This is a genomic window from Butyricicoccus pullicaecorum DSM 23266 (assembly GCF_900167005.1).
Lineage (GTDB): Bacteria > Bacillota > Clostridia > Oscillospirales > Butyricicoccaceae > Butyricicoccus > Butyricicoccus pullicaecorum.
Genome location: NZ_FUXW01000007.1, coordinates 1 through 57030, shown reverse-complemented (window position 1 = coordinate 57030; position 57030 = coordinate 1). Strand labels below are relative to the sequence as shown.

The window sequence follows — 57030 nt, the reverse complement described above, 5'->3', positions numbered from 1 at the left end:
TGTTCAGCTCGATGGGCAGAATGTCATACCCCACCCGTCCGGGTTCCAGATCGTCGTGAAACACGGTTGTGCGTCCCTTATGGCCGCACTCCAGAATGCGGCAGTCGGGCAGCATTTGCTGCAATCGTCCGGTCCAGCGCACGTCATACGGGTATCGTCCCCCGTTCGTCGGGTCGTAACCCCAAGTATTGGAATCTCCAAAACACAAAATCTGTTTCATGTCGTTTTCCTCCCGCAAAATACAAAAAAGCGGCGCAGATGCGCCGCTTTCTGTGATTTACTTTTCCATTCTGCGTGCGAACACAATGCCGCCTTCCTTGAAGTGCTTGGCCTCACGACCGGTCACAACGAGTGCACAGCGGCCGCCCATCGCGCTGTCCTTGGACACGCGCTCGACAGGCTCCATGGTCTGCTTCTCCTCGTTGGGTGCCTGTACGCTGCTGATATAGCAAGCGAAGGACTCAACCGGCACATGCTTGGGGCCGATCTCGCCGTAAGAGACGATTGCGCCCGGCACGATCTCGCCGCGGAATACCTGACCTGCGAGAATGGTGTGCTCACCGTACGGGTGTACCGAGTCTACGCCAAATACGAACTCCATGTCCGCCGGAATGCGCAGCTCAAACACCGGGAGCTTGCCCAGGTCGAGTTCCTTGTCGTTTCGATTATCCGCCATCGTAGAAAACTCCTTTCGTTCGCTTAGAGCTTCGCCAGCTCCTGTGCGAGCAGCTTGTTGATGATCTGCGGGTTGCCCTGGCCGCGCGATGCCTTCATGCACTGACCAACCAGGAAGCCGGTGACGTTCTTACCAGCCTTGTAGTCGGCGATTGCCTTCTCGTTCTTCGCCAGTACGTCCTGAACGATCGCGAGGATTGCACCCTCGTCGGATACCTGCTTGAGGCCCATGCGGTCAACAATCTGCTCTGCGGTCTCGTCGGTCTCGAACAGTGCCTTGAGCACCTTCTTGCCCGCTGCACCCGAAATAGTGCCGCCCTCGATGAGCACGATCAGGTCAACCAGCTTGTCTGCGGTCAGCTTGGTATCGCCCAGCTCAACACCCTTGTCGTTGAGGTACTTGGAAATATCGGACAGAATCCAGTTTGCAGCAGCCTTGGGCTTGATCTTACCCGATGCAGCCGCCTGGTCGAGCATGCTCGCCTTAGCAAAGGAATCCATCAGCTGACGAGCTTCCATTGCGGTCATGCCGTACTCGTTCAGGTAACGCTCGTAACGGGTGATGGGCAGCTCGGGGATCTCGCTCTCGATCTGGTGCATCCACTCGTCGTCGATCTCGACAGCGATCAGGTCCGGATCGGGGAAATAACGGTAGTCCTGCGCATCTTCCTTGGTACGCATGACGGTATTCTTGAGCTTGACGTCATCCCAGCGGCGGGTCTCCTGCTGGATGGTGCCGCCGTGCTCAACAACGTCGATCTGACGTGCGATCTCGTAGTCGATTGCGCGAACCGCGCCCGAGAAGGTGTTAACATTCTTCATCTCGACACGGGTACCCAGCTCGGTCGAACCCTCGGGACGGATGGAAACGTTGATATCACAGCGGATGGAGCCTTCCTCCATCTTACAGTCACAGATATCGAGGTAAGACAGCGTGGTCTTGATCATCTCGAGGAATTCCTTGGCCTCGGCAGAGGAATGCAGATCGGGCTTGGTAACCATCTCGATCAGCGGTACGCCGCAGCGGTTGAAGTCAACGACCGTGCCGTCGATCTCGTCGTGCAGCAGCTTGCCTGCGTCCTCCTCGAAGTGGATACGCTCCAGACGGCAGGACTTCTTCTCGCCGTCCACATAGAAGAATACCTCACCGTTCTCGCAGATCGGAACGTCGAACTGGGAAATCTGGTATGCCTTGGGCAGGTCGGGGTAGAAATAGTTCTTACGGTCGGACTTGCACAGGCGGTTGACCGTACAGCCGGTCGCCAGACCCATTTTTGCCGCGTAATGTACAACCTGCTTGTTGAGCACGGGCAGTGCGCCCGGCATACCGGTGCAGACCGGGCAGGTGTGGCTATTGATGGGTGCGCCAAACTCGGTTGAGCATGCGCAGAAAATCTTGCTCTTGGTGGACAGTTCCGCGTGCACCTCGAGACCGATGACAGCTTCGTATTTCATGTTGATGTCTCTCCTCCTTACAGTGCCGCGATGATGTTCTTGAGGCCGGATGCCTGCTCAAATGCCAGACCAGCGTTCAGCAGTTCCTGCTCACCGAACGGACGGCCGATCAGCTGCATACCGATGGGCATCTTGCTGCTGTCAAAACCGCAGGGCTGAACCAGACCGGGCAGGCCTGCGATGTTGACGCTGACCGTACAGATATCGCCCGCGTACATCTCCAGCGGATCCTGGGTCTTGGAACCGATCTCGTAAGCGGTGGTCGGTGCAACCGGGGTCAGAATCATGTCGCACTGCTCAAATGCAGACGCGAACTCTTCCTTGATCTTGCGCTGTGCTGCGCGTGCCTTCTTGTAGTATGCGTCGTAGTAACCGGAAGACAGCACGTAGGTACCCAGCATAATGCGGCGCTGTACCTCCTCGCCGAAGCCCTCAGAACGGGACTTGACGTACAGGTCGATGAGGTCATCGCCTGCGTTCGGAGTGCGATAGCCATACTTGACACCGTCGAAACGTGCCAGGTTGGAAGATGCCTCAGCCGAAGACAGGATGTAGTAGATGGGCAGTGCGTAATCGACCAGCGGCAGCGAGATCTCGAAGACCTCTGCGCCCATTGCCTTGTACGAATCAGCAGCAGCCAGAACAGCCTTGCGTACCTCCTCCGAGATACCTTCGCCAAAGTACTCCTTGGGCAGACCGATCTTCTTGCCCTTCATGTCAGGGTTCAGGTTTGCACGTACCGAGCCCTCGAACGGGGTCTTAACCGAGGTCGAGTCGTGGGTCGGGTCATAGCCGGTGATGGCATCGAGCAGCATTGCTGCGTCCTCGATGGAACGGCCGAAGGGGCCAATCTGGTCGAGCGAGGATGCGAACGCGATCAGACCGTAACGGGAAACTGCACCGTAGGTGGGCTTGAGGCCGACAACGCCGCAGAAGGATGCGGGCTGACGGATGGAGCCACCAGTATCCGAACCCAGTGCCAGCGGTACTTCGCCTGCTGCGACAACTGCCGCAGAACCGCCGGACGAGCCGCCCGGTACACGGCTGAGGTCATGCGGGTTGTGGGTCAGCTTGACAGCCGAGTTTTCGCAGGAAGAACCCATTGCGAACTCATCCATGTTGACCTTACCGGTGACAACCATGTCGTGTGCCGCCAGCTTGTCCACTGCGGTTGCATTGTACGGGGGCTTAAAGTTGTACAGCATCTTGGACGCGCAGGTGGTCAGTGTGCCCTTGGTGCAGATGTTATCCTTGACGGCAACCGGGATACCTGCCAGCGCAGACAGTTCCTCACCAGAAGCACGCTTTGCGTCAACTGCCGCAGCCTGTGCCAGTGCCGACTCCTCAGCAACCGTGATGTAAGCGCCGACCTTATCGTCGACCGCCTTGGTTCTTTCCAGAACGTCCTTTGCCAGCTCTACCGCACTGATCTCCTTCTTTGCGAGCAGTTCGGACAGCTCGGACGCTGTTTTCTTAAATAATTCCATGCTCTTCACCTCTTATTCCACAACTCTCGGTACGGCTACGCCGCCTGCCTGGAAGTCGGGCGCATTGGGCTCGATGAGTTCCTCAGGCGTGTAATCCTGCTCGACGACGTCCTCGCGCAGCGCGTTCTTGCGCTCGGTGTTGATGACGTCGGTGATGTCTCCGAGATCGAGCTGCTGGAGCTTATCGACCATGCCGACGATATTCTGCATATCGCCTGCCAGATGGTCAAAGCGCTCGCCGCTCATCTCCAGACGCGCCAGCACGGCGATGTGTTCAATTTCCTGTCTGGTGATTGCCATGACTTGATGTCCTCCTGTATGTGAAATCTGTTTAGATTGCGATGATTTATTCGGTGTCCAAACCGATCATGCGTGCAAATTCGTCCTCGCCCACAACCGGAATACCGAGCTCTGCCGCCTTTTGCAGCTTAGAACCCGCATTTTCACCTGCGACAACCAGGCTGGTCTTTTTGGAGACCGAGCCGGACGCCTTGCCGCCCATGGACTCGATGATGTCGTTGATCTGCTTGCGCGTAAAGCGCGTGAGCGAACCGGTCGCCACGATGGTCTGTCCTGCCAGTTTATCGCTCTTGACCGTCTTTTCACCCGTGAAGTTCACGCCGCAAGCGCGCAGCGCTTCGATCAGATGGTGAGACTGTTCCTGCGACCGCCATGCCGCAATGCTCTCGGCAGTGGTCTGGCCGATATCTCGAATGTCGGTCATTTCCTCAACCGGTGCGGCAAGCAGTGCGTCGAGCGATCCGAAGTGATCGGACAGCACCTTGCCGGCCTTCTGGCCGACATGCCGGATGCCGAAGGCAAACAGCAAACGCGAAAGATCGCGGGTCTTGCTCGCCTCAATACCGGCAACCAGATTTTCTGCCGACTTGCGGCCCATGCGGTCAAGCGGCTCAATCTGCTCCACGGTCAGGCCGTACAGGTCGGCTGCCGACTTGACAAGTCCTGCACCAATCAGCGTATTGAGTACGCCCTCGCCCAGTCCGTCAATATCCATCGCGTCGCGCGATGCAAAGTGCATCAGATTGCGCAAGAGCTGTGCCGGGCACTCAGCACCCGTGCAGCGGATAGCGGCTTCATCCGGGTCCTCATAGACCGGCGCACCGCACACCGGACAGAATTGCGGCATCTCAAAGGGTACCGTATCTGCCGGACGCTTGTCCATCACGACACCGATAATCTCGGGGATGATCTCACCCGCTTTACGCACCTGTACGGTATCGCCCACGCGCACGTCCAGACCGCGGATAAAATCGCGGTTGTGCAGCGTTGCGCGGGATACCGTCGTACCTGCCAGACGCACCGGTTTGAGCACCGCATTGGGCGTCAGCACACCGGTACGGCCAACCGTGATGGTGATGTCCTCGAGCAGAGTTTCCTTGACCTCAGGCGGGTACTTATACGCCGCCGCCCAGCGCGGGAACTTGGCAGTCGAGCCCAACGCTTCGCGCTGCGCGAAGCTGTCGACCTTGACGACCGCACCATCGATGTCAAAATCCAGCGTGCCGCGGCTTTCTCCCATGTTCTCGATCTCGGCCTGTACGTCAACCGGGTCGGTGTAGACCGGATAACGCGGGCTGACCGGGAACCCGAGCTGTTTAAGATAATCGAGCGCCTGCGTGTGGCTGGTGAGCGGCAGTTCGTCGCTGTTCTGGATGTTGAAACAGAAGATGGACAGCTGACGGGATGCCGTGATCTTGCTGTCGAGCTGACGCAGCGAACCGGCTGCCGCGTTGCGCGGATTGGCAAGCAGCGGCTGTTCGTTGAGCTCGCGCTCGGCATTGAGCGCATCGAAAACCGAGCGCTTCATATAGACTTCACCGCGCACGATCAAGCGATGGGGTGCGTCCTTGAGGGTCTTGGGAATGTCTTTGATGGTGCGCAGGTTTTCGGTAACGTCCTCACCCACCTGGCCATCGCCGCGGGTCGCGCCGCGCACAAATACGCCGTCGATATACTCGAGCGCAACCGAAAGGCCGTCGATCTTATACTCCACGACGTACGCCGCCTGCTGTCCGGCACCGGCAACCCGGTCATAAAACTCGGAAAGCTCGTCGAACGAGAACACATCCTGCAAGCTCTCGAGCGGATAGGCGTGCGTGACCTTAGAAAACTTCTCGTCGGCCTCACCGCCTACGCGGTGGGTCGGGGAATCAGGATCGTCAAACTCGGGATATTCGGTCTCGAGCGCGCGCAGTTTGCGCTGCATCATATCATAATCGTAGTCCGAAATCTCGGGCGCGTCCTGGTCGTAGTATTTTTGATTGTGATACCTGAGCTGCTCGCGCAGTGACAGGATTTCCTGCTGAACGTCCATAGCGGCTCCTTTCTACTGGCCAGGAGCGCGATGCGCATAGACCGACCAGCATACCTTAGTATTATATCAAACTTTCCCCGATTTAGAAAGACTGAATTTCTCATTTCTCGCGTTTACGGGGTATAATCGTTGATTTTTCCCAGCAGACCCTGTTCAGTGTCGTCGATATAGGTGTACTGTTCGGGGACATGGCCGACGATGACCGTATCGGATACGACAAGCTGATTGGTCACTTCCGTGTCCACACCGCCCAGACCAGTCAGGATGCGCATTTCGGCTGTGACCTCCAAAATAATCTGATGTCGTGTCTGATTGATGCCCGCATCGGTGAACGCGCTGATGAAATCGGCCTGCACATAGCCCAGACTGGAGATACCGACCTGAAAATCCGGGCCGAAACCACCGAACAGGTCGGGTCCGAGCAGCGAACCGAGTGAAATCTGTACCTTGCTGTGTTCGAGTTCGTCGAGCGCTTCATAGACCGCCTGCGATACCTGCACTTTGAGATGATTGGCCAGAATCCCGTCGGTTTTGAGTGCGGTCACGTTCTGTTCGCTGTCTCGTTCAAACTGCACCAGATTGGCATATTCTGCCCGATTTTCATAGACTGTATCCGTCAGCACGTCATAGAGTGCAAAAGATGCCTCGTGCACGACATAATTTTCCGCATGATCGAACAAAACCGGCCGGATGGCATGCAGAAAAAGCGTATATACCACCGCGCAGACAAGCGGAATGAGTGCGAGCAGGTAAGCTCTCCCCATCCTGCGATAATTTCGTCTCGCTCTCATCCGCGCATCCCTCCCCGTGGGTACTCTATGCCGCGTTTTGCGGCGGTAGTCCTCACAGGGCAAAAAAAGAGCACCCGAAATGGGGTGCTCTCTTATGAAGCGATATTACAGGATTACTCCTCGTCAGTGCCGTCCAGCAGTGCACGGATGGACAGGGAAACCTTCTTCTTCTCATCGTTGATGTCGATGATCTTAGCCTCAACCTCCTGGCCGATGGTCAGAGCTTCCTCAGCCTTTGCGATGCGATGATCAGCAATCTGAGAAATGTGGATCAGGCCGTCAACGCCCGGAACGATCTCTGCGAATGCGCCGAAGGGCATGAACTTCAGGATCTTAACGGTAGCGGTGTCGCCAACCTGGAAGTTGGTGGTAAAGATGTTCCACGGATTGTCCTCCGGACGCTTGTAGCCCAGGGAAATCTTCTTGTTCTCGCGGTCGAGTGCGATTACGTATACATTGACATGGTCGCCGATGCTGACAACCTCAGACGGATGCTTGATACGGCCCCAGGACAGCTCGGAGATGTGGATCATGCCGTCTACGCCGCCGATGTCAACGAATGCGCCGTAAGAAGTCAGGCTCTTAACGGTGCCCTCGTACTCTGCGCCAACCTCGATGGTCTCCCAAACCTTCTCAGCAGCTGCCTTGCGAGCCTCCTGCTGGATCTGGCGGATAGAACCAACAACGCGCTTGCGCTGACGGTTGATCTCGGTGATGTAGAAAGTCTGCTTGGTCTTAACCAGCTGTGCCATGGACTCGTCCTTCGGAACACCGGTCTGGGAAGCGGGGATGAAGACACGAACGCCGTGAGCAGTTGCAACGATACCGCCGCGGTTCTCCTCGATGATGGTGCCCTCAACCGGGGTGTGCTCTTCCTTAGCAGCCTCGATGGTCTCCCAGCCCTTCAGCTGATCAACACGCTTCTTGGACAGAGCAACGGTGCCCTCGAGATCGTTGACGCGAACGACAACAGCCTCGATCTCGTCGCCCGGCTTTACATGCTCCTCAACCTTGTAGGACGGATCGTCGGACAGCTCGGATACCGGGATGTAAGCGGTGTGCTTTACGCCCAGATCAACCTGTACCTCAGTCGGGGAAACGGCGATGACGGTGCCGGTGACTTTATCTCCATTATTTAAAGTTTTGAAGGACTCCTCCAGCATTGCTGCGAAATCCTCATTGGTTTCGATTCTAGTTTCTGCGCTCATCATGTTACTGACCTCCTTAATTATCCATGCCGGAGTAGACGCGCCTGCGGTGATGCCCACTGTTAGGCCACGAAGTGCCTCGATATCCGACGTCCCGAGTTCTGTCGCGTCCTCGATGTGGAGGACGTGTGGGCAAAGAGACGCACTGATCTCATACAGGCGCTTGGTGTTCGAGCTTTTTTTGTCCCCGATCACAACCATGCAGTCCGATCTTCCGGCAAGCGAACGAGCTTCTGTCTGGCGCTCATCCGTAGCATTACATATTGTATCAAATATTTTGCAGTTTGTATACCTTTTTTTTAGAATCTTCACAGAAATATTCCAACTTGCCCGATTGAGTGTGGTTTGACCCACAACGCTGACCGGGGTTTCGGGCGGAAGGCCGAGTTCGTCCAAAGCCTGCAAAAGTTGCTCTGAACTCTCATAAATCGCCGCATTTTGACACCAACCGGCAATTCCGAGTACTTCCGGGTGGTTTTTGCTGCCCAAAATGATGATTCTCCGGCCAGCCTTGGACTCTGCCTCGACAATCCGGTGAATCTTGGCAACAAACGGGCAGGTCGCGTCGTAGACCGTGCATCCCTTGGCTTCGAGCGTCTCATAGACCGCCCGCGTCACGCCGTGGGCGCGGATGAGAACGGCTGCGCCGTCCGGGATGTCGGCTGTGCATTCGGCAGTGCGCACACCCAGCTTTTCCAGTCTCCGCGTCTCATGGGTGTTGTGAATAATCTCGCCGTACGAGTACAGCGTCTGATGTTTGGCCGCTTCCCGCTCGGCTAAATCCACCGCGCGCCGCACGCCAAAGCAAAAGCCCGCCGACTGGGCAACCGTGACCCGACTCATCGCTCTTCCTCCGGCTTCAGCTCATAAATGCGGCGCATGATCTCCTGAGACAGCGCTGCATAATCTTTGCTCTTCGGGTCAGGCAGGAAGGGTTTGCCGATGATGACGTTGACCCGTCCATGCTTTTCCTTCTTCTCGGTAATGTACATGGGAACGATGGGAGCCTTGGTCTTGAGCGCGAGCATTGCCGCGCCGTCCTTGGCCTCGTTTTCACTGGCACCGCGTGTGCCCTGCGGGAAAATGAGCAGCTTGTTGCCGTCCTTGACCGCTTGCAGTGCGGTCTTGATCGCGGTCAGATCGGCTCTCGAGCGGTCGACCGGGAACGCACCCAGCCAAGTAATCAGCCAGCTCAGGCCGCGAATCTCAAACAGCTCTTTCTTGGCCATAATGCGGATGCTGTGACGGTTGGAAATACCGCACGCAGCCAGCGGAGGGTCGGAATTGTGCTTGTGGTTCGGGCAAACCACGCAGCCGCCTTCCGGAATGTTTTCGCGGCCGACGATGTGCAGCTTAAAATGGATATGAAATGCCAGCTGCACAAAGGGCAGCGCCAAACGCTGAAACCAGCGATGATATTTAGCCACCCCGGTCACGCTCCTTTCATCTTGTCACGAATGACCGTCAGGACGGCCTCAATGCTCTGTTCCAAAGTCAGGTCGCTGGTATCCACTAGAACGGCATCTTCCGCCTGCTTGAGCGGTGCCACAGCACGCGAAGCGTCCAGCGCGTCCCGGCGTTCCATGTCGGCCAGAATGCCCTCGACCGTCACGTCCTGCCCCTTTTCTCGCAGCTCAGCGCAGCGGCGTGCCGCACGCTTTTCGGGCGATGCGGTCAGGAAAATCTTGACCTTTGCATCGGGCAGAATGACCGTACCGATGTCGCGTCCGTCCATGATAACCGACTGACGGCGTGCCAGATCGCGCTGCAAATCCAGCAGATAGGCACGCACTTCAGGCACCGACGAGACCTGCGAAGCATAGGTCGAAATCTGCGGGGTGCGGATGGCATCGGACACGTCCTCACCGTCCAGCAGCACATGCTGCGCACCGTCCTGATACGTGAGTCCCACCTGAATTTCGGGCAGCGTCGCAAGGATGCCCGGTACATCGGTGCCATCAATGCCGCGGCGGCAGACAGCCAGACCGATGGTACGGTACAGTGCGCCGGTATCTACATAGACAAAGCCCAGCTGTGCGGCAGCTGCTCGTGCGATGGTCGACTTGCCCGCACCGGCAGGCCCGTCAATCGCGACTGCAATCACGTCTTGATTCATTTCTGTTCCTCCTCTGCCGCGCTCTTGCCGGCCAGCCGACCGGTCGCCCAGGCAATCTGTAAGTTAAAGCCGCCCGTGTATGCGTCTACATCCAGCACCTCGCCCGCAAAGTACAGACCCGGGGTGCGCTTGGACGCCATGGTCTTGGGGTTGACGTCACGCACCGACACGCCGCCGGTCGTAACGATAGCCTCGGCGATCGGACGGGCACCGGTGATCTCCACCGGAAACGCCTTGAGCAGGCGCACGAGCGCTTGGCGCTGTGCCTTGGTGACCGAATGCACCTTGACACGCGGATCGATGCCCGAGCGCTCCACGACAACGGGGATCAGCTTGCGCGGCAGCAGTTCGCCGAGCGCGTTGATAAAGTCACTGTTCTTGTGCTTTTCAAAATCGGACAGCAGACGCTTGTCCAGCGTCTTTTCGTCCAATGCCGGTTTGAGATCGATATCGATGCGGTACTCCTTGCTGCCGAAATGGCGCATGTGCGCCGATGCCGACAGGATGAGCGGGCCAGACACGCCGAAATGGGTGAACAGCATCTCACCAAAGTCCTCATAGACCGCCTTCTGTCCCTCGTAGACCGTGACCTGCACGTTTTTGAGCGACAGTCCCATCAGCTTCTGGCACACGTCACCGCGTGCAACCAGCGGAACCAGAGACGGACGCGGAGACACGACCGTGTGACCGAGTGCCTTAGCAAAGGTATAGCCGTCGCCGGTCGAACCGGTCGCCGGATAGGATGCGCCGCCGGTGGCGACGATGACCCGGTCGGCCTCGTAGGTCTTACCGTCCGCCTGCACACCGCACACCGCACCGTCTTCCCCGGTCAGAATCTTTTCTACGGTATGTTCAAATTCAAATTTCACGCCCAGTCGCTTGACGTAGAAAAACAGCGCGTCCACGATATCAAGCGCCTTGTCGGACACCGGGAATACACGGTTGCCGCGCTCGGTCTTGAGCGGTACGCCCTCATTTTCAAAAAAGTCCATCACGTCAGCCGGACTGCATCCGCCCAGCGCCGAGTACAGAAAGCGGGGATTGACCGGCACATTGGCCAGAACGGTCTGTACGTCGCAGTTGTTGGTGACGTTGCACCGTCCCTTGCCCGTAATCATAATCTTGCGTCCGACTTTGGCATTCTTGTCGAACAGCAGCACGTGTGCGCCCGCCTCTGCCGCAGCACCTGCGGCCATGAGTCCGGCAGCGCCCGCGCCGATGACTGCAATCGTCATTTATTCGCCCTCCAGCTTCTCATAGACCTGGTACTTGTCCCAGATGGACTCCAGCTTGTTGAATGTACCCTCGATCTCCTGCTGACGGTTCATACCAACCGCAACGATCAGCGCATTGAGCACGGACAGCGGTGCGACCAGAGAGTCCACGAAAGAAGCCATGTCGCTCTTGGCGACCAGTACATGGTCGGCATAGCGTGCGAGCGGCGACAGACGGGAGTCGGTCAGGGCAATGACCTGTGCACCCTGATCCTTGGAATACTTCATAGCCGACAGCGTGCGCTTGGAGTAGCGCGGGAAGCTGATGCCGATAAAGACATCCCCCTTGCCGACGCGCAGTACCTGCTCGAAAATCTCACTGACCGTATTGGTGTTGACCAGCTTGACATTGTCGAAAATCAGCGAGAAGTAAAAGCCCAGGAAGTTGGCCAGCGCGGACGACGAGCGCACACCCAGGATGTAAATACGGTTGGCGTTGGAGATCGCTTCCACCGCACTCTGGAACGCCTCGCGGTCGATCTCATCGAGCGTCATGCGGATTTTTTCCACATCTGCCGACAGCACGGTCTGCAAGACATCGCGGTTGCCCATGCGGTCGTTGGTGACCTCCATGCGCTGCACAGCGGTCAGGCGGTTGCGGATCATCTCCTGCAAGGTCTTTTGCAGATGCGGGTATCCGTCATAGCCGAGTTCGGTTGCAAAGCGCACGACGGTCGATTCACTGACGCCCACCGTCGCGCCCAGTCTGCTCGCGGTCATAAAGGCCGCTTTGTCATAGTGTTCTGTGATATACCGTGCAATCAGCCTCTGGCCCTTGGAAAATTCGGGCAGATTGCACTGAATCCGGTTCATCAAATCATTCATGGCGTTGCCTGTTTGTCTCCTCTATTCACGCCGTTTTTCACATATCCGGCGCGTTTTCATTGCAAAAGCAACCGCTGCACCGGCAGATGGTGCAGCGGTCTAAATTCATTGTATGAAATATGTGGAGAAAATGCAAGAGCGTTTGCAAGTTTTTTGCAAGATGAATTTAAAATTCCTTCAAATATGCAATTTCTTCCGGGGTCAGCGCACGCCACTTTCCGGGTGCCAGCTTGGGGTCAAGCATGAGTTCACCGACCGCGATGCGCTTGAGGCGGCGAACCTCCAGACCGCACTTCTCGCACATCTTACGAATCTGGCGGTTTCTGCCCTCGTGAATGGTCATTTCAATATGCGCTTCGGTATCCGAAGCCTGGTCACGGATATATACCTTGGCAGGCTGGACGGTGTAGCCGTCGATATCCATAGGCTGCTCCAGACCGGACAGGCGGCGCAGGTCACCGCGCACGCTGACCAGATAGGTCTTGCCCGCCTCGTGTGACGGATGGGTCAGGTGCAGCGTCAATTCGCCGTCGTTGGTCATGAGCAGCAGACCCTCGGAATCGGCGTCCAGTCGACCAACCGGATAAACGCGGGCATGGCAGCCCGCAACCAGCTGACGGACGGTCTTTCTGCCGCGCTCGTCCTTGAGCGTGGACACATAGCCGCGCGGCTTGTTGAGCATGAGGTAAACCTTCTCCTCTGCACGGCGCAGCGGCTTGCCGTTAACCAAAATCTTATCGCGTACCGGGTCAGCCGAGTCGCCCAGACCTGCCGGACGGCCGTTGACGGTCACGCCGCCATCGCGGATGATCTGCTCTGCCGCGCGGCGCGAGCACAGACCGGACTGTGCCATAATTTTCTGAATGCGTTCTTTCATATCTTTATCCTCTTATTTCCTTCAAAACTGATCTTTTAATCGAACAGTCCCCGGACAAAGTCCAGACACCGTTCCAAAATACCCTTGCGCGACGGAAGCTGCTCCACATCGTACGCATAAGACAGGGTATCGGTCTTCAAAATATGTTCGCCAATCTGATAAACGATCTCACCGTAATAGTCTCCGCCTGCCACGGTCGCATACACAAACGGTCGGCCACGCAAGCTGTCCGTGACCTGTTCTCCCGGTGCAAGGTAGGCGGTCACTTCATGCCCGGCAATGAGTGGCACCGACTGCGCCGTCCCGCCCTCGACTGTGACCTCCCCTACCGTGTCCCCTGCCTCATGCAGGGTCACCGGGGTATATTGTGCAAATGCCTCGTCCAGCATGGTGCAGTGATCGTTCCAGTCATCCGGATCGTTGAGGGTCACGGCAATCAGCGTGCGACCATTGCGCTCGGCAGCCGACACCAGACACCGCCCGCACTTTTTGGTGTACCCGGTCTTGACCCCGATTGCACCCTTGTACAGACTGAGCATCTTATTATGATTGACCATCGTGCGCCCGGCGCAAGTGATGTTTTTGGTGCTGACGATCTCCCGGAAATCCGGATTTTGCAGCGCGTAGGCTGTCAGCTCAGCCAGCTCCCGCGCCGTTGTATGGTGGGTCTCCCTGTCCAAACCGTTCGGGTTTTCAAAATGCGTGTTTGTAAGCCCCAGCGTCTCGGCTTTGTCGTTCATCGCCTGCACAAAGGCTTCCTGTCCGCCGCACTCGCCCGCAATGGCAAGTGCCGCGTCGTTTCCGCTCATCAGCATGAGTCCATACAAGGTATCCCGAATACTGACCGTCTCTCCCGGTTTGAGGTACATGGACGAGCCCTCGGTCTGGGTGTACTCCGGTTTGACCGTGTATGTTCGGTCAATGTCTCCCTGTTCGATGGCGACAATAGCGGTCATAATCTTGGTGGTTGACGCCATAGGCATCACGGCGTCCGCATTGTGCTCATAGCGCACTTCGCCGGTATCGGCATCGATCACCACCGCACTCTGTGCGCTCATCGCTCCGGCGCGTCCGCATAACAGCACCAGAAACAAACACATCAAAACCCTTGTCCGCCATCTTCGCATTTCCGTCCCTCCCGATCTTTCCTGAAAAAGAGAACCTACCCATGTATCATACGAGTAGGTTCGGCGGAATATACGGGAGAAACCGGAAAAATTTTACGGCTCGGTCGTTTCGGACTTGTTGGTCTTGAGCTCCTCGGCGGTCTCTTCAGGGTCTTCGCCCATGCGCTTGGCCAGGAAGCTCGACACCTTGCCGACTGCACCCGGAATCATCTCGACCAGACGGTCTGCGGTATTGACAGCCTGTGCATTGATGCCCAGTACATGCGTGCCCTCGGTCGGCGAGATGACCAGAAAACAAACCGGCGTCACGGTCACGCCAGCCGCACCGCCGCCGCCAAAGCTCAGCGGGGTGGTCTCCTTGGAATGACGGCTCTGGAAATCGGTGCCGCCCGAACCAAAGCCAAAGGTCACACGCGAAACCGGGATGACAGTCGTGCCGTCCGGTGTGGTGATGGGCGTGCCGACAACGGTATTGGCATCGATCATGCTCTTGATCTTTTCCATAGTCCCGTTCATCAGGTCTTGGATGGGATGATGTTCACTCATTTTGCTTTCGCCTCCACTTTTTGCGTCTGTCGAATCATCCGATACAGCCGGAAGCCGTGCTTCACGCCCGCCGCCAACATGCGGATAGGACGGAACGAGCAGGCAAAGCGCAGGTCATATCGGGTCTTACTGCCCTCGAAATCGCCGTCTAACACGATTTCCAGGGTTTTGATGGTAAAATTACGGGCGAGAAACGGGTAAATGATACCCGTAATCGCCGAGAGATAACCGAGATACAGTCCGGTCTTGGCCGCGTCTCCGGTCGCCAGCACCGCATGGACATACAGTACATCGATGCGCAGGCGATCCTTCACGTCGTCCAGAAAATCCAGCACCTCACACATCACATCTCCCAAATCCAGTTTGAACAGGATATCCTTTCCCATTCCCGATTTGCTCGATGTTTCTTCGGCCGGTTTGGACGGTTTCTCGGATTTTTGTTTTGGCTGTTTCTTTTTGCCTTTCGGCAAGCTGATGGTCTTGTAAATCCATCCATATCGGATCTTCGCGGTGAACGTGCCGTCCTGCGCGTGCAAATCCATGCCGACGCGCGGCAGGAGCAGCAAAAATGCCAGCACAAACACGATCAGCAGCACTGCGGCCAGTCCGCCTGCGATGTAGCCGACAATCTTCAGCACAATCATCCGCCCTCACTCCGTTTCCTTGAGCACAAGCTGTTCCCCTTCGGTCAGTTCGGGCAGGTTGGGCAATTCAGACAGACCGCTGATGCCGAAGGTACGCAGAAAAACGTCGGTCGTGCGGAACAGAGTCGGCCTTCCCGGCACGTCCAGATGACCGCATGCCTCGATGAGTCCCTTATCCAGCAGACTGGCCACCGTACCGCTCGAGTCCACGCCGCGCAGCTGTTCGATATAGGCGCGGGTGACCGGCTGGCGATAGGCTACAACGGTCAGCACTTCGAGTGCTGCCGCGGACAGCGCCGGCGGTCTGCGGCTCTCGGTCGCACGGCGCACGGCTGCGGCGTAGGCCGGACGGGTACACAGCTGCACCTTATCCTCCATGCGCACAAGCTGAATGCCGCTGCCCGACTGGTCGTAGTGTGCCGCCAGCGTGTGCAGCGCATGCGCAACCTGTGCCGGTTCGGCATCGGCTGCCGCTGCCAGGCGCGCAACGGGTACGGCATCGCCAACCGCGAACAGAATGGCCTCCAGCGTTGCTTCCAGTTTTGTCATGCCCTATCGTCCTCCACCAGTGTAAGTTCGGTCTGTTCCCCATCGCCTTCCAGCACAATGCGTCGTTCCTTGGACAGCTCAAGCACAGCCAAAAAGGTGGCAACCACCTCCGACCGGCTTTTCGCACCCTCAAACAGGCTGGTAAAGCGCAGTCGGGTCTGTCCGAGGAATCGCTTGAGGATGGCTGCAATCTTGACCCCGACCGGCACACTCTCACGACCGACAATGCCGCGAAAGGCGGCGGCTGACGGCGGCGTGCGGCGCTGGGCACGCTCCAAAAGCGCACGGGCAGCACGCACCAGATCGGACGGCTGATGATGGTACTCGACCGGTCCGCGTTCGCCACGCGGTTCGGGCGGCTTGGCAATCACATCGCGCCCAACGTCTAGATGATCGCGGAAATACGGCGTCATCTCCTTCATGCGCTGATATTCAAGCAGCTGCTCGACCAGCTCGGCACGCGGGTCTTCCTCTTCCTCGGCTTCGGGCTTTGGCAGCAGCATCTTGGACTTAATATATACCAGCTGCGCCGCCATCGCGATAAAATCACCGGCTACGTCCAAGTCCATCGCCTCTGCCGTGTGCAGCACCTCCAAATACTGCTCCAAAATGGACGCAATCGGGATATCATAAATAGATACCTTATTGCGTGCAATCAGATGCAGCAGCAAATCGAGCGGACCATCGAACGCCGACAGATGGAAGGTCATTTCATTCATAACAGGGGACGCACCACCCGAATGGCCAGATCAAGCACCCAGTTGTCGACACCTTCGATGACCAAATCGAACAGGCCGAAGTAGAGAATGACGATCAGCGCAAGCAGAATGACCGACTGATAGCGCTCCATCTTGACCTGAAGCCGGTACGGCAGAAAGGCATTGAGCACACGCGAGCCGTCCAGCGGATGCACCGGAATCAGGTTGAATACACCCAGGCCGACCGACAGTATGCCGATGTAGGTGAAAAACATACGCAGGGTTTCCAGGAACATGATGTCGCTGTTTACCTTATAAGTCAGAAGCAGCGCCACAATGTAGCTGACCAGCGCGAGCAGCAGGTTGGACACCGGGCCTGCCAGTGCAACCAGCGCCATGCCCAGTTTGCGGTTCTTGATGCGGAAACCGGACACATTGACCGGCACCGGACGCGCCCAGCCGAAGCCCAACAGCATCATACACAGGAAGCCGAAGGGATCGATGTGCGCCATGGGGTCAAGCGTCAGTCGTCCGGCACGCTCGGCCGTCCGGTCACCCAGTGCGCGCGCTGTCAAACCGTGTGCACATTCATGAATGGTCAGACAGATGACAACCGCGGGCAGTACCAGACAGAGCGTAATGACGAACTCCCGCAGGTCTCCGCTCAGCAAAGATCGAAGTAACACAGTAAATTTCCTCCAGATAAACTGATCATTCCCATTATAGTGGATTTCATACCTTTTTGCAACGAAAACCGCAAATTTAACAAACCGTTTGCAAACAGAAACCGGTCGAAAAATCAAAAAACGGGAGCCGTAACGACTCCCGTTTGGATGCTCTGAACGATTGGATTTTAGATGCCCAGTTCCTGCTTGAGTGCTGCGATCATCTCATCGTACTCTGCCTGCGTCAGGTGTACCGGCTCGGGATTGGTGATGGCAAACGAACCGCCGAACTCAAAACCACCCTCGTACTTGGGTACGATGTGGAAATGCAGGTGCGGATTGCTGTCGCCATAAGAACCCAGATTGAGCTTGGTGCAGCCCCACAGCTTCTTAACTGCGCCCGAAGCACGTGCCAGATCCTCCATAAAATCGGTGCGCTCCTGATCGTCGCACTCGCACAGCTCCTTCTTGTGCGAACCCAGTGCCAGAACGCAGCGGCCCTTATGTGCCTGATCCTTAAACAGGTACAGGGTGCCGGCCTTCATGTCGCCGACCTTGAACATGATCGCTTCGCGACCCTCGTGATGCTCGTCACAGTAAAAACAACCAGTTGCCATAATGCTCTGTCTCCTTTTTCCGCGCGCGGCGGTATTCTGTTTTCAGCATACCACTTTTACACCAGAATTTCCAGTCTTTTGTGCATCATTTCCTCAAAAGTTCACAATCCTGTCCAAGCACCTCACACGGCATACAGGTTCACATCCCATGCGGGAACGTAAGGATGATGGCGCAGATAGAGCTTGTAGGACGGGTCAAATTCCTTTAATAATGCAGGAAGATCAAACAAATCTTCATTGCGGTGATAGCAAGCGACATTCAGACGAGGATGATGGGTCTTGATGGTCTGCTGCGCACCCAGAAGTGCTTGGTGCTCAGCACCCTCCACGTCCAATTTGAGCATGGTGCACGGCGCACCGCCCAGCACGCTGTCAAGCGACCGCATCTGAGTCGGGATACCCTGCTTTGCAAGCGCAGAATTGCGTCCGGCCTTGGCCGCGAAGGTGAGCACAGTATCCTCCGACCAACCGCCTGCCTGCACCAGCTCGACCTTTCCGGTCAGACTCTCCTCTGCGTAGCGGCTGAGCTTCTTAAAGTTTCTCTTATCCGGCTCGAGCGCTGTGATGCTGTCGTAAGCGCCGTCGGTATAAGACAGCAGCTCGCGGATGGTGTCGCCATTGTACGCGCCCAGATCGGCAAAGCACTCGTGACCGTGCGGCTTGAGAATGTTTCGAAACACCTCGTCCTTATCGGTCTCGCAATGTCTCAAATAGTCAATTTTTCCGCTGATTTTAAAGTTGACAATATCAGAGAACACCTGTCTTGCCGTCTCGTCTGCCATCCAATCGTAGGCGCGCTGGAATTCGTCAGCATGTGCGTGCACAAAGTCCAGATCAAACAGGCCACCGCCTGCAACCGGTACGTCGGGTGCAACCAGGTCAAACCGTGCGTCCAGTTCATAAAAACGTTCCAGTAATTCGGGGCGCTGGCTGGCAAAGCTCAGCACGATCACAATGTCCTCGCCGTACTGCTCGACAACCTCGGACAGTTTTTGCACGCGAAAGCCTGCAAAGCTATGTCCGCGCACAAATTCATCGCTCGCAAAGACCGTCGAGGCCTTGATTCCCTTGTCGGCAAACACGCGCAAGATCTTGTCCGCGCCGTCTCCCATACCGTAGAGCGCAATGGGGCGGTCTTCTTGCTGCAAACGCTCCCATACACTCGTTTTTTCCTGTATAAATTCCATTTTTCGATTCCTTTTCGTCTTTTTTCTCCATTATACGCGAAAACGGTTCGCCTGTAAAGTATGATAAATTTGCACAAAACAGTTGCGCAAATGCACGGGGTCTTTTATAATAAAAGCAGAATGGCAAGGAGGGCGCTCGTATGGCGAACAAAAAAAGAAACCGTATTCTCGAACTGGACCCCGAACACTTCCGGGAAGTGGACGGCGTTGTGTTCGATCTTGATAGCTTCGCCCGGCACTGTGCGCCGCATCCCGCGCCCCACAAGCCGACGCAGACCACACAGACAGCTGAACCACAGGCACAGACCGCGCAGCAGTCTGAGACACCGTCCGAAACCGGCGCGATGCCCGCTCCGGTTTTCCTCTGTGATCCGGTGCACATCGGCTGGTATCCCATCCAGATTGAAGGCCCGTCCTATCCGGTGATGGCCGGTGCGGTGCAGCCTCAGCAAGGTCAGCAGATGAACACCGTGACCTATTATGCCGGCGGTGGTTCGGGCTCGTTCGCATCCTCTTATATGACCTCATTTATGACATCCTTTACGACCTCGTGGATGACCAGCTGGTATTGGGGTTCGGGCTCGTATTGGTACACGACTTCGGGTTCTTTCGGATCGTTTATCGGCTCGGGTTCGGCTATGCTGGCCGGTGGTTACGGATTGGAGCTGATCTAAGCCGTGCGTGCCTTTCACTCCAACTGGACGCGTCCATTTTTCGCCCGAAACGGTGCGGATGCAGTCTATACCGTTCCCCCGTTTGAGTTGTTGACCACAGCGTTGTCCGCGCTGACTTGGCGGCGGGAAAATGGCTCGATTGCGATGTTATGCGACAACACGGCCAAGGACTATTACACCTCTCTTGGCCTTACTTTTTTGTGGGATGACGGCATTCATGCCGTATTGGAAGATATTCCCCAGGAAATCGACGCGACTTGCTTCTGGGCGGCTGGCAAGCTCTATGCCTTGCAGCACTTCGGCGCGCCCTGTGTCATGATCGATACCGATTTTATCGTCTGGCGCAATCTGTCCGACCGTCTGGATGGACATAAACTGATGACCATTCATTCCGAGGATATCATGCCCGATATTTACCCGGGTCCCGAGGCGTTTACCCTGCACAAACCGTTCGATCTGGCATCCCTTGACTGGACGGTTCGTCCGGCCAACACCGCTCTTTCCTATTTTGGTGACCGTGCATTTACCGAACAGTATGTACAGACGGCACTCGATTTCATGCAGGCAGCCTCCCCGGCTGACAACGGTTTGACCTATATGGTATTTGCCGAACAGCGGCTGCTCGCCATGCTGGCAGCCCGTGCGCATGTCCCACTGGACTTCTTCATGGATTTGCCCGAGCTGTTTTTATCCGGACAAACCTGGTTTACCCATGTTTGGGGATTCAAACAGCAGATGATGGCCGATCGTGCCCAGTATGACGGGTTCTGCACCAGATGTGCCAAGCGGCTCATGCGAGATTTCCCCGATGCCGCGTTGGCCTTACAGCAAGTCCCTGTCCTTGCACCTTATTTTGATGTTCCCTTACTTTAAATAAGGATGACAAAAGCCGTCAGCATCATGCTGACGGCTTTTGTTGTTCCGGTCCGCGTTTCCGTGCCACAGACCAGCTGCTTTTTCCGTGTGTGTTACAAGTGGAGGATTGGAAGACCGACCGGTGTGTGGACAGCCGGTCTTCCGGAATCGAGATGAGAAGTTTTATGTGGAATCCGTAAACGGGAGTTCCCAAAAGGAATGGGTTGGCTTACGCCTTGACCAGCGACTCGCCCAGTGCACGGCATGCTGCCAGTGCATCATCATCCGGGGTTTCGTGCGCCATCAGGCCATCGCCAATCAGCAGTGCACCTGCGTCATCGGCACGCTTGACCCAGTCGCGCATCCACTGGCCATCGCCCCAACCATAGGAGCCGAACAGTGCGACGCGCTTGCCGCCGAGATTGCCTTCGAGTTCGGTGAAGAACGGGTCAAACTCAGCTTCTTCCAGAACCTCGGCACCCATCGCCGGGCAGCCCAATGCCATGCGGCCATACTTCGCAGCTTCCTGCGCGCTGGTGTCTGCTACGTGCAGCAGCACCGCTTCGCCGCCTGCGCTCTTGATGCCCTCGCAGATTGCATTCGCCATCTGTTCGGTGTTGCCGGTCTGGCTCCAGTAAATCACAGCGATCTGACTCATGATAATCGTTCTCCTTTGCAGTGTAAATGGTGTAATTTGAATTGGATTATGCCGCGAAAAGTTCTAAGATCGTCATTCCGCGTTCTATGTAGCCGCGTGCCGTATCCCGGCAGCGGTCGAACTGGTGAAAGAGGCGTCTTGCCGCCTGCTCGTCACCGTATACCTTCCAATATCCACTCAGCTTGCAGTCTTTTCCGCGCTGCTCGATGAATCCGCGCACATCCTCAACCGGATAGCCCAAAAACAGGCCGATCTCATGCGGAAACTCGCGATTTGTCATAATACGCTCGCTCAGATGCTCCAGCAGCGCATCCAGCCCCTCTTCCATCGGATAACCGTTCTGCATGAGCAGTGTACGCGCTTCCTGGGAAGCCAGATCGTTCAGCAGTCGTTCCGGACGGTAGATCAGGAGCAGAAAACGGTAATCGCAGGCGCACAGAATGCGAAAGCGCACGCCGCGATCGTGAAAGACCGCCTGATAGGTTTTCAAAAGTTCGGGTAAATCGGGATACCATGCTCTGCGGCAGGTGATCAGGTTTGCAGTTTTAATTCCTGCCAGCACGGGCGCACCGTGCTCGGCAAGCAGAAGATCAAAAGAGTACATCGTGCGTCCTCCCAATTTGTTGGTTTAGACTAACCCACCTATCTAAATTCTTCCGCCACACGGACGGTGCTGCGGGCACCGTCCGGCGGGGAACGATTCGAGAATTTGAGAAAGGGGGTGAATCCTTTAGATGTTAGTCTTGGCTAACCTCTGGACATATGTTAGCATAGACTAACCGTTGTGTCAACCCTTTTTTGAAAAAATTTTTTCAAGCTGATATTTCTATGCGCAGCTTTGCTCTTCCCTATACTGTTTTGCCCGTCAAAGCAAAAAAATAAATCCGAATCGATACAGATTCGGATTTATTTTCTATGGTGGACACTAAGGGGCTCGAACCCATGACCTTCCGCACGTCAAGCGGATGCTCTACCAGCTGAGCTAAATGTCCACGCTATGCACTTGGTGGTGGAGACGGTGGGGATCGAACCCATGACCTCTTGAATGCCATTCAAACGCTCTCCCAGCTGAGCTACGCCCCCATGACAGTGATTTTATTATACAGGCTGCCCTGCCCGTTGTCAACAAAAACTTTTATTTTCCATTTCGAGAAGTCTGCCTCTACGCGAGTGCGTTCCGATTGCATTTTATAAGGTACCACGATATACTATTAGATAAGAATACGGCTTTTACCGGAAATGAGGAACACAATGAAATTTGTATTAGAGGCCTGCGTGGATTCGGTCGAATCCGCTCGCGCGGCGCAGGCAGGCGGCGCCACCCGCTTTGAACTGTGCGGTAACCTGATTATCGGCGGTACAACTCCTGATCCCTTCCTGTTCTCCCGCGTACAGGAGAGCTGTACCCTTCCCATCCATGTCCTGATCCGCCCGCGTTTCGGTGATTTTCTGTATACTGACGAAGAATTTATGCTCATGGAGCAGCAAGCCTCCTGGTTTGCAGCCCATGGTGCACGTGCGGTCGTCATCGGCATGCTGACTCCGGACGGTGCGCTGGATCGCGATGGTATGGCACGTTTGATCGAGGCTGCACGGACGCAAAATCCCGACTGCAAAATCACCCTGCATCGCGCATTTGATGTCTGCCGCGACCCGTTTACCGCTCTGAAAACAGCCAAAAAGCTCGGTGTTAATACCATCTTAACCTCGGGACAGGCTGCTAGCTGTGTGCAGGGCGCTCCGCTGCTGACCGAACTGGTACACCGTGCAGGAGACGATGTAGAAATTCTGATCGGTGCGGGTGTCAATGCAGCGGTGATTGGTGATCTGTTGCCTGTGACCGGCGCACACGCCTTCCACATGTCAGGTAAGCGCACGCTGGACAGCCAAATGACCTACCGCCGCGAAGGTGTCCCCATGGGACTGCCCGGAATCAGTGAATTTGAAATCTGGCGCACCGATGCTCAGGCCATTGCACAGGCACGCCAGGTACTCGATACCTATTTCGTAGGTTAAAAAATTTTTTCCAAAAGGGCTTGTCAAATACACAATTCCGTGATAGAATAAATAAGCTGTTAACGACAGCCCAATGGAATATGGAGAAGTATCGAAGTGGTCATAACGAGCTCGACTCGAAATCGAGTTGGCGGTAAAACGTCACGTGGGTTCGAATCCCACCTTCTCCGCCACCCAAAGAACCATCCAAACGGATGGTTCTTTTTTTGTTTTCTCCCTCACTTTTCTAGTTATCTACCACTAAAATACTGTATTTCGAAAATATTTTCCACCCTGTACTTTGTATGGCAAATGTTTCCAGAAACTCAAATTGTGTCATATTTTGTCGAATTCTTTTGTTTCTATGTTTTCAAATCAGGTTTGGTACAAATGTTCGCGGTCAGAATGCGAATTGACGAAGTTTTCCTTTCTTCTGATAATGAATTTATATACTTATATTTTCAAATTCATCCCTTTATCCACCTCTGCGGATATTCTGAAAGGAAGTTCTTCCGATGAAACATCCTCTGCATCGACTCATCTCCGCTGTTCTGCTCCTGACTTTGGCTTCGTCCCTGTTCCCTGCATCTGCTGCGCAGGCCTCAGTCAAAATTGGAGATCAGCTTTTTTCCACGCTTTCCGATGCAGTGGCACAGGCACAAGAGGGTGATGTCATCGAACTGCTTTCCGACTGTACCGTCAGTGAAACGATCATCTTTCCGTCTGGCGTCACGCTTGACGGTTATCATTATCAGCTGACGCTTAGCAGTACAGCGTGTTTGCAAGCGTCGGGTGATCTGACGCTATGCAACCTGAGCATACTGATGAACCGAAATGCACGTTCCGATACTCCCTTTACACTGGCCGGTGAGCATGCTCAATATGAACTCAGTAACGTTGTTATTGACTGCCCCGATATTTCACGCCCCCCTCCCAGCACCGAACTTCTCACGTTTTCGGCACAAAATAGTTCTCTAACTCTGGAGCGCTGCAAATTTACAAGCTCTATCGATCACTCAACCGGTATTCTGCTAACCGGAGACTGCTCAGACAGCACTCTTTCTCTATCCGAGTCAGACATTCGCATCACGCCGCAATCCAATTCCGTATCTAGTGGTGCTGCCATCCATGCAGATGCAAGCGGCTCAGTCGAAATCGCGGCAGACAGTTGTACGCTTGAAGCTTCTTTTACCGCGCTTGCAAGTGGTGAATCGCAGACCGGTCTTCAAACTACGCTTAGCAACTGTCAACTATATGCAGCTACGCCTCTTTATATCTGCGCTTCCGACGGCTCATACGAAATCTCTGACTGTACTTTGAATGACGAACAGACCAACGCAAACAAATTTTCCGGCTTACTGTTTTTAGAGCAAACCGCACAAGATAACACGTGTTCGATTGTAGATACAAGCCTTGAAAGCGGTTCAGAATCACCGTTTTCCTGTGTATTTTCCATTCAAAACGCACAAAATGACATATCCATTGGCGACCATTCCACCGTGTCCATCGCATCGGACATGGTGGACTTGATTCATGCAAAGGACAAGCTTTCCACACAAATCCACGTATCCGCAGATGATAGTGTAGACTTATCCGCCTTTCCAATCGTCTGGTACGACGCTGATGATCGTCTGCGCAACGCATCCACCTCACTGTCCACCGCCGCACCTGTATGGCAAGCTGGAGATACCGTGACGCTGCGCGGAGCCGTCAGCGGTGCAATTGACTTGCAGGTACCAGTAACCATCCTCGGTGAGCATGCTTCCTTTTCCGGCTCTCTTGCCCTCCGTGCTCCCGGTACCGTTATTCACGAACTGGATCTGTCAAACAGTGCGGTCGACTGCGTGGCAGACTGTGACCTCTCGCGCAATTATTGGGGCACGCAATCGCCGCCGGCAAGTGCCATGACCTCTCCTTTATATGCCGATGCAGACCTTACCGAGCTGGTATATACACAGGTTCCCGACGATCAAGCAGCGCAGGAAATCGATTACTTTATCACCGAAATACAGAACATTCTGTCCCAAGCCATTCCGGGCTGTACGCTGGAAACATTTGATCCACTGACGAACGGCAATGCACTCACCTCCTACGCAGAAGAACTGCGTGCACTCTGCACCCGCTTATCACAGAGCACCACAGACGCACAGCGCGATGCTATTTTATCGGCTTCTCCAGTTCAGCAATCCCGCATGGAGCTTGCCTGGCACGTCTACTGGGCAGGGATTGAATGCAACACCACAAACAGCACCGTTACATTGTCCCAAACGCTCGATCCTCCGGGCAGCGATGCCTTGCGCACGCTGATGACACAGAATACAGCTGCCAATCAACCCATTTGCGGCATATCGGTCGACGGCACAGAAATCGATCCCGAGCAGACAATTTCTGTTCACAGCACGCTGACGGAGTGGGAATTTGACAGTCAAGAACAGGTGCAATCGCTCACATTTGAAACCGAATTGCGCACCGATCAGGGAACGGTCGTAGCTGGTGACGGTACCTATCGTCTGCCGCTTCCCACGCAGGATTGCGAATCTGTACAGGCCACTATCAACCAGGCAACCACAACTTTGTTTCCTGAGTACTCAGTGGAAAAATATGCATACGTAACGCTCTCGGAATTGGGCACGATCAAGCTAACACTGTCACAGTCTGATGGGTCAACAGACCCGGAAGAACCCGACCCACCGACCGAACCTGAAGAACCAACCGAGCCGGAGGAGACATATTACACAATCACGTTGCGTGCAAACACGCACGGAACATTGCGTCTCCGCACACCATCCGAAGCCATACAAGGTGAAACCGTCAAAATCACGGTACTTCCTGATGATGACTACCAATTAGACACGTTGGACGTGCTGGATGCGCGCGGCCGCTCGATTGATTTTGATTTATCCGGCGACACCTTGCGCTTCACCATGCCCGCATCCAACGTCCGTGTCACCGCACGTTTCGTGCGCACGGAGACAGACTCGGAAATTGTCCCGGATGATGAGCCCACGTTGCCTTCCGATGTGGCGGACGATGCATGGTATCAAGAGGCTGTCCTGCAAGCGGTTGAACAAGGCTTCATGACGCCGCTGCTCATTGGGCAATTCTGTCCCGATCTTCCGGCCGCACGCGGCGATCTCATCACGGCGCTCTATCGCATGGCTGGTGAGCCGACCGCTTGGGCTCCGGCATTTACCGACATTCCGTCTGACAGTGCATACTATTCGGCTTCCATCTGGGCACGAGCTGCCGGCATTGCCATCGGTGAACCAGACGGTCGATTCCGTCCTTACGACACCGTTACCCGTGAAGAATGTATTGCTCTGCTCTATCGCTTCTGCGGCATGCCACCCATTATACAGACCACACTTCCCTTCTCGGACTTTTCCTCGGTTTCCGACTGGGCGCGTCCGGCGATGTGCTGGGCATATCAGTCGGGCATTCTGTACGGCAACGCAGAGGGCACTTGTACCCCGCTCGCAGCGGTGACACGTGCCGAAACCGCAGCGCTGCTCATGCGTCTGTCACAATAAAATATCCTGCATACAAAAAACAGCGTCAACCATGTTGACGCTGTTTTTTACTCACACTTCCCGGCAAAAATCGCCCGATTTTCCGCCGCTCTTGCGCAGCAGCATGACATCCCGAATGACCATACCGCGGTCAACCGCCTTACACATATCATAGAGCGTAAGCGCTGCGACCGAAGCCGCCGTCAATGCTTCCATTTCAATGCCGGTCTTATGCGTGCAGCGCAGCGTCGAAACGATGCGCACATCGGTGTCTGAAATCGGAGTAATCTCCATTTCAATGCCCTCGATGGGCAATGGGTGGCACATCGGAATGAGCTCCCAAGTACGCTTTGCAGCCATAATTCCGGCAATACGCGCACAGGCGAACACATCTCCCTTGGGCATACCGCCCGACAAAATCAGGGACAACGTTTCAGGCTGCATGGACACAACCGCCTGCGCCGAAGCCGAACGCCGGGTCACTTCCTTTTCTCCAACGTCTACCATACGCGCCGCGCCGTTGTCATCAATATGTGTCAGAGACAAGGCAAATCGCTCCTTTTGATCGTATTTGTACCATTAAACCACCTGTCTTTCGGTTTGTCAAGTGACAGTGAAAAGGCTTTCATAACGTTTCCGATGAAAAAGGAAAACAATATGCCAATATGTTGGTGAAAAAATACGAAAGACAGCGCAATCAAAATATGATATAATGCAGCAGAAGTCAAAAAAACCAAGCGTATTATATCGATACAACTCGAATTTTGTCGAGAAATGCGAAAATCCGACAAGTACAATTTCCATGATAACAGATAGAAACAGGACGGAACAGCACGGGGACAAATGGCACATCCGTCCACACGGGGAGATGGATGGTATTTGAACCAATCGCAAAAAATACAGGTAGAACAAATCTGGAACGCGCAGGCAGAGCAATTGCAGCAAATGGCTCTGCGTCTGGTACACGACCCGGAATCCGCTGAGGAGATCGTGCAGCAGGTGTTTCTGTCTGCCTGTCAAAAATCCGATCAGCTGCTGGCCTGCGCAAATCCCAGCAGTTGGTTATGCCGTACCTTATATTGTAAAGTACTGATTGTGTTCTGCAAACGCCGCCGCGAAAAAGGACACCTCACGCTGGAAGCCATTGAGCAGGAAGCTGCCTACTGGATGGACGATTTGATCGACCTTCACACGCTCTATGACGGTGTAGTACCATACGAAGATCTCGAGCTATTGCGCCGAGCTTATGTGGAAAACGAACCTTTCCGCACCATTGCAGACGATATGGGTATCTCGCTTGGCGCAGCAAAAATCCGCGCTTCGCGCACCAAACACCGTTTAAAACAGGAAATCCGCAGACACTTTTAACTGTACGCCTTCGGTATGACCGGAGGCGTGTTTTTGTTCTGTGACCGGGTCACGGAATCTCAACCTGCAATCTGCTATACTCCTTACAGACCAATCGAGAGGAGAAACCAAACGATGAAAAAACGTTTTGCGGTGGTGGACACCGCACTTTGCGTTGCCTGCGGATGCTGTGTGAAGGTCTGTCCCCGTCAGGCAATCACCGTCCCCAAGGGCATCTTTGCCGAGGTTGCGCGCACGCAGTGTGTGGGCTGCGGTTTATGCGCCAAAGCCTGCCCGGCATCGGTCATCGAGATCATGCAGGAGGAGACACCGTGAAAAAAGCAAAAAAATGGTATGACTACCTGTGGATTGTGTCTGCACTCTACTTAATTTTGGGATTTTTCAACATCCTATTTGCATGGCTAGGTCTCATCTGCTTTTTCGTCCCGCTTGCCATCGCAATCATCAGCGGAAACAAGGCGTACTGCAACCGCTACTGCGGACGCGGTCAGCTCTTTCAGCTGCTCGGGGAACGCCTGCGTCTGTCCCGCAACCGTCCGGTACCGCGCTTCCTCAAGCAGAAATGGTTCCGCTATGGATTTTTGATTTTCTTCCTCGCCATGTTCCTCAACATGCTGTTTACCACCTATCTGGTCGCAGCCGGTGCATCCAGCCTGCGCGAAGTGGTCACGCTGCTGTGGACATTCCGTCTGCCCTGGCACTTTGCTGCCTCGTCTGCGGCATCGGTCACCCCGTGGGTTGCGCAGTTCGCGTTCGGTTTTTACAGTGTCATGCTGACCTCTACCGTACTCGGACTCATCACCATGGCGCTGTTCAAGCCCCGTTCGTGGTGCGTGTACTGTCCGATGGGCACAATGACCCAAGGCATCTGCCAGCTGCGCCATCGCGGTGAGGCAAAATAAAAAAATTTTTTCGATCTTTTGACTGTGCGTTGTATTTCCAACGTACAGTCTTTTATTTTTGCCGTATAATCTGCTCTGTCAGGACGAGAGATCGTCCCAAACAGTAAGATAAGCCACCAAACCTCAACCAACCGATCGAGAAATAAGGAGTTTTCAAATATGGAAAATACGATGTTTTGCTACCAGTGTCAGGAAACCGCAGGCTGCTCGGGCTGTACCCGTGCCGGTGTATGCGGCAAGACCGCCGAGACTGCAAATCTGCAGGACCTGCTGATCGACGTGACTCGCGGTCTGTGCGCTGTGACCGCACGTCTGCGCGCCGAGGGCAAGCCGGTATCCGACGTGATCGACACGCTGGTCACCGAGAACCTGTTCGTGACCATCACCAATGCAAATTTCGATAACGATGCCATCCGCGCACGCATTTCCCAGACCATCGAACACACCCAGGCGCTGCGTGCACAGCTGAGCGATGCATCCGGTCTGCCCGAGAATGCACTGTGGGACGGCTCGGGTGACTGGGACGCACGTGCAAAGACCGTCGGCGTTCTGGCAACCGACGACGCAGACGTGCGCAGCCTGCGCGAGCTGATCACCTACGGCCTCAAGGGTATGGCAGCATACAACCACCACATTAACGCTTACGGCAAGCGCGTTGCCTCGGTCGATGCCTTCTTGCAGCAGGCACTCGCCAAGACCCGTGATGACAGCCTGTCGGTAAATGATCTGATCGCACTGACGCTGGAGACCGGTAAGTACGGCGTGGACGCGATGGCTGCACTGGACGAAGCCAACACCTCGGCATACGGTAACCCCGAGATTACCAAGGTCAATCTGGGTGTGCGCAGCAATCCGGGCATTCTGATTTCCGGTCACGATCTGCACGATCTGGAAATGCTGCTCGAGCAGACCGCAGGCACCGGCGTGGACGTATACACTCACTCTGAAATGCTGCCTGCACACTATTACCCGGCATTTAAGAAGTATCCGCACTTTGTCGGCAACTACGGCAACGCATGGTGGAAGCAGAAGGAAGAGTTTGAGGCGTTCGGCGGCCCCATCCTGCTCACCACCAACTGTCTGGTACCGCCCAAGGACAGCTACCGCGACCGCGTTTACACCACCGGTGCAGTCGGTTTCCCGGGCTGTGCGCACATCGAGGCAGACGAAAACGGTCACAAGGACTTCTCTGCGCTCATTGCACACGCCAAGCGCTGCCCGTCTCCGACCGAGCTGGAAACCGGTGAAATCGTCGGCGGTTTCGCACACAATCAGGTGCTTGCACTGGCAGATAAGGTCGTCGATGCGGTCAAGTCGGGTGCCATCAAGAAGTTCGTCGTCATGGCAGGCTGCGATGGCCGTGCAAAGTCCAGAAACTACTACACCGACTTTGCCAAGGCGCTGCCCAAGGACACCGTGATCCTGACCGCCGGCTGCGCAAAGTACAAGTACAACAAGCTCGATCTGGGCGATATCGGCGGTATTCCGCGCGTTCTGGATGCCGGTCAGTGCAACGACTCCTACTCGCTCGCAGTCATCGCACTCAAGCTCAAGGAAGTATTTGGCTTGGACGACATCAACGATCTGCCCATCGTCTACAACATTGCATGGTACGAGCAGAAGGCGGTCATCGTCCTGCTGGCTCTGCTGCATCTGGGTGTCAAGAACATCCACCTCGGCCCCACCCTGCCCGCGTTCCTGTCCGAGAATGTCGCCAAGGTTCTGGTCGAAAACTTCGGCATCGCAGGCATCACCACGGTCGAAGACGATCTGCGTCTGTTCTTTGGCGACGCAGTACCGACCAAAATTCATGCCGACATGCACGTCGGTGACATCCTGAAGACCCATCCCAAGGCTGCCGAAGTGCTCATGTCGTGCGGTATGCACTGTCTGGGCTGCCCGTCGGCACAGATGGAGTCGCTCAAGGATGCATGCATGGTGCACGGTCTGAACATCGAGGATGTTCTGTCCATGCTCAATGACTGATTGCGAGGGAAAACACGATGAGTGCATTTTTAGGACCCATTCACGCCAGAATGTATGGCAAGGTGCAGGCGGTGAACGCACTGGCCGATACCATCGCCGCCTTTTCCGATGCGCAGAGCTGGACAAGTGCCCTGCTGACCGACCTGCGGGCTTCATTGCCCGCACCGTCGGGTACGCTCGAGCAGGTCATTGACCTGTCGCAAATTCACGCCTCGCTGAGCGGTCTGGTCGATCAGGCCGAGCGCCGTCTGGCGTTCGCCGTGACTCATGCAATCGCATCCGATGCGGCACATATCCAGGACTTGTGCACGCTGATGGAAAATCAGGGTGCACAGGCCGCACCGCAAACGACCGAATCCTGTGTCGCCGCGTGGCAAACCATGGACACGTACTGGCTGGACGGTATGCCGTGCGACGGCGGCGTGCAGTTCTTGCAGACCGAACCGGACGAAGTCATCTGGAGTGTGCACGGTCAGCACCCGACACCCGATTACTGGACGCTGCGCATCCACTGGATGCAGGGATTTTGCACCAAGCTGCACCTGCGTCTGGAAATGCTCAATGACAACACTTTCCGCTTGACCCAGGAGGGCTAACACCATGACTTTGATGGAAACCTTATATAAAGAGCACGACGAAATCTGGGCATTCACCGAACAGATGACCCAGAAGTGCATCGATCTGATGGAGCATAACATATTTGATGCCGACAGCTTCCGGGCTGATATCGCATATATCCGCACCTATGCCGATGCGACGCACCACAAGAAAGAAGAAGATTTGCTGTTCCGCGCGATGCTGGACGAACTTGGCCAGGTGGCTGAAAATCTCATCCGACATGGCATGCTGGTCGAGCACGATCAAGCCCGACTGTATGTCATGGAGCTGGAAACCGCGGTCAATGCCTACGAGACCGACCGTTCTCCTGCACTTAAGCTGGAAATCCTCTCGCAGGCGATGGACTATGTTCATCTGCTGCGCCGCCACATTGAGAAGGAAAACGGTGCAATCTATCCCTTTGCTGAGCGTGCACTGTCTCCCGACACCATGCGCAAGCTGGAAGCACAGTTTCAATCTGAATGGAATCACGCATAATAAAACAGGCAGGCACAAACGTGTCTGCCTGTTGTTTTTACATTAGTAAGACATAATCGCCTTGACGGCCTCAGCGGTCGAGGTCTTGGGCATCAGTTCAAAGCCAATGCGGCCGGTGTATCCTACCTCTTCGAGGCACTGGAATACATTATGATAGTTGATCTCTCCCGTTCCCGGTTCATGGCGGCCGGGTGCGTCGGCAACATGGATATGTCCCAGCTGATCGGCATACGTGCGGATGGTGTCACACAGACTGCCTTCGTTGAGCTGCATGTGATAGACGTCATAGAGCACCTTGAGCATGGGCGAGCCGATGAGGCGCGTCATCTCTGCAGCCATCTGGGTGTGTGCGAGGAAGTTTCCGACGTGATCGGTCGTGATGTTAAGGGGTTCGAGATTCATGGCAATGCCGCTCTCTTCGGCAATCTTGGCGCACTCGAGCAGCATGTCGTACATCGAGCACAGCTTCACCGTATCACTCAGATCGTCATAGTGATTGACCACGATGCCGCCGTCACCGAGTGCGTTGGAATGGATGGTGACCGACTTTGCACCGATCTTCTGCGCTGCTGCAACCGACTGGCGCAAAAAGTCCAGATACTTCTCCTTGTGGGTGGGATCAATCAGCGAATAGTCAGCGTCTCCATTGAAACCGGAAATTCCGATGCCTGCCTTTTCTGCCGCAGCCTTGACTGCATCCAAATCCTTGTCTGTCCAGCTCCAGAACTCTACGTACTCAAATCCGTCGTCCTTTGCCGCCTGGAAGCGATCCAGAAACGGAATCTCATAATACATCGGTTCAATGCAAGCAGAGCGCATGAATTTCATAGCAAAACCTCCTCAAAACGATTATCCGTACACAAACTTTCCCTGTAATTTCTCTCTATTTTATGTGTTTTTACACACACTGTGCCTTTATTGCTATTATACGCACACAGCCCACAGCCTGTCAATGTGCTTTCTCCCGCTCGCCTTTCGCCTATTCTCAAAGTTTTCACTTTATTCGGCAGATATGTAATTATTTTCCCACTTTTTCTGTAATATCTGTACGAATTAAGTTCATTTTATGCACTTTCCCCATTCTACCCCTGTCTTTCTATTCAACCCGCACAATTTTTGTGTGCATTTCTATTCCCGGCATCTTTAATCTGGTTATATCGTTTTCACTTTCCTTGTATCTTTATATCTTATTTGCATGACTTTTTCTCTTTTTTACCCATTCCCCTCGACACTCGCACAGATTGCCTTTCTTACCCCGTGCATACTCTATCCGCATCCAAAAATGCACAGGATTTCCCGAATTTTTTGATCTCTTGTAAATATTTTTGAAAAAGCATGTGCACCGCACAGAATCTATGGTATACTGAAAACAGTTCTGTCAGCGCACTCTGGTACGGTGCGCTTTTTACGAAGCAACAAGGAAGTGATCCAGTATGGGAAAGCGTCCCACCATTCAGATGGTCGCCGATCGCGCCGGCGTTTCTCGCGGTACGGTCGACCGTGTCCTCAACAATCGCTCTTATGTCAAAGCCGAAGTGCGCACCCGCATCCTGGCCGCTATGCAGGAACTCGGCTATGTTTCCCCGCGCGATGCGCACCAGCGTGTGCTCAGTGAATCGCGTTTTTCTCCCATTCGTCTGGGTGTCATTTTGCCCAACTGGCCGGATGATCATTTTAGAAATGAAGTGCAGCGCGGCATCCAGACCGCGCGCGCTGAGCTGACCGACTTTCACGTCGATGTCATGCTCTGCCACTGTCAGACCGACATTCCCGGTGAGGTCATCGAACTGCTCGACCAACTGGTCGCAGACGGTGCGCAGGGCATCGCCATGTGCGCCATCGCCAATATCGCCATCGAGGCAAAAATCGACCAGCTGGCGGCACAGGGAATTCCGACCATTACCTTTAACTCTGATCTTCCGAACAGCAAACGTCTGTGCTTTATCGGTCAGGACTACCGCCGCAGCGGCCGTATTGCCGCCGAACTGATGAGCAAGTGCATCGATCCCAAGGGCAAAATTCTGGCTGCCGTCGGCAATCTGGAATTTGACGGTCACCGCACCCGTTTGGACGGATTCTGTGAGCGCATGCATGAATTGGGATTTGATAACGGTCAGATTGAAATTGTCGAGACCTTCAACGATTACCACACTACCTATCGCAAGGTGCTCGAATCCCTCAGCCGCTGCCCCGATCTATCTGCCATCTACATGGCCAATCAGAGCGTTGCCGGCTGCACCGAAGCCATTCACGCTGCCACGCCCAAAGCACGTATCCGGGTCATCTGTCACGATATCTCGGAGAGCACCAAGCGTTTGCTGCGCAGCGGCGACGTAGACCTTGCCATCTCGCAGGACATCTATCAGCAGGGCTATTTGCCGCTCATTCTGCTGCGTGACTTGCTTCAAAAAGGCAAATCTCCCGCGGCTCAGCAGCCCGGTTCCAACATCTCGATTTTCTGCGCAGAAAATTTATAATAACCTCGACCAACAAAAGACCCCCGGACGGTATCCATGTCCGGGGGCTTTTTCAGGCAGAAAAAACAGCCGTGCGCAAATTGCCGCGACGGCTGTTTTGGGAATCTTACAAATCACTTTGCAAGCAAAGTGCAGTGCATTTTGTAGGTCTTCTGACTCACGCTTTCAGAGCGGTTATTGCCGCTCAACGTCTTAGTACCGCAGCCTTCCCAGTTTCCCAGTGACCGGTTTTCACCTTTTCAGCGGTACGGACTCGCGCTTCAGCAGCGATAAGCTGTGGGGTACGTCCCTCTTCCCTTGTTTAGCCTCTGCCGTTCGCACACCTGCGGTGTGTCAGCCCGACAGCGGCCACAAAAGTAAAATTATATGGTACTTACGATGCGCAGATCGCCAGCGCTGCGTCAGCTGCGCTTGCTGCGTCCGGGGTGTAGCAGTCTGCACCGATGGAATCGCAGAATGCCTGGGTGATCGGTGCGCCGCCAATCATGATCTTAACCTTGCCGTTGAGCTCAGATGCCTTAACTGCCTCAACAACCTCACGCATCTCGGTCATGGTGGTGGTCAGCAGAGCCGAGCATGCAATGATGTTCGCGTTATTCTCACGCGCTGCGTCCAGATACTTTTCAACCGGTACGTCAACGCCCAGATCGATGACCTTCAGGCCCTTGCCTTCCATCATCATGCGAACCAGGTTCTTGCCGATATCATGCAGGTCACCCTTGACCGTACCGATGACAACCGTGCCCTTCTCCTCAACGCCTTCGGTTACCAGGTAAGGACGGAGCAGCTCGATGCCCTTGGTCATTGCACGTGCTGCGATCAGAACCTCAGGAACGAAAACTTCGTTGTTCTTGAACTTCTGGCCGATGATGTTCATGCCATCGAGCAGACCCTTTTCCAGGATGTCGCCTGCCGGAATGCCTTCGTCAAGTGCCTGCTGTACGCAAGCCTTTACCTTCGGTGCACGTCCCTGCTGCAGCCAGGAGCTGATATCAGTCAAAATAGCGCTCATAATTATATTCTCCCTTTCACAATCTTATCGTTTGGATTCCCTTTTCAGGCGCGTGCAACTCCAGCGCACAGCGGATGCACTTTCCGCTCGGCTGTCCGCGCTGCCGCCCCGATCTGTTGTATGTATCATACCAGTCCCCTGTCTTTTTTTCTTGAACTCATTTGCGCTTTTTTGTACTATCTTATCACTTTTCACAGGAGTGCCTTTCAAAATTCATGCGTTCTTGGGCAAGTATACAGTGCCCGCGCACCGCAAGGTTCTTTGCATTTTATTGAAATTCACATTGCATATCACAAAAAAATCTGCTATATTGAAAAAAATTAAACTGTCTTCCCCAGGAGGTTTCTGAGCATGGACTTCCAGCAACAATGCCTGCACTACTGCAATTTTGTGCAAACGCTGACGGGTACACACTGTACCCTCATCCGCATTCCGGATGGCTCTTTTTGCAGCGAGCCCTTCCGCACAGTCTGTGACAATTATCAGTGCAACGCCTCGCATACCCACCTGTACGGTGCATACGAGGCCGAGCGCTGGGACGGAAAATATATTTATTATTGCCCGCGTGGTCTGGTGTTTATCGCCACCATGGTGCATGACCCGGACAATCAGGGTGATCTGTGCATGATCACCGGCCCCATCGTTATGGCGAACTCACTTGATGACCCGTACGAGGACAACATCCTCTCGCTGGAAAACGTCGAGGGCATCCCGCGCATGACCACCCAGCAGACCCGTGCGCTGAGTGAGCTGTTACGCGCTGCCGTCGGCTATCTTAGTCAGGAAGACCGTGCGCCGAACGTTGACTCCGGCCGTCAGGCACAGCTGCTCAACACCATGTACGATCTCTATTCCTCGGCTGAGGCGGCAGAATACCCCATCGACAGCGAGCGTCAGCTCCAGCAGAGCATCCGCGCCGGAGACAAGGAAGGCTCTCAGCGGCTGCTCAACGTGCTCTTGTCCGGTCTGTATCTGGCCTGCGGCAATGATCTGGCCAAAATCAAACAGCATGTGCACTCCCTGCTCGTACTGATGTCCCGCGCAGCCATCGACGGCGGCGCCGATGTCAACGATATCTTCCGTCTGAGTCAGTCTTACGAGCCAGAAATCGAAAAACTGCGCAATCTGGAAGAACTGAACCGCTGGCTGAGCATGGTATTGCACCGTTTTATCAACTTCGTCTTCGACTTCAACGACATCAAGCACCACAACGTCATCTACCAGACCACCGCCTACATCAAAGAAAATCTGGCCGAAAAACTGACACTTGAGGATGCCGCAGAGCATGTATCGCTGTCCAAGTCCTACTTCTGCCGCGTTCTGAAAGATGAGCTGGGCTACACCTTCACCGAGTACGTCAACCATCTGCGCGTCGAGCGCGCCAAGCTGTATCTGCGCGACAGCACCATGTCCATTGCAGATATCGCCTACGCGGTCGGTTTTGACGATCAGAGTTATTTTACCCGTATTTTCAAAAAGCTGACCAACGTCTCACCCGGTCAGTACAGAAAGAGCAAAAAGTAAATCTTTTGAGCTCTCGGAAAGTCAACAAAACCGCTCCCTGTTCGGAGCGGTTTTTTCATTGCATCATGCCTCGGTCTCGTCAATCTTGACCGCGCAAATTTTCTTGTTGGAATAGTCAGCCTGTACCCGTTCTCCCGGATGACAAACCAAAAAGCGCTCTTCATCCCACGGGCCATGCAGCAGCGCCTCGAAATAGCCCATTTCTCCCGGCTCTTCAAAGTACGTCCAGCCGAAATCCTGCGCCGCCTGTTTGGTGTACGCCTCGTATTCGGGATAGCGCCGCAGCGGACAGGTGATATATCCACAGCTCTCATACCCATGCATCCAGGAATTGGTGCTTTCCATCAGGAAATCGGCATTTTCCTCGCCATACAGTTCGGCATACTGCGCACGCTGCACACGGTAATTTTCGGTCGACGGCGTAAATGCCTGCTCGATCCAGCCCGGATTATACCAGTAAATGCCCTTGTGTTCGGCAAACAGCTTGCGGTATCGGTCAGCCGAGCCCAAAAAGAGTGAAATGCAGTCGTCACAGCGTGGAATGACCAGCGGAAGCGAGCGCGGACGCAGACCGACCACGCCGTTGGAACACAGGCCGTATCCCAGACAGATGACCTCAAAGCGCTGGTTCTCGCGCAGCATCTCATTTTCCCGCTCGATCTCGTCAATGATGCGCTGCAGCTCATGGCGCAAAATGTCCGGTGTGTCGTGCAGTCCCTGCCGCAGCCACCAGGTACGGATCGGGTTCTGACTCTCGCTGACCAGATGGCTGATTTCCCGGTTCATCACCATACAGCCGATAAATGCCGTTCTCATCGTTCCTTTCTCTCCCTCTTGTCCGGTTTTGCCTCCATTATACGCACGACTTCGCCCGCTGGCAAGCAATTTTTTCACGCTTCCAGGCATTTTTTCATTTTTGTACTTTCTTGCCATTCTATCCAAAATTCTGCGCAAATTGTCCTATACAGTGGACGCACGCACCGCTATACTGAAATTAGTTATCTGTATCTGAAAACGGGAAGGGGCAACATACCATGCGTATCGGCATTGGCATCGACACCGGCGGCACCTCGACCGATGCCGTCCTGATCGATCTGGACACCCGCGCCATTTTGGACACTTCCAAGGCGCTGACCACCCATTACGACCTGATGGCCGGCATTTTGAACGCACTCGATGGGCTCAATCCCGAATTGTGCCGCAAAGCTGAGCTTGCCGGTCTGTCCACCACCCTCGCAACTAACGCCTGTGTCGAGTCCAAGGCGCGCAAATCCCGTCTGCTGCTGCTCGGCATCGATCATCAGGGTATCGCGCGCAACGGCGCTCGATTCGGACTCAATGACCCGGATGATATTCGCTATCTACCCTGCCGCACCACCATCCGCGGTGAAGTACTCGAAGAGCCCGACTGGTCGGTCCTGCGCCAGCACGCCAGAGAGTGGTTTTCTGACGTGGAAGCGGTCGCCGTGTGCGAAATTTTCGCCGTGCGCAACGAGGGTGTTGTGGAAAAGAAGGCTGCACAGATCATCGAGGAGGAAACCGGCCTGCCGGCCGTGGTTTCCAGCACCCTATTCGGTGACCTGTCCAGTCTGGAACGCGCGGCCAGCGCACTGCTCAACGCCGGACTCATCCCCATCACCCGTGACTTTCTAAACGCTGCCAAGCAGGCATTCCGCGCCCGCGGCATCTCTGCCGAGCTCATGGTCGTGCGCTCGGACAGCAGCCTGATGAGCTGCCCCTTTGCGATGAACCACGCGGTCGAAACCCTGCTGTCCGGTCCTGCCGCCTCGGCACTTGGCGGCAGCACACTGGTCGGAGCCGATCAAGCTATTATCGTCGACATGGGCGGCACCACGACCGATATTGCACTGATTGACAACCGTCTACCCATTCTGTGTGAGGATGGCATCCGGGTTGGAGACTGGAAAACACTGGTGCACGGTCTATTCTCGACCTCCTTTGCACTCGGCGGTGACAGCGTCATCCGCTGGCGGTTCGACGCCCTCACCATCGGCCCTGAGCGCGTCATTCCGCTCTGCCGACTGGCGGTACAGTACCCCGAGATCGTGCAAACGCTGCGCGACCAGATTCGCGCAACACCCACCCACTCGCTGCCCATGCACGAGTTCCTGACCCTCGGGCGCACCGACTGGGAAACCATCCCCATGACACCGGAAGAGGAACGGTTATGCCGTGCACTCACACGCGGCCCGCTCAGCATCCAGCAAGCGGCAAACCTGCTGCATCTGGACAAGTATTTGCTGGACACGTCGGCACTGGAACAGTCGGGTGCTATCGTGCGTGCTGGACTGACTCCCACGGACGTGATGCACGTGCGCGGAGACTTCACCGCATACGACACCGAATGCGCGCGTCTGGCAGTTTCCTTTGCCGCGGCTTCGCTGGATTTACAGCCCGAAACGCTGTGCCGTCGGGTATATACCGAGATCGAGTGCCGCATTTTTCTGGGTGTCTCGCAGATGCTGCTCGAACATACCCATCCCTATTTCCGCAAAAACGGTCTGGACGAGGGCATCAAGGCCGTTTTGGAACTGCAATGGAACGAGCGGCACAAAGAGCCGTCCGGCCTGCTGCATCTCGGTTGTTCCACTCCGGCCACGCTCATCGGCATCGGCGGCCCCATCCACTTGTTCCTCAAAGCCGCAGCCGATGCGCTGCATGCCCCCTGCGTCATCCCCGCCCATGCTTCCACCGCAAATGCGGTTGGTGCAGTCACCGGACAAATCACCGCGACGGTATCCGGTGAAGTCCGCGTGCACGCCCGCTCGGCTGAAACCTCCGAGTTTCAGGTCATCATTCCCGGTCTGGAAACCCGCTGGTTTGCTCAGGCAGAAGATGCAGTCGCTTACTGCAAATCCTGTCTGCGCACACAGGCCGAACAGAATGTGCGCGCACAGGGCGCAGTGGGTGAACTCCGGGTGACCTTCCATACGACCGACAACTGCTATGACGGCACCAAGTTGTCGACCCACCTCTCGGCAACCGCAAGCACCTACGTACATCCCGAAGCAAAGGAGGATAACGCCGACTGACGGCGTTTTGATCCATTATGCCTACCATCACCATTTTAACGGCAAACCGTGAAATTCACACCCAGGCACCGGCCGGAACGCTGCTGTCTGCTGTGCTTCAATCGGAATTACCGTCCTTCGCGCTGCCCTGCGCGGGCAACCACACCTGCGGCAAATGCCGCGTACAGGTGTCCGGTCAGGTTTCCGAACCTGACGCACATGAACTAGCGTTCCTGTCTGCCGATGACCGCACAAACGGCATTCGACTGGCCTGTTCCTGCCGGATTTCCGGTGATATGACGGTCACTGTACACACGGCTGGGCCGTCCAAGATTCTGGCTTGGAATGAAATTCCAACGTTCACACGCACCGAGACCGGTTACGGCATTGCGGTCGATATCGGCACGACCACCGTCGCCATGCAGCTGTTTGACCGTGCCTCGGGCACCGTACTGGCCGAGCAGCTGGCCGAAAACGCCCAGCGCAGCCACGGTGCAGATGTCATCTCGCGCATTGAAGCCTGCAAGACAGCCGGATTGGACACGCTGTCCGCGCTCATCCGCGACCAGCTGGAACAAATGGCGCAGAACTGTTTAACCGAAGCCGGTATCTCGCACATTGACGAGGCGGTCGTGACCGGCAACAGCACCATGCTCTATCTGTACGAGGGCATTGACCCGTCGGCACTGGCTGTCGTCCCCTTCACCATGTCCACCTTCTTCGGCTCGACCAGCCGTCACACCCTTGCCGGTGCGCCGGTCTATCTGCCCCGCTGCATCGGCGCTTATGTCGGTGCGGATATCACCTGTTCCATTCTGGCTTCCGACATGCTGCATGAGGATGGCGTACAGCTCATGACCGACATCGGTACCAACGGCGAAATGGCGCTGTACAAGGACGGTAAACTGCTGTGCTGTGCCACGGCTGCCGGACCTGCATTCGAGGGTGCGGGACTGAGCTGCGGTATGCCTGCCGCGCCGGGTGCCATCCGCACAGTCGAGTTATCGGACAATCAGGTGACCTACACAACGGTCGGCGACCGTCCGGCGGTCGGTATCTGCGGCTCGGGTATTCTGGATGCCCTGCGCGTCATGCTCGAGCAGGAAACCATCGACGATACCGGTTATCTGGAAACCGAAGATGAGGAAAGCTACACCATCGGTAACAGCGCAGTTGCCATCACCCAAAAGGACGTCCGGCAAATCCAGCTTGCCAAATCTGCCATCTGTGCCGGACTGCTCACGCTCATGCAGGAGAGCAGTATTACCGCCGATGAGGTCGCACGCTTCCACGTCGCGGGTGGTTTTGGCAGCAGCATCAACTATGATTCGGCAGCCGCCATCGGCCTGTTCCCGGCAGCACTGACCCGCAAGACGCACTTCATCGGAAACGGTGCACTCGGCGGCGCAGCCATGCTGTTGATGAACCGCGAACTGCGCACGATCAGCGAACGCATGGCACAGGAAGCCTGTGAACTGTCGCTGTCGGCCAGCCCGGTCTTTATGGACGCATACGTCGACTGCATGTCCTTTATGGAATTTTAATTACATCTAAAACACAGAAAACCGCTCTCAAACGAGAGCGGTTTTCTTGTGTCTGCTGTCTGAAAAAAGACAGGTATGAACATACGCCTTTGACAGCGTTGTTCGGCTGATTTTCATTCTGCATGCAGTCATGCAGGGTTGGTCAAAGGTGACCTTACAGGCCGTCTTCCTCCAGAATATCGTCCAGATCTTCCAGATACGGGGTATCGCAGCACAGCTCGACCGGTGCCTTCTTTGCATAGATGCCGACCGATGCCGCAGACTTTGCGATGGGCTGCATGGTACCTGCACCAGCGACGCAGCCGCCCGGGCAAGCCATGCCTTCGAGCAGGTAGCCGTTATACTTGCCTGCCTTGGCCATCATCATCATCTTCTTGCACTCTGCCAGACCCTGTGCGCTTGCAACCTTGATGTCGCAGGTGGGCTCCAGCTTCTTCATGCTATTGACAACTGCCTTTGCAACGCCGCCGCTGACCGCAAAGTTACGGCCGTCGGTGCTTGCCTTGGACAGTGCTTCTTCCGCTTCAATGGACTCCAGATCAATGTTCTTGGCATTGAACAGACCCATCATTTCCTCAAACGTCAGGACATAATCAATGTCGCTGCGTACCGAGCGGCGGCGTGCTTCCAGCTTCTTTGCCGCGCAGGGTCCGATAAATACGATCTTTGCCTCGGGATGACGCTTCTTGATCATACGGCCGGTCAGTACCATGGGCGTCAGTACCATGGAGATGCACTCCTTGTACTCCGGGAACTCCTGCTTTGCCATCATCGACCATGCCGGGCAGCAGGACGTTGCCATAAACGGAATCTTCTCCGGAACATGATCAAGGAAGTCGATGGCTTCCTGGGTTGCACACAGGTCAGCGCCGACCGCAACCTCGATGACATTGGCAAAGCCCAGTGCCTTCATTGCTGCGCGCAGCTTCTCCGGGGTAACCTTGGGGCCGAACTGACCGACAAATGCCGGTGCAACAGCCGCGTAAACCTTCTCACCCTTCTTGATGGCCTGGATGACCTGGAAGATCTGTGCCTTGTCAGCGATTGCGCCGAACGGGCAATTAACCAGACACATACCGCAGGATACGCACTTGTCATAGTTGATCTCTGCGCAGCCGTTCTCGTCCGAATGGATTGCGTTCACGCCGCAAGCCTTGGCGCACGGACGCTCCTGCTTGATAATTGCATTATACGGGCATGCCTCCTGGCAGCGGCCGCACTTGATGCACTTCTCCTGATCGATGACCGAGCGGCCATTGATGATGTGGATGGCATCCTTGGGGCAAACCTGGGTGCAGGGATGCGCCAGACAGCCCTGGCAGCCCTCAGTGACTACGATCTGCTTCTCCGGGCAGGCATGGCAGGCAAACTTAATGATGTTGATGAGCGGCGGCTCATAGTACTGCTCCTCGGTCAAGCACTTTTCGATGCCGTCCGAGATCGGCTTGTCAGCCGCAGCGGTGCGCACCGGCATACCCATTGCCAGACGCAGACGCTCGCCTACAATCGCACGCTCCAAGAAAATGCTGTCGCGGTAAGATGCACGCTCACCGGGCAGGATCTGGTAGGGCAGCCCCTCCATGGTCTTTGCATAATCGTCGCTCTCATACGCCATACGCGCAATTTCGGTATAAACGCGGCGACGAATCTCGTTAATGCTGGTATAAACTCCGCGCATACAGAGACTCCTTTCACGATTCCTCAATATTCTTTCAATCTCGCTCTCATAGTATAATAGTTTTCCAACATTTTATCAATCCCTTTCTCATATCTTACCCATTATTTACCGGTAATTTGACCAAGTTTGCCAACATTTTTGTCTTTTTCGTTACATCCATCTGCTGTCATTTTGCATACAATTTCAGGAAAGCAAAAGACCTGCCAATTTTGGCAGGTCCTGATCGTTTTTCTGTCCATCTTATATGGTACTTTGTCCTCGCTTGAAGGACAATAATGTCTGTACGTCCTTGCGTCGTGGTGCCGGCGGCGTCTCATCCGGGTAACCCAGGGCAATCAGCGCCATGAGTTCCTGGTCTGCGGGAATGTTTAAAAAACGCTCGAGCGCCGGGCGGTCGAACACACCCATGATGACCGTTCCCAGTCCCATATCGTGTGCGGCAAGGCACAGGGTCTGTGCGGCGATGCCGCAATCGTAATACTGCCATCCCGGGCCGCGATCGGTCGAAAAAGAGCCGTCCCGCTCGTATCCCGAACGCGACTTCACAAAGGTCTGTGCGAGCAGCACCGAGCACTGATCGATGATGCGCGCGTTATAGTCGGGTACATACTGACAGATTTGCGCGCGGTCCTCAGGCTCTATGACGGCCAGATAACGGCTCACCTGCGTATTCTTCCACGAAGGCGCGAAAGCGGCAAGCGATACTACCTGCTCGACGGTCTCGGGTGCGACCGGCTCATTGGTAAATTTACGCACGCTGCGGCGGGTTAAAATACAGTCCTGGGTATTCATAAAAACGATCACCTCTTTTCTTCTATCATAGGTTTTTACCCGGAAAAAGTCAACAAACAGGGTGTATAAGTTCATCAAATCTTCATAAACTATCCCATTCCCGTCCTTGTCCTTCCCGATTGCACGGTCTGTATTTGACAAGGCGGCACATCCGTGTTAGAGTGGACTTACAAATTTTTCCGGTATGCCGGAATCCGAAAGCGAGGAATCCCTATGCCCAAAACCGTTCCCGCCCGTGCGGATGTCGATCCGCAGTTTCAATGGGCGCTGACCGATATTTTCCCCTCCGATGAAGCTTGGAGCACCTGCTACGCCGAGGCGCAGTCCATGCTGGACAAGCTGCGCGGCTTTGAGGGTCATCTGTCCGACTCCGCCGACACCCTGCTCGAATATCTGCGCTTTGGCGATACGCTCAGCGAAAAGCTGGACGCGCTCGGTAACTACGCGCAGCGCAAGAGCGATGAGGACACGAGAAACGCAGTCTATCAGGAGATGACCGCAAAATTCACCAATCTGGCTGTCGCAGTCGGTCAGGCTGACGCATTTTCCACGCCCGAACTGCTCGCCATCCCGGACGAGACGCTGGACAGCTTCTATCAGGCTGCGTCTGGTCTGTCGCACTACCGTCTGGTACTTGACCGCGTCCGCCGTCAAAAGCCGCACACGCTGTCGCGCGAGTGCGAAGCGCTGCTGGCTGCTGCCGGTCAGCTCGGACAGTGCCCGGATGACATTTTTTCCATGCTCAACGATGCCGACATGACCTTCCCGGACGCTGTGGACAGTCAGGGACAGTCCCATCCGGTCACCCACGGCACCTTTGTTCCCCTGCTCCAGTCTCCCGACCGTGTACTGCGTGAAAACGCCTTCCATTCGCTGTACAGCGTGTATGGCCAGTACCGCAACACCTCGGCCGCCGTACTCAGCGCACAGATGAAGCAGCTGCAATTCTTCGCCGATGCACGCCGCTACGACTCTGCCCTGCACGCCGCCCTGGACGGCACCGAAGTACCGGTCGAGATCTATCACAATCTGATTTCCGCTGTCCGCGACGGTCTGCCCGCTATGCATCGCTATGTGCGTCTGCGCAAAAAGCTGCTGGGTGTAGACGAGCTGCACTTCTACGATCTGTACACCTCGATCGTTGCCGATCAGGATGTCGAAGTCGATTACGAAGAGGCCAAGCAGACCGCGCTGGAGGCACTTGCTCCGCTCGGCAACGAATACCGTGCTATGCTGGAAGAAGGCTTTGCAAACCACTGGATCGATGTATACGAAAATCAGGGCAAGCGCTCGGGCGCGTACTCTGCCGGCCCGTACGGTACCCATCCGTACGTCCTGTTAAACTACACCGACACCTTAAACGATGTCTTTACGCTCGTGCATGAGATGGGGCACGCGCTGCACTCCTATCTGTCCAACAAGCACCAGTCGGTCACCTATGCAAACTATGTGATCTTTGTCGCGGAAGTGGCCTCGACCTGCAATGAGTCGCTGCTCATGCAGCATTTGCTGAACAAGACCCAGGACAAGCGCCGCCGCGCTTATCTGGTCAACTACTTCCTCGAACAGTTCCGCGGTACGCTGTATCGTCAGACCATGTTCGCAGAGTTTGAGCTGTGGTGCAGCGAGCAGACCCGTCAGGGCATCCCGCTGACCGCAGAATCGCTGTCGGCCAAGTACCAGCAGCTCAACCGCGATTACTATGGCGAGGACATCGTGCTCGATCCCGAAATCGCACTGGAATGGGCACGCATTCCGCACTTCTATTACAACTTCTATGTCTACCAGTACGCGACCGGCTATGCCGCAGCCATCGCGCTGTCTCAGCGCATCCTCAAAGAGGGCGCACCCGCGGTGGAGGATTACCTGTCCTTCCTGTCCAAGGGTTGCTCGGCCGATCCGGTCACCCTGCTGCGCGGCGCAGGCGTGGATATGGCTTCCCCCGAACCGGTTGCCGCTGCGCTCAAACTGTTCGATTCTCTGGTTACTGAACTGGAAACCCTGCTGCAAGACTAAAAAATCCGTCAAAAAAAGACCGCTCTTTCAGAGCGGTCTTTTCGTTTATTCTTTCCATTCGTCCCACCAGGCGTTAAACGGCCCGGTGTAATTGGTCTTAAAGCCGGTCAGGCTGCGTGTGCAAATCTTCTGCCAGCCGCCCGGCGTGTCTCCCAGATTGGAGAACACCAGAATGCCGCGTCCGCGCAGCCATTCAATATCCTCGCGCTCAAGCGCTTCGATGTTGAGGCCAACTTCGAACAACTTCATGGACGGAATCTTTTCCTTCCACTCGGGTGTCAGGCGGCGAATGTTTGCGCCCAGCTTGACGCCTTCGGGCAGGCGATTGTGTCGGGCATAATCCTGAATTTCGTCGATCAGCTCGGGTTCGCCCGAAAATACAATGCAGTCGCTGCGTCCGGAAAAACCTTCGAGCAGTGCGCACAGTTCGGGCATCATTCCCGGTGCCTTGTACTCAATTTCCAAAATCACACGGCGGGTCAGCTGCTCCATCCACTCAAACAGGTCGGACAGACGCATCAGCTTGGCCATACGCGGATCTTTCTGCCGTTCGATCTCATACGGATGATCGGGGTCCTGTCCCAGCTGGCGCGCAACGTCCACCGCTTCGTGCTCCTCCATGCCCTCATCCTTCCAGTTATCCATCAGGTGATTGGCATAAGGCAGTTCAAGCGCTTCCAGCTCCGCCCAGGTACAGTCCCGCACCGCACGGGTGCAGGGATGGTCCGAACCACAGGTCAGACGCTCCAGGGTCTCGTCGTGATGAATGACGATCACCCCGTCCCGGGTCATACGGATATCGATTTCCAGTCCTTCAATTCCGCCGTGATAGGCCGCGCGAAAGGCTTCGAGCGTATTTTCCGGAGCAGCCTGACTGATGCCGCGATGCGCCATGCGCCAGGGGCCGGTATACTGCTTTCTCATAGTACTCGTCTTCTCCTTCTCAAACACGGCAAGGTGCGCCGCACGTCTTTTCAGCTTCACTATACTGCGCCCTTTAGAGAATGTCAACAAAAATTTGGTTAAATTTGCTAATTTTACCCTGACTTTTTCCCGTGCATTTGGATATGACTTTGTTTCTTTCGCTTCATCATGCACTTATAACATACCCGGAATTTGGAAGAAATCGGCATGGGTGCATGGCAAACCTGGCAGCTTTTGCCCTTCTGGGATAGCTCGCGCACCAGAAGTTCGTTGATTTGCAGCGCAGTATTCTCTTTTTCGGTGCGCAGCCAGTCCAAATCGACCGGCTGGCGAAATGCACGACAGAACGAATAGTACAGATCGAGCATCTGGCTGTATAATTCCAGTCCATCGAGCGAGCTTTTGCCCCGCCGCGGCCATTCGATCTCCCGTCCTGCCAGGTACTGCCCACAGTACAGCAGGAAATAGTCCATCAGTTCCTCTTCCCGCTCGTCAAACGGAATGGTCGCCGCCCGCAGCGATTGTTCCTTATCCAGCGCAAGTCCACATTCCTGCAAGGTCTTCAAAATAAAGATGTATCGGTCGATGGGCATTTTTTTATACGGCTCGATCGCTGGGATGCTGTTCCACACCTGCAAAACTTCGAGCAGATCGTGATCGACGCGCAGAACCAGATCGGAAAATCCCAACATGGCCTGTCTGATCGGTTCCACCGGTGCGGAAAAGCCCTGCCAGATGGTCTCACTGTCGATGGTTGCGGTCACAAAGCCCTCATCATATACACCAAACCGTCCGGCACGTCCACCAATCTGGCGGATTTCCTCCGGGCGCAATGCGCGATTGTGCAGGCCGTCAAACTTGCGGTCACGGGTGAAAATGACGCGTCGGATGGGCAGATTCAGTCCCATACCGATGGCATCGGTCGCCACCAGCACGCGCGTCTCACCGCGCAAAAATCGCTCCATCTGCAACTTACGCGTCGCATACGGCAGTGCACCATAAATAATCGAGGCCGGTACGCCGATCTGGCGCAGCTGCTCGGCCAATAACAACACGTTGCGCTTGGAAAACGCGATGAACGCATCGCCGTCCTGTACATCTTCCAAGGCGATCGGCTGATCGACCAGAATCAAGTCACACTTGCGTCCATGGTGCTCGATCTCATACGCTTCCCCGCAGCTCTCAATCAGCCGGACGATGATGTCCAGTCCTTCGGGTGCGGTGCACAGATGGATCTCTCGGGCACAGCATCCCAAAATCGCACGTGTCCATGCAAAACCACGCTCGCGGTCTGCGATCATCTGGCATTCGTCCACGACTGCTACGTCATACACGCGATGCGGGTCAAGTTTTTCCACCGTGGATGCAATGTGCGTCGCACCCGGTCGGATGTCCTCCTCTTCGCCGGTCAGCATACTGCAATTCACGCCGCGTTCCAGCATAGACTCCTGCACCTCGAGCGCCAGCAGACGCAGCGGTGCCAGATAAACACCGCTCTCGGCCTGTGCCAGACGGTTTAGGCTCTCGTATGTCTTGCCCGTATTGGTTCCGCCGACATGAATGACAAACCGGCGCTGCATCATACGTGCCTCGGGATACTCGTCCTTGGGATCAACCGTGATGAGGTCAGACAGCTGACTGCGAATCATGGCCGGGATAAAGTCGACCAGATAAATCTGGTACAGCGAACTGTCCATGAGCTTGCGCACCGGGAAATCGGGCAGCGCTAAGATCTGTTCGGCCGGAACCGGTTCACCGCGCTGTGCGTACTCATATAATATAACCGCCGCCACGCGCAACAGCGACGCTGTATAACCCTTTTGCAGTAAATTGTGCAAGCTGCGCTCGCGCTTGGTCTCTCCCCGTCCGAGCCACGGCGCACAGGATGCCAGAAGCTGCGGATTTTTGAGGTAACGGCTGTGCCGCACATCGGCTCCGGTCATCTCCATGACCGTGCGCAGACCGTCCTGCGCCTCGGCGATCGATCGCACCGGCTGTGTGTCATACAGTGCGCTCAAAATGGCCTGATGCAGACGGCGTACCAGCAACATCGCCGTGCGGTCACCCTCGGTCATGGTTTCCAACGCCTGCGTGTCAAAGGCCTGCTCCAATGCCAGACCGCCCAGAAATGCCCGGTTCTGCCGCTGTAATTCCTGCGCTCTGCGCCGCTCGGCACGGCCTGCACGCCGTCCGGCAACGCGCTCCAGCTGCGCCCGGATATCCGGTCGGTTTTCCAGCCGCATAACGTCCTCGAGCGACCACAGCCGCACGGCCTTGGGACTGTTCTTATGATGCGGATTTGTGCCCCGTGTCGGTGCGGGCAAGCGCTTGATGATCGGGTCAGTCCAACCGCGTTCATACAAGTCGCTCACGGTCAGCCACTGGGCTTCATTGGGGTCAAGCATGAAAGGCCTCCAAGATTTCAAAATTTCTGTCTCAATTAGCTGTAATTGTGTACAGCTGCTCCCGGCTATTATACCATTTCTATCCTTCAAGGACAAGGCTTGCCGCCTGTTCTCCCTTTATACGCGCAAAAGCTCTACCTAGTGAATGTATTATATGTACTTTCTCTGTATGGAACAGTTTATCCCATCCCCATGGTTACACATTCCTCTGTTTTTATCATCTGTCCAGTCCGATTTTTTGAGACAAAAAAAGAAGAAACCACCCCTTTTGGTTTCTTCCTGCGTGGTCATAGCATCGCCTGTTCTGTAATCCAGTCATAGATGATATCTCGGAAATGGATCGCAGCGACTCGATTCTGATTGAGTTTGCACACGATTTTCTCGGCATCTGCGCGTCTTACCGTCACATCAGACAGCATATCGAGCAGACAGCCGTTTTTCAGCATCGCAATGCCGAATGTGTGTGTCCGATCCTCCGGCACGGGGACAGACTCAATCACAGCGAAGCAGGGATACATAAACGCTTCCCCCTTTCTGCTCCTATTGTAGCACGCAGCCACCATATGCTGTGTCACTTTTTGTCGATATACACATGATGTTTTACTATATTTCCTGCTTTTCCCTACAAGATTTGTGGGAAAATATCGGCAAAATCCATAAGATATGAGAGATTTTTCTCATTTTGCGCGCAATACGGATACTGGTAAAATGTGCGTAAAAACGCAAAAAGCGCCTGCGCAGAATGCGCGGGCGCTTTCAAATGAATCAACATTAGATGGCACGGGTAACCTTGCCGGAGCGGAGGCACCGAGTACATACGTTGATATGGCGGGGAGTACCGTCGACCAGAGCCTTAACACGACGAACGTTCGGCTTCCAAGTTCTGTTAGAACGTCTGTGGGAGTGGGAAACCTTGATACCAAAGGTCACGCCCTTGCCGCAAATATCGCACTTTGCCATTTTTCCTGCACCTCCTTATCTAAAAGGCATTGAGTAACGGATATTATATTAGCACAAGTCCGGCATAAATGCAAGCCTTTCTTTCAATTTATTTTAAAAAAACAAAAAAACTTTTCACCGTTTTCATGCAGCCATTGAAAAGCCTGTATCGCTCCGTTATAATAAAGGTATCTTACTCGCGTACGGTAGGAGGATTCGAAAACATGCAATTAAAAGAATTTGGTGTATGCCTTGGCGACCTGATCCAGGAATTTGATTTCGAGGTCGTCTACGGCCCGGAAAACTTTGAACACGTCGAGATCACCAAGACCGACGTCAGCCGTCCGGCGCTTCAGCTGGCAGGTTTCTTTGACTACTTTGACCCCAACCGTATCCAGATCATGGGTAAGGTTGAAAACACCTTTGTGGAAAAGATGACCCATGAAGAGCGTGCGCTGTGCTTTGACAAGCTGTTCGGCTCGGGCATCCCGGTTATGATCATTTCCCGCAACATGGATGTCTTCCCCGAGTGCCTCGCAGCCGCGCAGAAGTACAACGTACCGCTGCTGCGCACCAACGAGTTTACGTCCACCATCGTCAACGCGCTCGTGGCTTCCCTCAAGGTATCCCTCGCGCCGCGCATCACCCTGCACGGCGTTCTGGTCGAGATCTACGGCGAAGGCGTTCTGCTGCTCGGTGACTCCGGTGTCGGTAAGTCCGAGACCGCAATCGAGCTGGTCAAGCGCGGTCACCGTCTGATCGCAGACGATGCCGTCGAGATTAAGCGCGTGTCGGACAAGACTCTGGTCGGCACCTCGCCCGATGTCATCCGCTACTTTATCGAGCTGCGCGGTATCGGCATCGTCGATGTGCGCCGCATCTTTGGTGTCGGTTCGGTCAAGCTGACCGAAAAGGTCGAGCTGGTCATCAATCTGGAACCCTGGGAGGAAGGCAAGCAGTACGATCGCCTGGGCCTCGAGGGTCAGACCACCAGCATTTTGGACATCACTGTTCCCTCTCTGACCATTCCTGTTCGCCCCGGCCGTAACCTCGCCGTCATCATTGAGGTCGCTGCAATGAACGACCGCTATAAGAAGATGGGCTACAACGCGGCCAAGGACTTGCAGGAGCGCATGCTCAAGTCTTTCGGCGGCAACTAATGAACTCCCGAGAAAGGCAGGGCTTCCCCCTGCCTTTTTTCCCACGCTCCGGCAGGCAAAACCACCGGAATTTGACAAAATATTTGACTGGAGGAATCCTGAATTATGATGAGACTCGGCATTGACCTCGGCGGTACCAACACGGTTGTTGGCCTGTGCACCCTGGACGGTGTACTGATGGATAAAATTTCTGCTCCCACCAAGACCGGCGATCCGGACGGCTTGTGTGCGGTCATGCACGACCTGTGCCGCGATCTGTGCGACAAGCACAACATTCCTTATTCCGAGATCGAACAGATCGGCATTGGTCTGCCCGGTACGCTCGTCAAGGCAACCTGCACCCTGACCTTCGGCACCAACCTCGGCATGTCCAACGTCTGCTTTGCGCATGCGTTTGAGCCGGAATTTAACTGCCCGGTCAACATCGACAACGATGCAAACTGTGCTGCACTGGGCGAGTTCTACGGCGGCGCAGGCCGCGGCACCCGCAACCTGCTGATGGTCACGCTGGGCACCGGCGTAGGCGGCGGTATCGTTCTCGAGGGCAAGCTGTATACCGGCCGCGAGGACATCGCAGGCGAGATCGGCCACATGGTTATCGTCCCGAACGGTGCACCCTGCAACTGCGGCCGTCATGGCTGTCTGGAGACCTACGCGTCTGCAACCGGTCTGATTCGTCTGGCACGCGAAGCAATGGAGCAGTGCCCCGACACCTGCCTGCACGCCATGGTACAGGAAAACGGCGGCAAGCTGACTGCTAAGATGGTCTGTGATGCACGCGATGCCGGTGACGCACTGGCCGACCGCGTATTCAATGATTACTGCGACTATCTGGCCTGCGGTCTGACCAACCTCATCAACGTATTCCAGCCCGATGCCATCGTCATCGGCGGCGGTGTTGCAGGATACGGTGAAAAGCTGCTCATGCCGCTGCGCGAGCGCGTCCATGCACAGCAGTTCAAGATCGCTCCCGAAGGCACGCCCATCGTCGCAGCCACCCTCGGCAACGATGCCGGTATCATCGGCGCGGCCCTCCTCTAATCGCTTATTTTTGTAAAAACCTGCCAAAATCCAACATATTCCGGTGTTTTTCTTGATTTTCCGCCGTTTGTTTGTTATAATTAACTTTAGTATTCGCATTCACCCCTGGACGAAAAAAAGGAAGACGCATCTATGAAACGATTGGTTGCAGGCATTCTGACGGCAGCCCTGCTGACTTCGGCCGCAGGCGCTGTCTCATACGACCCGGAAGCCGCAGGTACATCTGCTCCTACTGCCACGGCAGTCAGCGAGACCGTAAGCGAGTCCGTCATGGCCGCTTCTCTTACTGCATATCCGGCTACCATGACTGTCATGCTTGACGGCAAGCAGGTCAAGCCGGTGGGTTACAACATCAACGGCAACAACTATTATAAGCTGCGTGATATCGCCCTCATCCTCAACGGTACGACCGCTCAGTTCGGCGTGACCTGGGACAAGAGCACCCGTTCCATGAACCTCACACCCGGCAGCAGCTATGAAGCCGTCGGTGGTGAGCTCGGCGCGATCCCGACCAAGAACGCGACCGCACAGACATGCAATGAAACCGTTCTGATCAACGGCATCAAGGCCTCTTTGACCGCCTACAACGTCGACGGCTACAACTACTTTAAGCTGGTCGATCTGGGCGATGCGCTGGGCTTCGATGTCGGCTATGAATCCCAAACGCGCACGGTCGTCATCACAACCCCGACCGTAGAACAGCCGACTCCGGAAACACCCGAAGAGACCCCTGAGGAACCCGAAACACCCGCAGAGCCGGAACCGACTCCTTCGGTCTCGGCAATCGACGGTAAGCTCAAGATCTGGATCGATCCCGGTCATGGCGGCGCCGACTCGGGCAATGTTGCAACTTCGGCTATCCCCTTCGATGACTATTGGGGCGTACACCACGATGGCAACACAAAGATCTACGAGAAGGACTTTACCCTTGCTGTCTCGCTCATGCTGCGCGACAAGCTGGAAGCGGCCGGTGTTGAGGTACGCATGACACGTGAGGATGACTCGACGGTAGACGCAACGACCCGTAAGCAGCTGTTCAGCACCGAAGGCGGCGGGTACGACATGATTTTCAGCGTTCATCAGAACGGTTATTCTACGTCCACCCCCAAGGGTGCCGAGCTGCTCATTCAGGTTGCCTACGAGAACGGCGGTGCAGGACAAGAGTTTGGCGACCTGCTCAAGCAGGAGTACACCAGTTTAGGCCAGGATTGGAGACGCTTTGTCTTCCAGCGCAGCAGCAGCGATCCCTCGAAGGACTATTACTTCGTCCTGCGTGCAGCTCAGGAAGGCGGCGCACTGGCATTTATCAGTGAGTTCTGCTTTATGAGCAACGCAGACGATCAGCTGTGGCTTCTGTATACCGAGAACCTGGACAAGCAGGCTACTGCACAGTACAATGCGATCATGAAGTATTTCGAGACCCATCCGTACTGATTTTGAAATCCCACGCAAAGGAAGTTTATGTTACATGGAATCGAGAATTGAACAGGCAATCGCCCGACATCACAAGGGCTACAACTGTGCTCAGGCCATTGTCTGCACCTACGCTGACCTGTTCGGCGTAGACGAGCAGACCGCTTACAAGATGAGCGAAGCATTCGGCTTTGGCATGGGCATGATGGAAGTTTGCGGTGCACTGACCGGCGGTCTGATGCTGGCAGGTCTTCAGAACAGCGCCGGTGTAGAAACGCCGGGTTCTACCAAGGCCGCAACCTACAAGATTGACCGCATGTTGGGAGAAGCCTTTTCAGAGGCAACCGGCTCGCTGCTGTGCTCCGAGCTCAAAGGCCGCGATACGGGCAAGCCGCTGTGCTCGTGCGACGACTGCATCCGCCATGCTGCACGTATCATCGAAGAAAAGCTGCTCGCTGATGCGCAGTAAAATATTCTGCATGTCAAAAACGGTCATCCATTCGGATGACCGTTTCTTTTACCCAATCTCTTACCGCGATCGCAGCATTCTATTTTGCCTATGCTGCGCATAAGATATGCAATTCGGGAGGGATTTTCTATGATTGTAACTGCCATTTACGGCACAGAACATGTGGGTAGCACCGTACACCTCGCGCGCATGGCGATTGAGACCTTACAGCCGGATGAGGTGCACGAGTTTTTTCTGCCCCGTGACTTTCATCACATGTGCACCGGCTGTAATGCCTGTTTCTTTGCGTCAGTTCCCTGCTGCGCTCCCGCACACGTACAAATTACACCCATACTGGATGCCATCGACCAAGCCGACGTACTCATCCTTGCATCTCCTGTCTACGTCTATCACGTCACAGGCGCAATGAAATCCTTTTTGGATCACTTTGGCTGCCGCTGGATGCTGCACCGTCCCAGCCCATCCATGTTCACCAAACGAGCGCTTCTGCTGACAACAGCCGCTGGCGGCGGTATGCGCCGTACCTTGCAGGATTTGCAGGACAGCATGAATTTCTGGGGTGTGGGCCGCGTGGTGCGTCTGGGCAGAGCTGTTCACGCACTGACTTGGGATTCGGTCTCCCCTGCCACACGCTCACGTCTGAAGCGCGATGTGCAAAAGGCCTGCCGTCGCCTGCGCGTCGATCGTCCTGTCAAACCTCGCCTGTATGTGCGCCTGATGTTTGGCTTCTTTCGTCGTCTGCTGCCGCACATGAATACTGCGACCGATCTGCAATACTGGGAGGTGCAAGGCTGGTTTTCCGGCCACAAACCCTGGTAAACATAAAAAAGACCGCATGACAACATGCGGTCTTTTGTCTTATTCCTTTTCAAATACGCATACAACCATCTTGACAAAGCATTCCTTGAGCAGCGGCAGCTTGGCCAGCGGTGCCAAGAAGCCACGCAGCGGCACTTCGCGATAATATGCCTGCTTCATTCCTGCATTTGCACGCAAACCGTCAAAGCGCTTAATGGTCATGTGATTGATGTAGGAGAAATACTCCTTACCCTGCGCATTGGTCGAAATGCGGAAGTTAATGCGATCATCACCGTCCGGAACCGTCTTACACAATTCCTTGTAAGCGTCAACCAGCGTGTCCTCAGAAAAGAACATGTGTACCCACGGAATTGCGATCAAATCGGACAGATGCGCACCAAACGGATGATAATATGGCGGGAAGTTTACATACAGTCGTCCGCCGGGCTTGAGCACACGACGTACCTCTGCCAATACCAGATCGGGGCGGTCTACATGCTCCATCGCATCATTCATGATAATCGTATCGAAGCTGTTGTCCGGGAAACCGGTATTGGCTGCATCGCCAACCACAAAAGTAAAGCGATCTGCATACCCAAGCTGCTCCGCCAGCGCCTCAGCTTCCTCTTTGTAGTGCGCTACAATGTCCATGCCTACGATCTTTTTGACACCCTGCGAGGCATAGTACATGGTCTTACCGCCTGCGCCGCAGCCGACATCCAGTACGGTTTTATCCGCAAACATCTCCTCTGTCGTGTAGCGCTCGGTGTAGAACGCAATGGTATTTCCACCGCGCTCATACTGCCACATTGCATAGCTTTCTTTGCCTTCGTTCTGTAAATTAAACGGATGTACCGGCAACGGGAACAGTCGGTTGAGCGCCAAAAGGAATTTTGTCATCATAATACCTGTCAACTCCTGTATCGAATCCTCTTAATCACGCTCTATTATAAAGCAAAATGCAAAAAATTGCAACCAAAAGTCAGAAAGTATCTATTTCAGCATTTTCCAACGAGCTTTCTTAATAAAATTTCGATCAAACCTTTTCAAAGGTTTGCGGGTTCTTAGGGCAGAGCCCTGAGTCGCGTCCCGCAGGACGCGAAATTCCCTTTTGATTTTCCCGTCCTCCGCAAGGGAAAATCAACTAAACTCTCGTTCAAAGCGCCGCCCGCAGGCGGCGAGAATCTTTGCGCGCTAAGCGCGCTCATGAAAAACGCCTAAAGCGTTTTTCCCATAGCGGCTTACACCGTAACCGCTGCTGTTTCCATTTCCCGACCAGCCGGGAGGACTGGAGGTTCCCCTTAGAAGGAGAACGAAGGCCAAAGGATGGACAACCTACGGTTTTCCACCCCTTGCGACCCCGTTTTCCCTTTCCGTCAGATATACATTTCAGCCGCCGACAGGGTGGGAAAGTACGAGCTCCGCACAGCGGGTGCGTAGCGTCCGGCGCTCCCGTTTGTGCTGAAACTGCGCTGTGAATGCGCATTCATAGATTTCTAGTCTTTGTATCTAAATCTTATACTACTTTTTCAGATAAAACAAAAAGCAGTCTATACAGACTGCTTTTCAGTGTGCGCGTCGAGTTATCTTCCCGGGCCGTCGCCAGCCAAGTATTGTCACCGTAAATGAGCTTAACTACTGTGTTCGGAATGGGAACAGGTGTACCCTCATCACCATTGACACGCACT

54 protein-coding genes, 3 tRNA genes and 1 rRNA gene (1 of these 58 only partly in view) are annotated in these 57030 nt (G+C 55.0%); 21 read left to right on the top strand and 37 right to left on the bottom strand.

Annotated elements, in window-relative coordinates; translation table 11 throughout:
* The 21 genes from B5D52_RS11390 to B5D52_RS11290 form a co-directional block, all read right to left on the bottom strand.
* Positions 1 to 220, bottom strand: partial view of a GDSL-type esterase/lipase family protein gene (locus tag B5D52_RS11390; RefSeq protein ID WP_016146284.1) — the 5' portion only. It extends 419 nt beyond the left edge of the window; 220 of the gene's 639 nt are visible here — the first part of the coding sequence; it begins with the start codon at positions 218 to 220; its stop codon lies off the left edge, out of view.
* Between the two features lie 57 nt (positions 221 to 277).
* Positions 278 to 676 (bottom strand): hypothetical protein, encoded by a 399-nt coding sequence (locus B5D52_RS11385; protein ID WP_016146283.1) that lies wholly within the window; start codon positions 674 to 676, stop codon positions 278 to 280.
* A 23-nt stretch (positions 677 to 699) separates the two neighbouring features.
* The gene (gene gatB / locus B5D52_RS11380; RefSeq protein ID WP_016146282.1) at positions 700 to 2130 is read right to left on the bottom strand and encodes an Asp-tRNA(Asn)/Glu-tRNA(Gln) amidotransferase subunit GatB; all 1431 of its coding nucleotides are present in this window, start codon (positions 2128 to 2130) and stop codon (positions 700 to 702) included.
* 17 nt (positions 2131 to 2147) lie between these two features.
* The gene (gene gatA, locus B5D52_RS11375; protein WP_016146281.1) at positions 2148 to 3617 is read right to left on the bottom strand and encodes an Asp-tRNA(Asn)/Glu-tRNA(Gln) amidotransferase subunit GatA; all 1470 of its coding nucleotides are present in this window, start codon (positions 3615 to 3617) and stop codon (positions 2148 to 2150) included.
* A 12-nt stretch (positions 3618 to 3629) separates the two neighbouring features.
* Positions 3630 to 3917 (bottom strand): Asp-tRNA(Asn)/Glu-tRNA(Gln) amidotransferase subunit GatC, encoded by a 288-nt coding sequence (gene gatC / locus B5D52_RS11370; protein ID WP_016146280.1) that lies wholly within the window; start codon positions 3915 to 3917, stop codon positions 3630 to 3632.
* A gap of 46 nt (positions 3918 to 3963) precedes the next feature.
* Complete coding sequence (ligA, locus tag B5D52_RS11365; RefSeq protein ID WP_016146279.1) at positions 3964 to 5952, bottom strand: NAD-dependent DNA ligase LigA; 1989 nt, start codon at positions 5950 to 5952, stop codon at positions 3964 to 3966.
* 113 nt (positions 5953 to 6065) lie between these two features.
* Positions 6066 to 6743: a sporulation protein YunB gene (yunB, locus tag B5D52_RS11360; protein ID WP_016146278.1), complete on the bottom strand. Its 678-nt coding sequence runs from the start codon at positions 6741 to 6743 to the stop codon at positions 6066 to 6068.
* Positions 6744 to 6856: 113 nt separating this feature from the next.
* Positions 6857 to 8794: a bifunctional 4-hydroxy-3-methylbut-2-enyl diphosphate reductase/30S ribosomal protein S1 gene (locus B5D52_RS11355; protein WP_016146277.1), complete on the bottom strand. Its 1938-nt coding sequence runs from the start codon at positions 8792 to 8794 to the stop codon at positions 6857 to 6859.
* Positions 8791 to 9378 (bottom strand): lysophospholipid acyltransferase family protein, encoded by a 588-nt coding sequence (locus B5D52_RS11350; RefSeq protein ID WP_016146276.1) that lies wholly within the window; start codon positions 9376 to 9378, stop codon positions 8791 to 8793. Before B5D52_RS11350 ends, B5D52_RS11355 begins: the two co-directional genes overlap by 4 nt.
* A gap of 5 nt (positions 9379 to 9383) precedes the next feature.
* A complete protein-coding gene (gene cmk, locus B5D52_RS11345) occupies positions 9384 to 10067 on the bottom strand; it encodes a (d)CMP kinase (protein WP_016146275.1) in 684 nt (227 codons plus the stop codon).
* Positions 10064 to 11302, bottom strand: a complete 1239-nt coding sequence (locus tag B5D52_RS11340; protein WP_016146274.1) for a BaiN/RdsA family NAD(P)/FAD-dependent oxidoreductase — start codon at positions 11300 to 11302, stop codon at positions 10064 to 10066. The genes cmk and B5D52_RS11340 overlap by 4 nt, the downstream gene beginning before the upstream one ends.
* Entirely contained in the window at positions 11303 to 12166 is an 864-nt protein-coding gene (locus B5D52_RS11335; RefSeq protein ID WP_016146273.1) for a MurR/RpiR family transcriptional regulator, read from the bottom strand. It abuts the gene before it with no gap.
* A gap of 166 nt (positions 12167 to 12332) precedes the next feature.
* Positions 12333 to 13043 (bottom strand): pseudouridine synthase, encoded by a 711-nt coding sequence (locus tag B5D52_RS11330; protein WP_016146272.1) that lies wholly within the window; start codon positions 13041 to 13043, stop codon positions 12333 to 12335.
* Between the two features lie 35 nt (positions 13044 to 13078).
* Entirely contained in the window at positions 13079 to 14143 is a 1065-nt protein-coding gene (locus B5D52_RS11325) for a D-alanyl-D-alanine carboxypeptidase family protein (RefSeq protein ID WP_051113132.1), read from the bottom strand.
* Between the two features lie 120 nt (positions 14144 to 14263).
* Complete coding sequence (gene ytfJ / locus B5D52_RS11320; protein WP_016146270.1) at positions 14264 to 14716, bottom strand: GerW family sporulation protein; 453 nt, start codon at positions 14714 to 14716, stop codon at positions 14264 to 14266.
* A complete protein-coding gene (locus B5D52_RS11315; RefSeq protein ID WP_016146269.1) occupies positions 14713 to 15360 on the bottom strand; it encodes a DUF2953 domain-containing protein in 648 nt (215 codons plus the stop codon). The genes ytfJ and B5D52_RS11315 overlap by 4 nt, the downstream gene beginning before the upstream one ends.
* Before the next feature lie 6 nt (positions 15361 to 15366).
* Positions 15367 to 15909, bottom strand: a complete 543-nt coding sequence (scpB, locus tag B5D52_RS11310; RefSeq protein ID WP_016146268.1) for an SMC-Scp complex subunit ScpB — start codon at positions 15907 to 15909, stop codon at positions 15367 to 15369.
* Positions 15906 to 16628, bottom strand: a complete 723-nt coding sequence (locus B5D52_RS11305; RefSeq protein ID WP_016146267.1) for a segregation and condensation protein A — start codon at positions 16626 to 16628, stop codon at positions 15906 to 15908. Before B5D52_RS11305 ends, scpB begins: the two co-directional genes overlap by 4 nt.
* Positions 16625 to 17293: a site-2 protease family protein gene (locus tag B5D52_RS11300; protein WP_016146266.1), complete on the bottom strand. Its 669-nt coding sequence runs from the start codon at positions 17291 to 17293 to the stop codon at positions 16625 to 16627. Before B5D52_RS11300 ends, B5D52_RS11305 begins: the two co-directional genes overlap by 4 nt.
* 167 nt (positions 17294 to 17460) lie before the next feature.
* Positions 17461 to 17889, bottom strand: coding sequence for an HIT family protein (locus B5D52_RS11295; protein ID WP_016146265.1), 429 nt, complete (start codon positions 17887 to 17889; stop codon positions 17461 to 17463).
* Positions 17890 to 18011: 122 nt separating this feature from the next.
* Positions 18012 to 19076, bottom strand: coding sequence for an FkbM family methyltransferase (locus B5D52_RS11290; protein WP_016146264.1), 1065 nt, complete (start codon positions 19074 to 19076; stop codon positions 18012 to 18014).
* A gap of 140 nt (positions 19077 to 19216) precedes the next feature.
* On the opposite strand from B5D52_RS11290, the gene B5D52_RS11285 reads away from it, so the two are divergent.
* Together B5D52_RS11285 and B5D52_RS11280 are read left to right on the top strand one after the other, a co-directional pair.
* Positions 19217 to 19750, top strand: coding sequence for a hypothetical protein (locus tag B5D52_RS11285; protein ID WP_016146263.1), 534 nt, complete (start codon positions 19217 to 19219; stop codon positions 19748 to 19750).
* Positions 19751 to 19753: 3 nt separating this feature from the next.
* A complete protein-coding gene (locus B5D52_RS11280) occupies positions 19754 to 20623 on the top strand; it encodes a DUF6734 family protein (RefSeq protein ID WP_016146262.1) in 870 nt (289 codons plus the stop codon).
* A gap of 211 nt (positions 20624 to 20834) precedes the next feature.
* Here B5D52_RS11280 and B5D52_RS11275 read toward each other — a convergent pair whose 3' ends face one another.
* The 4 genes from B5D52_RS11275 to B5D52_RS11260 all read right to left on the bottom strand — a co-directional run bounded on the left by B5D52_RS11275 (position 20835) and on the right by B5D52_RS11260 (position 22346).
* Positions 20835 to 21263, bottom strand: coding sequence for a flavodoxin (locus tag B5D52_RS11275; RefSeq protein ID WP_016146261.1), 429 nt, complete (start codon positions 21261 to 21263; stop codon positions 20835 to 20837).
* A gap of 46 nt (positions 21264 to 21309) precedes the next feature.
* On the bottom strand, positions 21310 to 21867 hold the full coding sequence (locus B5D52_RS11270; RefSeq protein ID WP_016146260.1) for a DUF3793 family protein: 558 nt from the start codon (positions 21865 to 21867) through the stop codon (positions 21310 to 21312).
* 312 nt (positions 21868 to 22179) lie between these two features.
* Positions 22180 to 22255 (bottom strand) — tRNA-Val (locus tag B5D52_RS11265).
* 15 nt (positions 22256 to 22270) lie between these two features.
* Positions 22271 to 22346 (bottom strand) — tRNA-Ala (locus B5D52_RS11260).
* 168 nt (positions 22347 to 22514) lie between these two features.
* On the opposite strand from B5D52_RS11260, the gene B5D52_RS11255 reads away from it, so the two are divergent.
* The 3 genes from B5D52_RS11255 (at position 22515) to B5D52_RS11245 (ending at position 26788) form a co-directional block, all read left to right on the top strand.
* On the top strand, positions 22515 to 23279 hold the full coding sequence (locus B5D52_RS11255; RefSeq protein WP_016146259.1) for a copper homeostasis protein CutC: 765 nt from the start codon (positions 22515 to 22517) through the stop codon (positions 23277 to 23279).
* Between the two features lie 82 nt (positions 23280 to 23361).
* Positions 23362 to 23452, top strand: a tRNA-Ser gene (locus B5D52_RS11250).
* A 1305-nt stretch (positions 23453 to 24757) separates the two neighbouring features.
* Entirely contained in the window at positions 24758 to 26788 is a 2031-nt protein-coding gene (locus B5D52_RS11245; RefSeq protein WP_159446502.1) for an S-layer homology domain-containing protein, read from the top strand.
* 51 nt (positions 26789 to 26839) lie between these two features.
* On the opposite strand, the gene moaC is transcribed toward B5D52_RS11245, so the two are convergent.
* Positions 26840 to 27313, bottom strand: a complete 474-nt coding sequence (gene moaC, locus B5D52_RS11240; protein ID WP_016146257.1) for a cyclic pyranopterin monophosphate synthase MoaC — start codon at positions 27311 to 27313, stop codon at positions 26840 to 26842.
* Between the two features lie 333 nt (positions 27314 to 27646).
* On the opposite strand from moaC, the gene B5D52_RS11235 reads away from it, so the two are divergent.
* The 6 genes from B5D52_RS11235 (at position 27647) to B5D52_RS11210 (ending at position 32118) form a co-directional block, all read left to right on the top strand.
* A complete protein-coding gene (locus B5D52_RS11235; RefSeq protein WP_040332446.1) occupies positions 27647 to 28135 on the top strand; it encodes an RNA polymerase sigma factor in 489 nt (162 codons plus the stop codon).
* Between the two features lie 114 nt (positions 28136 to 28249).
* Positions 28250 to 28450 carry a 4Fe-4S binding protein gene (locus B5D52_RS11230; protein ID WP_016146255.1) on the top strand — a complete coding sequence of 67 codons (201 nt, stop codon included), beginning with the start codon at positions 28250 to 28252 and terminating at the stop codon, positions 28448 to 28450.
* A complete protein-coding gene (locus B5D52_RS11225; RefSeq protein ID WP_016146254.1) occupies positions 28447 to 29037 on the top strand; it encodes a 4Fe-4S binding protein in 591 nt (196 codons plus the stop codon). Before B5D52_RS11230 ends, B5D52_RS11225 begins: the two co-directional genes overlap by 4 nt.
* 159 nt (positions 29038 to 29196) lie before the next feature.
* Complete coding sequence (hcp, locus tag B5D52_RS11220) at positions 29197 to 31023, top strand: hydroxylamine reductase (protein WP_016146253.1); 1827 nt, start codon at positions 29197 to 29199, stop codon at positions 31021 to 31023.
* Positions 31024 to 31040: 17 nt separating this feature from the next.
* Positions 31041 to 31619, top strand: a complete 579-nt coding sequence (locus tag B5D52_RS11215) for a hypothetical protein (protein ID WP_016146252.1) — start codon at positions 31041 to 31043, stop codon at positions 31617 to 31619.
* 4 nt (positions 31620 to 31623) lie between these two features.
* Positions 31624 to 32118: a hemerythrin domain-containing protein gene (locus B5D52_RS11210; protein ID WP_016146251.1), complete on the top strand. Its 495-nt coding sequence runs from the start codon at positions 31624 to 31626 to the stop codon at positions 32116 to 32118.
* A gap of 42 nt (positions 32119 to 32160) precedes the next feature.
* Here the strand turns inward: B5D52_RS11210 and B5D52_RS11205 are convergent, their stop codons facing one another.
* Positions 32161 to 32946 carry a TIM barrel protein gene (locus tag B5D52_RS11205; protein ID WP_016146250.1) on the bottom strand — a complete coding sequence of 262 codons (786 nt, stop codon included), beginning with the start codon at positions 32944 to 32946 and terminating at the stop codon, positions 32161 to 32163.
* 605 nt (positions 32947 to 33551) lie between these two features.
* Here B5D52_RS11205 and B5D52_RS11200 point away from each other — a divergent pair.
* Positions 33552 to 34595 carry a LacI family DNA-binding transcriptional regulator gene (locus B5D52_RS11200; protein WP_016146249.1) on the top strand — a complete coding sequence of 348 codons (1044 nt, stop codon included), beginning with the start codon at positions 33552 to 33554 and terminating at the stop codon, positions 34593 to 34595.
* Positions 34596 to 34968: 373 nt separating this feature from the next.
* On the opposite strand, the gene B5D52_RS11195 is transcribed toward B5D52_RS11200, so the two are convergent.
* The gene (locus B5D52_RS11195; RefSeq protein WP_016146248.1) at positions 34969 to 35607 is read right to left on the bottom strand and encodes a corrinoid protein; all 639 of its coding nucleotides are present in this window, start codon (positions 35605 to 35607) and stop codon (positions 34969 to 34971) included.
* Positions 35608 to 35958: 351 nt separating this feature from the next.
* On the opposite strand from B5D52_RS11195, the gene B5D52_RS11190 reads away from it, so the two are divergent.
* Positions 35959 to 37131, top strand: coding sequence for a helix-turn-helix domain-containing protein (locus B5D52_RS11190; protein WP_016146247.1), 1173 nt, complete (start codon positions 35959 to 35961; stop codon positions 37129 to 37131).
* A 63-nt stretch (positions 37132 to 37194) separates the two neighbouring features.
* Here B5D52_RS11190 and B5D52_RS11185 read toward each other — a convergent pair whose 3' ends face one another.
* Positions 37195 to 37947 carry a DUF1638 domain-containing protein gene (locus B5D52_RS11185; protein ID WP_016146246.1) on the bottom strand — a complete coding sequence of 251 codons (753 nt, stop codon included), beginning with the start codon at positions 37945 to 37947 and terminating at the stop codon, positions 37195 to 37197.
* A gap of 218 nt (positions 37948 to 38165) precedes the next feature.
* Between B5D52_RS11185 and B5D52_RS11180 the strand changes: the two genes are divergently transcribed.
* Positions 38166 to 40184 carry a hydantoinase/oxoprolinase family protein gene (locus tag B5D52_RS11180; RefSeq protein WP_016146245.1) on the top strand — a complete coding sequence of 673 codons (2019 nt, stop codon included), beginning with the start codon at positions 38166 to 38168 and terminating at the stop codon, positions 40182 to 40184.
* A gap of 17 nt (positions 40185 to 40201) precedes the next feature.
* Positions 40202 to 41707: an ASKHA domain-containing protein gene (locus B5D52_RS11175; protein ID WP_016146244.1), complete on the top strand. Its 1506-nt coding sequence runs from the start codon at positions 40202 to 40204 to the stop codon at positions 41705 to 41707.
* A 154-nt stretch (positions 41708 to 41861) separates the two neighbouring features.
* Here B5D52_RS11175 and B5D52_RS11170 read toward each other — a convergent pair whose 3' ends face one another.
* Together B5D52_RS11170 and B5D52_RS11165 are read right to left on the bottom strand one after the other, a co-directional pair.
* Entirely contained in the window at positions 41862 to 43385 is a 1524-nt protein-coding gene (locus B5D52_RS11170) for a 4Fe-4S dicluster domain-containing protein (RefSeq protein WP_016146243.1), read from the bottom strand.
* Positions 43386 to 43625: 240 nt separating this feature from the next.
* Positions 43626 to 44177 (bottom strand): nitroreductase family protein, encoded by a 552-nt coding sequence (locus tag B5D52_RS11165; protein ID WP_040332444.1) that lies wholly within the window; start codon positions 44175 to 44177, stop codon positions 43626 to 43628.
* 213 nt (positions 44178 to 44390) lie between these two features.
* Between B5D52_RS11165 and pepF the strand changes: the two genes are divergently transcribed.
* Positions 44391 to 46193: an oligoendopeptidase F gene (pepF, locus tag B5D52_RS11160; protein ID WP_016146241.1), complete on the top strand. Its 1803-nt coding sequence runs from the start codon at positions 44391 to 44393 to the stop codon at positions 46191 to 46193.
* Between the two features lie 45 nt (positions 46194 to 46238).
* On the opposite strand, the gene B5D52_RS11155 is transcribed toward pepF, so the two are convergent.
* The 4 genes from B5D52_RS11155 to rpmB all read right to left on the bottom strand — a co-directional run bounded on the left by B5D52_RS11155 (position 46239) and on the right by rpmB (position 50482).
* Complete coding sequence (locus B5D52_RS11155) at positions 46239 to 47117, bottom strand: glycerophosphodiester phosphodiesterase (RefSeq protein WP_016146240.1); 879 nt, start codon at positions 47115 to 47117, stop codon at positions 46239 to 46241.
* Positions 47118 to 47230: 113 nt separating this feature from the next.
* A complete protein-coding gene (locus tag B5D52_RS11150; RefSeq protein ID WP_016146239.1) occupies positions 47231 to 49522 on the bottom strand; it encodes a helicase-related protein in 2292 nt (763 codons plus the stop codon).
* A gap of 287 nt (positions 49523 to 49809) precedes the next feature.
* Positions 49810 to 50040 carry a DUF6514 family protein gene (locus B5D52_RS11145; RefSeq protein ID WP_016146238.1) on the bottom strand — a complete coding sequence of 77 codons (231 nt, stop codon included), beginning with the start codon at positions 50038 to 50040 and terminating at the stop codon, positions 49810 to 49812.
* Between the two features lie 253 nt (positions 50041 to 50293).
* The gene (gene rpmB / locus B5D52_RS11140) at positions 50294 to 50482 is read right to left on the bottom strand and encodes a 50S ribosomal protein L28 (protein ID WP_016146237.1); all 189 of its coding nucleotides are present in this window, start codon (positions 50480 to 50482) and stop codon (positions 50294 to 50296) included.
* A gap of 203 nt (positions 50483 to 50685) precedes the next feature.
* On the opposite strand from rpmB, the gene hprK reads away from it, so the two are divergent.
* The 5 genes from hprK (at position 50686) to B5D52_RS11115 (ending at position 55363) form a co-directional block, all read left to right on the top strand.
* Entirely contained in the window at positions 50686 to 51621 is a 936-nt protein-coding gene (gene hprK / locus B5D52_RS11135) for an HPr(Ser) kinase/phosphatase (protein WP_016146236.1), read from the top strand.
* A 105-nt stretch (positions 51622 to 51726) separates the two neighbouring features.
* Positions 51727 to 52662 carry an ROK family protein gene (locus tag B5D52_RS11130; protein ID WP_016146235.1) on the top strand — a complete coding sequence of 312 codons (936 nt, stop codon included), beginning with the start codon at positions 51727 to 51729 and terminating at the stop codon, positions 52660 to 52662.
* Between the two features lie 132 nt (positions 52663 to 52794).
* Complete coding sequence (locus tag B5D52_RS11125) at positions 52795 to 54096, top strand: N-acetylmuramoyl-L-alanine amidase (RefSeq protein WP_016146234.1); 1302 nt, start codon at positions 52795 to 52797, stop codon at positions 54094 to 54096.
* A gap of 34 nt (positions 54097 to 54130) precedes the next feature.
* Positions 54131 to 54544, top strand: a complete 414-nt coding sequence (locus tag B5D52_RS11120; protein WP_016146233.1) for a C-GCAxxG-C-C family protein — start codon at positions 54131 to 54133, stop codon at positions 54542 to 54544.
* A 129-nt stretch (positions 54545 to 54673) separates the two neighbouring features.
* Positions 54674 to 55363 carry a flavodoxin family protein gene (locus tag B5D52_RS11115; protein ID WP_016146232.1) on the top strand — a complete coding sequence of 230 codons (690 nt, stop codon included), beginning with the start codon at positions 54674 to 54676 and terminating at the stop codon, positions 55361 to 55363.
* A gap of 39 nt (positions 55364 to 55402) precedes the next feature.
* Here the strand turns inward: B5D52_RS11115 and B5D52_RS11110 are convergent, their stop codons facing one another.
* Positions 55403 to 56245 carry a class I SAM-dependent methyltransferase gene (locus B5D52_RS11110; protein ID WP_016146231.1) on the bottom strand — a complete coding sequence of 281 codons (843 nt, stop codon included), beginning with the start codon at positions 56243 to 56245 and terminating at the stop codon, positions 55403 to 55405.
* A gap of 667 nt (positions 56246 to 56912) precedes the next feature.
* Positions 56913 to 57029, bottom strand: a 5S ribosomal RNA gene (rrf, locus tag B5D52_RS11105).
* Position 57030: the final 1 nt, after the last annotated feature.

Bases quoted from the DNA above. Each gene is read 5' to 3' on its own strand.
- B5D52_RS11115 (WP_016146232.1), top strand. From the start codon at position 54,674: ATGATTGTAACTGCCATTTACGGCACAGAACATGTGGGTAGCACCGTA.
- B5D52_RS11155 (WP_016146240.1), bottom strand. From the start codon at position 47,117: ATGAGAAAGCAGTATACCGGCCCCTGGCGCATGGCGCATCGCGGCATC.
- gatB (WP_016146282.1), bottom strand. From the start codon at position 2,130: ATGAAATACGAAGCTGTCATCGGTCTCGAGGTGCACGCGGAACTGTCC.
- hcp (WP_016146253.1), top strand. From the start codon at position 29,197: ATGGAAAATACGATGTTTTGCTACCAGTGTCAGGAAACCGCAGGCTGC.
- B5D52_RS11290 (WP_016146264.1), bottom strand. From the start codon at position 19,076: ATGGAATTTATACAGGAAAAAACGAGTGTATGGGAGCGTTTGCAGCAA.
- B5D52_RS11315 (WP_016146269.1), bottom strand. From the start codon at position 15,360: ATGATTGTGCTGAAGATTGTCGGCTACATCGCAGGCGGACTGGCCGCA.
- yunB (WP_016146278.1), bottom strand. From the start codon at position 6,743: ATGAGAGCGAGACGAAATTATCGCAGGATGGGGAGAGCTTACCTGCTC.
- B5D52_RS11355 (WP_016146277.1), bottom strand. From the start codon at position 8,794: ATGAGTCGGGTCACGGTTGCCCAGTCGGCGGGCTTTTGCTTTGGCGTG.
- B5D52_RS11195 (WP_016146248.1), bottom strand. From the start codon at position 35,607: ATGAGCGCTATTTTGACTGATATCAGCTCCTGGCTGCAGCAGGGACGT.
- B5D52_RS11305 (WP_016146267.1), bottom strand. From the start codon at position 16,628: ATGAATGAAATGACCTTCCATCTGTCGGCGTTCGATGGTCCGCTCGAT.
- B5D52_RS11145 (WP_016146238.1), bottom strand. From the start codon at position 50,040: ATGTATCCCTGCTTCGCTGTGATTGAGTCTGTCCCCGTGCCGGAGGAT.
- B5D52_RS11150 (WP_016146239.1), bottom strand. From the start codon at position 49,522: ATGCTTGACCCCAATGAAGCCCAGTGGCTGACCGTGAGCGACTTGTAT.
- B5D52_RS11120 (WP_016146233.1), top strand. From the start codon at position 54,131: ATGGAATCGAGAATTGAACAGGCAATCGCCCGACATCACAAGGGCTAC.
- B5D52_RS11335 (WP_016146273.1), bottom strand. From the start codon at position 12,166: ATGAATGATTTGATGAACCGGATTCAGTGCAATCTGCCCGAATTTTCC.
- B5D52_RS11295 (WP_016146265.1), bottom strand. From the start codon at position 17,889: ATGGCAACTGGTTGTTTTTACTGTGACGAGCATCACGAGGGTCGCGAA.
- B5D52_RS11175 (WP_016146244.1), top strand. From the start codon at position 40,202: ATGCCTACCATCACCATTTTAACGGCAAACCGTGAAATTCACACCCAG.
- cmk (WP_016146275.1), bottom strand. From the start codon at position 10,067: ATGAATCAAGACGTGATTGCAGTCGCGATTGACGGGCCTGCCGGTGCG.
- B5D52_RS11255 (WP_016146259.1), top strand. From the start codon at position 22,515: ATGAAATTTGTATTAGAGGCCTGCGTGGATTCGGTCGAATCCGCTCGC.
- rpmB (WP_016146237.1), bottom strand. From the start codon at position 50,482: ATGGCAAAGTGCGATATTTGCGGCAAGGGCGTGACCTTTGGTATCAAG.
- B5D52_RS11190 (WP_016146247.1), top strand. From the start codon at position 35,959: ATGGACTTCCAGCAACAATGCCTGCACTACTGCAATTTTGTGCAAACG.
- B5D52_RS11285 (WP_016146263.1), top strand. From the start codon at position 19,217: ATGGCGAACAAAAAAAGAAACCGTATTCTCGAACTGGACCCCGAACAC.
- gatA (WP_016146281.1), bottom strand. From the start codon at position 3,617: ATGGAATTATTTAAGAAAACAGCGTCCGAGCTGTCCGAACTGCTCGCA.
- B5D52_RS11180 (WP_016146245.1), top strand. From the start codon at position 38,166: ATGCGTATCGGCATTGGCATCGACACCGGCGGCACCTCGACCGATGCC.
- B5D52_RS11385 (WP_016146283.1), bottom strand. From the start codon at position 676: ATGGCGGATAATCGAAACGACAAGGAACTCGACCTGGGCAAGCTCCCG.
- gatC (WP_016146280.1), bottom strand. From the start codon at position 3,917: ATGGCAATCACCAGACAGGAAATTGAACACATCGCCGTGCTGGCGCGT.
- ytfJ (WP_016146270.1), bottom strand. From the start codon at position 14,716: ATGAGTGAACATCATCCCATCCAAGACCTGATGAACGGGACTATGGAA.
- B5D52_RS11170 (WP_016146243.1), bottom strand. From the start codon at position 43,385: ATGCGCGGAGTTTATACCAGCATTAACGAGATTCGTCGCCGCGTTTAT.
- B5D52_RS11110 (WP_016146231.1), bottom strand. From the start codon at position 56,245: ATGATGACAAAATTCCTTTTGGCGCTCAACCGACTGTTCCCGTTGCCG.
- B5D52_RS11165 (WP_040332444.1), bottom strand. From the start codon at position 44,177: ATGAATACCCAGGACTGTATTTTAACCCGCCGCAGCGTGCGTAAATTT.
- B5D52_RS11205 (WP_016146250.1), bottom strand. From the start codon at position 32,946: ATGAAATTCATGCGCTCTGCTTGCATTGAACCGATGTATTATGAGATT.
- B5D52_RS11340 (WP_016146274.1), bottom strand. From the start codon at position 11,302: ATGACGATTGCAGTCATCGGCGCGGGCGCTGCCGGACTCATGGCCGCA.
- B5D52_RS11230 (WP_016146255.1), top strand. From the start codon at position 28,250: ATGAAAAAACGTTTTGCGGTGGTGGACACCGCACTTTGCGTTGCCTGC.
- B5D52_RS11185 (WP_016146246.1), bottom strand. From the start codon at position 37,947: ATGAGAACGGCATTTATCGGCTGTATGGTGATGAACCGGGAAATCAGC.
- B5D52_RS11130 (WP_016146235.1), top strand. From the start codon at position 51,727: ATGATGAGACTCGGCATTGACCTCGGCGGTACCAACACGGTTGTTGGC.
- scpB (WP_016146268.1), bottom strand. From the start codon at position 15,909: ATGACAAAACTGGAAGCAACGCTGGAGGCCATTCTGTTCGCGGTTGGC.
- B5D52_RS11125 (WP_016146234.1), top strand. From the start codon at position 52,795: ATGAAACGATTGGTTGCAGGCATTCTGACGGCAGCCCTGCTGACTTCG.
- ligA (WP_016146279.1), bottom strand. From the start codon at position 5,952: ATGGACGTTCAGCAGGAAATCCTGTCACTGCGCGAGCAGCTCAGGTAT.
- B5D52_RS11270 (WP_016146260.1), bottom strand. From the start codon at position 21,867: ATGTACTCTTTTGATCTTCTGCTTGCCGAGCACGGTGCGCCCGTGCTG.
- B5D52_RS11200 (WP_016146249.1), top strand. From the start codon at position 33,552: ATGGGAAAGCGTCCCACCATTCAGATGGTCGCCGATCGCGCCGGCGTT.
- B5D52_RS11325 (WP_051113132.1), bottom strand. From the start codon at position 14,143: ATGTGTTTGTTTCTGGTGCTGTTATGCGGACGCGCCGGAGCGATGAGC.
- B5D52_RS11330 (WP_016146272.1), bottom strand. From the start codon at position 13,043: ATGAAAGAACGCATTCAGAAAATTATGGCACAGTCCGGTCTGTGCTCG.
- B5D52_RS11275 (WP_016146261.1), bottom strand. From the start codon at position 21,263: ATGAGTCAGATCGCTGTGATTTACTGGAGCCAGACCGGCAACACCGAA.
- B5D52_RS11210 (WP_016146251.1), top strand. From the start codon at position 31,624: ATGACTTTGATGGAAACCTTATATAAAGAGCACGACGAAATCTGGGCA.
- hprK (WP_016146236.1), top strand. From the start codon at position 50,686: ATGCAATTAAAAGAATTTGGTGTATGCCTTGGCGACCTGATCCAGGAA.
- B5D52_RS11215 (WP_016146252.1), top strand. From the start codon at position 31,041: ATGAGTGCATTTTTAGGACCCATTCACGCCAGAATGTATGGCAAGGTG.
- pepF (WP_016146241.1), top strand. From the start codon at position 44,391: ATGCCCAAAACCGTTCCCGCCCGTGCGGATGTCGATCCGCAGTTTCAA.